This is a genomic window from Bradyrhizobium sp. USDA 4501, from assembly GCF_054062115.1.
Map to the genome: position 1 here is coordinate 5,341,502 of NZ_JBSSEX010000001.1, position 55,609 is coordinate 5,397,110.

Sequence of the window (55,609 nt, forward strand, 5' to 3'; positions counted from 1 at the left end):
TCGGCCGCGATCGCGAGGATCAGGCCGTGCTGGTGCTCGGTCGCGTCGGTGTGGCGGGTGCCGAACAGCACCGCGAACACCGCCATCGCCAGCGTGACCATCAGCGCGATGTCGCCGATCACGGGGATTTTCGAGAACGCCTGGTCCTCGCTCAGGATGGTCTCCAGCGACGCCGCCACCGCCTTGAGCTGCAGCGCGATGTAGGGCACCGAGCCGATGATCGCGATCAGTGCCACTGTCGCCGCCACCGCCTGGCTCTTGCCGTAGCGCGCGGCGATGAAGTCGGCGATCGAGGTGATGTTCTGCGACTTGGCGAGCGCGATCACCCGGCGCAGCAGCGGCGTGCACAATCCGACCATCACGATCGGGCCGACATAGATCGCCAGGAAGTCGATGCTGGTGCGGGTGGCGAAGCCGACCGAGCCGAAGAAGGTCCAGGAGGTGCAGTAGATCGCCAGCGACAGCGGATAGATCCACTGGCTGGCGCGGCCGCGCTCGCCCGGCGAGCTGCGGTCGCCGCGGCTGGCAATGAAGAACAACAATCCGATGTAGGCGAACGCCGTGGCGATTACGCCCCAGTCGTGCAGCATCGCTGCTCATCTCCTGTCCCGGCCGCTGGGGAAGGGCCGGTTGTCAGGATTATAACGCAAAGGACCGGCCGCGCGATGCACGGCCGGCCCAAATTCGGGGTCGGAAGCGGATAGGGTTACTCGGCGGCCAGCGACTTCTGGTGCAGGGGCAGGCCGAGCCGGTCCCAGACCTGGAGCAGCGCCTCGGCCAGCGCGTCGATCAGGCCGTCGTCATGGTAGGGCGAGGGCGTGATGCGCAGCCGCTCGGTGCCCTTGGCGACCGTCGGATAGTTGATCGGCTGGATGTAGATGCCGTGGTCCTCGAGCAGCAGGTCGGAGGCCCGCTTGCACTTCTCGGGATCGCCGACGAACAGCGGCACGATATGGGTGTCGCTCGACATGACCGGCAGGCCGGCGGCGGTCAGGATCGCCTTGGTGCGGGCGGCACGGTCCTGGTGGCGCTCGCGCTCCCAGTTCGAGGTCTTCAGGTGCCGGATCGCAGCCGTCGCGGCCGAGCAGATCGCCGGCGGCAGCGCGGTGGTGAAGATGAAGCCCGGCGCATAGGAGCGCACCGCGTCGATGACCTCGGCGCGGCCCGCGATGTAGCCGCCGAGGCAGCCAAAGGCTTTTGCCAGCGTGCCCTCGACGATATCGATCCGGTGCATCACGCCGTCGCGCTCGGCGATGCCGCCGCCACGCGGGCCGTACATGCCGACCGCATGCACTTCGTCGAGATAGGTCATGGCGCCGTATTGCTCGGCGAGATCGCAGATCTTGCCGAGCGGTGCGACGTCGCCGTCCATCGAATAAAGGCTCTCGCAGACGATCAGCTTCGGCCGGTCGGGACCGGCGGCGATCAAGAGCTCCTCGAGATGCGCGACGTCGTTGTGGCGGAATATCTGGCGTTCGCAGCCGGCCTGGCGGACGCCTTCGATCATCGAATTGTGGTTCAGCGCGTCCGACAGGATCAGGCAGTTCGGGATCAGCTTGGCGAGCGTCGAGATGCCGGTCTGGTTCGAGACATAGCCCGAGGTAAACAGCAGCGAGGCTTCCTTGCCGTGGAGGTCGGCGAGTTCCGCCTCGAGCTGCACCAGCGGATGATGGGTGCCCGCGATGTTGCGGGTGCCGCCGGCGCCGGTGCCGACCCGGGTCGCGGTCTCGACCATGGCACCGACCACCTTGGGATGCTGGCCCATGCCGAGATAGTCGTTGGAGCACCAGATCACGACGTTGCGGCTGCCCTTCGGCGAATGCCAGGTGGCGTGCGGGAAGCGGCCCGCGATCCGTTCGAGGTCGGCAAACACCCGGTAGCGCCGCTCGTCGTGCAGGCGGTTGAGGGCGGTATTGAAGAACTGGCTGTAATCCATCGGCAAACCCAGAAAGCGGAACCTGACCGGAATGACTGCTTCTTCTTAGAGCTTTTCCAGCTCTAATGTCCATGCATTGACCCACATCTGGGCATGCGTCGCAGTTGGGCAAATTGCCCTAGCCGGGGCCGTTCGGCTCGATTTCGGTTCAAATCGCCGGGCGATGCCTTGCCGCCCGGCCGGGTTCAGGTGGTCTTGAAGCGCAGCATGCCGTCGGCGTGCATTTCGGCCGTCAGGCGGCCCTCGACCAGCATGTAATTGACATGGGCGACCAGCTCACCGGCGGCGAAGCCCATCTGGTGCTCGTCCAGCACGTGCTTGTGGAACACCACGGGCACCAGCTCCTTGGAGGTCTGCGGCACCTCGCGGCAGGCCTCGGCGATCAGCCGGCAGCGCTCCTCATGGTGATCGGCGAGCTGCTTGATCCGGGTCTTCAGCCCGTAGAACGGCACGCCGTGGCCCGGCAGCACCATCACGTCGTAGGGCAGGGTGGTGGTCAGGCTTGCCAGCGAGGCCAGATATTCGCCGAGCGAGTTCTGCTCGGGCTCGACCGCCCAGACGCTGACATTGGGCGAGATCTTGCTGAGCACCTGGTCGGCGGACAGGAACAGCTTGTCGGCCGCGCAATACAGCATCACCTGGTCGAGCGCGTGGCCGCCGCCGGTGATCACCTTGAAGCGCCGCGTGCCGATCACGACCTCGTCGCCATGGGTGAGGCGGTGATAGGACGGCGGCAGCACCGACACGCGCTTCAGGTAATCCTGGCCACGGCCGAGCAGCTTCTCGGTGAGGTCCTCGTCCATGCCGTGGCGGCGGAAGAACAGCCGCTGCGCGTTGCGCCGCTCCTCGGTGCCGCGGTTCTGGTGATAGACCGACTGCAGATATTCCACCTGCGACATGAACAGCGGGCAGCCGAAGCGCTCGGTGATCCAGCCGGCGAGACCGACATGGTCGGGATGCGAATGCGTCACGATCAGGCGGGTGACCTTGACGTGTTTCAGCGGCCCCTCGAACAGCGTGGTCCAGGCCGCGATCGATTCCTCGTTGCCGAAGCCGGCATCCACCATGGTCCAGCCGTCGCCGTCGGCGAGCAGATAGATGTTCACATGGTTGAGGCGGAACGGCAGCTTCAGCCGCGCCCACAGCACGCCGGGAGCCACCTCCACGACCTGGTCGTGGCCGGGATGGTTCTCCCAAGGGTATCGCAGTGCCTCCGCCGAGGAGTGCACGGGGTCGGTCTTCGTATGCATGCTACCGGCTTAGCGGCACACGGGCCGCCGCGCCAGCCGAAAAATCAGATAGTCGTCCGGAGAATGGGACGAGAAATCGCCGGAATTCCGTAGATGGGGTAACGGGCCGGCCGCCCGCTCGCTACGGCGCAATTTGGAAGCGCGCTCGCGAGCGGCCTGTTGGTTGGAAGGCGGTCGTCCCTCAAACTGATGGTGTTCAACGGAGTCGGGCAAGCCCGCTCCAAGCATCATTAAGGGACGACCATGTACCACTATGCAGGAATTGACGTGTCTTTGGAATGCTCGAGCGTTTGCCTTGTCGATGGGACAGGCAAGATTTTGCGCGAGACGAAGGTTGCGAGCGAGCCGGCGGCGCTGATCGCCTGGTTCCGGTCGCTGGGTCTGGTACTGGAACGGATCGGGCTGGAGGCAGGCCCCTTGTCGCAATGGCTGTATGCGGGTCTGCGAGACGCAGGGCTTGCGGTCGAGCTGCTGGAAACGCGGCACGTTCGCGAAGCCTTCAAGTCGATGCCGGTGAAGACGGACCGCAACGATGCCCGCCGGATCGCGCAGTTGATGCGGCTCGGCTGGTTCCGGCCGGTGCACTGCAAGTCGGTCGCGGCGCAGGAGACCCGCGCCATCCTGACGGCGCGCAAGCTGCTGCAATCCAAGCTTCGCGATGTCGAGAACAGCCTGCGCGGCATACTTCGCGGTTTTGGCCTGAAGGTCGGTGCGACCACCGAGCGCACGTTCGCCGGACGCATCCGCGAGCTCGTGACCGGCCATCCCGGACTGGAGTTGGTCGCGGCGGCGCTGCTCCAAGCCCATGCGGTGCTGCTGCGGGAGTTCAAGAGCCTGGACAAGCACACCCAGAAGCTCGCCAGGACGCATCCATCCGCCAAGCTCCTGATGACAACGCCGTCCGTTGGTCCGATCGTGGCGCTCACCTATGCCGCGGCGATCGACGACCCGAAGCGCTTCCGCTCCTCGAAGGCCACGGGAGCCCACTTTGGGCTCACCCCGAAGAAGTACCAGTCCGGTGAGACCGACTACACCGGCCGCATCAGCAAGATCGGGGATGCCTCCGTGCGCGAGGCACTCTACCAGGCAGCTCACGTCATGCTGACCAAGCCGGTCAAGAATTGCTCGGCATTGAAGAGCTGGGCGATGCGGATCGCCCGGCGCGCAGGCATGCGCAAGGCCAAGGTAGCGCTGGCTCGCAAGCTCGCCGTGATCCTGCATCGCATGCTCGCCGACACCAAACCGTTCAACCCGATGACCAAGGCCATCTAGCCAGGAGCAGCAATCGGTTCCGGGCGGGCCACGACACCAGGCTCTCCCCGAGCGAAGTCCCTCCGCTGGGACGATGGATCCGGTCAGGCCGCCATCCGGGAAGTGGCTCACGACCACGCAATCCGTAGATTGGCCGGCCGGCTCCTCAATGCACCCCATCAGGCGACGGCCTTCGCGCCGATCCCGTACAGAAGCAAGTGCCCGGCGAGTGGATGACGCGAAAAGGGATTGACTAACCAAGGCCCGTTACAGAAGCCCGGATGAAGCGAACGGTCTTGCGAATACGTGCCCGTCATTCCGGGGCGCCTCGAAGAGGCGAACCCGGAATCTCGAGGTTCCGGGTTCTATGCTTCGCATAGCCCCGGAACGACGCTGTACCTACGCCGCGCGGATGTTCGACAGGAAGCCGTCGATCTCCGAGCGCAGCACGTCGGCCTCGCGGCGCAGTGCGTCGGAGGCGCTCAGCACCTCGCCGGCGGCGGTGCCCGCCTCGGCCGACGCGGTGGACACGCCGACGATGTTGCTCGACACCTCGCTGGTGCCGCCCGCCGCATGCTGGATGTTGCGGGCGATCTCGCGGGTCGCCGCGCCCTGCTGCTCGACCGCGGCGGCGATCGCGGTGGTGACGTCGTTGATCTCGCCGATCGTGCTCGAGATGTTGCGGATGGCGGAGACTGCCGTCGTCGTCACCTCCTGCATGCTGACGATCTGCTGGCGGATTTCCTCGGTTGCCTTCGCGGTCTGGCTCGCGAGGTTCTTCACCTCGGAGGCGACCACGGCAAAGCCGCGGCCGGCCTCGCCGGCGCGCGCCGCCTCGATGGTGGCGTTGAGCGCGAGCAGATTGGTTTGCGAGGCGATGGTCTGGATCAGGTCGACCACGACGCTGATGCGTGCGGCATTGTCGGCGAGCCCCTGCATCGTGCTGTCGGTGGCGCTGGCTTCCTCCACCGCCTTGCGGGCGATCTCCGCCGAGGTCACGACCTGGCGGCCGATCTCCTGGATCGAGGACGACAGCTCCTCGGTGCCGGCCGACACCGTCTGCACGTTGACCGAGGTTTCCTCGGCGGCCGACGCGACGGCATTGACCAGCGCGCTCGACTGGTCCGCGGTCGCCGACATGCTCTGCGCAGTCGACTGCATCGAGTTCGCCGCGGTCTGCAGGCTGCCGAGCGCGCTGCGGACGTTGGATTCGAACGTGACGATCTGCGCTTCCATGCGCGAGGCGCGCTCCGCCTTGGCGCTGCGATCCTTGTTCTGGTTTTCCGTGAGCTCGCGGCTCTCGACCATGCTCTCGCGGAACACCTGCAGCGCGTCGGCCATGACGGCGATCTCGTCGCGCTGGCGGCTCTGCGGGATCTCGGTGTCGAGGTCGCCGTCGGACAGCAGCTGCATCGAGCGCTGCAGGCCGCGGATGCGGCGCAGGATGTTGCGTCCGACATAGAGCCAGACGAACAGGAACGAGCCGACCAACGTCAGGGCGCCGAGGCCGATCATCACCATGGTCGCGAGCGAGATCTGCTGCCGCGCCTGGAAGGTCGAACTGTCGGTCTCCTTCTGCACCGCGTCGACCAGCTGCTGGACGCTGATGCCGAGCCCGACATTGAGCTTGCGCGTCTCTTCCAGGATGGTCTGGCCGTAGTCGATCGCGTCGAGCTCCTTCTGGCGGATCTTGAACACGCCGGTCTTGCCTTCGCCGAGCACGAGCAGCCTCGAGGCGGTGTCGCGCACCGCGACGATCGCGGGATTGTTCGGCAGGTCCTCGAGGTTGGACTTGACGCGTTCGCGCCCGGCCTTGAACTCGGCCTCGATCGCATCGAGGGTTTCGCTGGAATTGGCCGACAGCGCCGCGGTCATGTCGGCGGCCATCAGATTGCCGGCGGCGAGCACGTTGCTGATCTGGCCGACGGTGCGGGCAGCTTCAGTGGCGTCGTCCGCGGAGACTTCGGCCGCGGCGAGGATGGCGTTGAGCCGGGTCTGCGCGTCGAGCATCGCGGGACTTGCGGCGGAGACGAACGCCGCCTGCGCCTTGCGCAGTGCGTTGTACTGCTTGTCGCGCAGCGCGCCGACCTCGAGCCGCTCGCGCGCCGCCGAGATCAGGCTCTTGGTGGCCTCGTCGGTGTTCTTGACGTTCTCCTGCAATGCGCTGACCACGGATTTGTCGGCGCCGAGCTCGATGATCTCGCCGAGCTTGGCGCTGGTGAGCCGCGCGACGTCCTGCACCTTCTTGGTGCGATCGTTCAGCGCGTCCTCGCTCTGCACGGCGAGCAGGCCGGGGCCTTGCGCCGCGAGCGAAGCGCTTTGCGCGGCAAGTTGCAGGCTCGCGGCAAGCCGCGGAATGTCGCGGCCGGAGAGATCGGTCATGGTGCCGGCGAGCTGATGCAGCACGATGCCGGCGCCTGCGCTGATCACCAGCGCCATGCCTGCGATCACAGCGAACGCCGCGAACAGGCTGCCCCTGACGCCCATTTGCGGCAGATGGATACGCTTGAGATTTGGTTTGCCGAGCTTGAACCGAAACGCCATTGCCCCTGTGCCCCCTGGCCCACTACGCTTGGCCACTATCCTTGGCCACTACTCTTGGATGTTTCCCCGGCGCGGGAGTATCGGTGCGGCCGGTTAACAAAATCGGGAAAATTGCGACGATCTGCGGGATTTTTCAGGGCTGCCGCGCAGTGGCGACGTCTCGGTTCGCCGTGCGGAATCGATGCACGCGATCGGATGCAAAAAGGCCGGCTTGCGCCGGCCTTTTCCACTGTTGGTTGTGGGCGTGCTCTCAGTAGCGGCCGTAAGCAGGGCCGCCGAGGTTGCCGAGATTGAAGCGGTAGTTGAGGCCCGCCTTCACCGTGTGCTCGTCATTGTGGAAGCTGCCGACCGGCACCAGCGCGCCCGGCGCGGTGAAGCGGCTGTCGCCGAAGTCATAGTACTGGTACTCGACCTTGGCCGACCAGTTCGGCGCGAACATGTATTCGGCGCCGCCGCCGATGGTCCAGCCGTTGCTGTGGTTGTCGCTGAGCCTGAAGCCGACCGGCGCGCCGCCGAGCGTCACCGTTTCGTTGTTGTCGGAATAGGCATAACCGCCCTTCACATAGATCAGGCCCGGACCCCAGGTGTAGCCGACGCGGCCGGTGATCGAGCCGATGCCGCGCTGGTTGTTGTTGTAGACGTAGCCGCCCGGGAAGATCGCGTTGAGCTGATGGCCGCCGACCCAGGAATACTGGCCTTCGAGGCCGATCACCCACATCGGCGACAGCTGCCAGTCGTAACCGGCCTGCACGCCGCCCATGAAGCGGGCGTCGGAGTCGGACAGCGCGAGGCCGTTGAAATTGTTGTTCTGGGAGAAAACGCCGCCGAGATGGCCGCCGAGATAGAAGCCGGTCCAGTTGTAGAGCGGAGCGGCGTAAACAGGCGCGGGCGCCTTCTGATAATAGCCACGGTTGAAATCGGCGGCGTTGGCGGTCGCGCCAAAGGCAGCGACGGCCGCCGCGACGGCGGCGGTTGCGAGCAGGAACTTCTTCATGGGGGCAGTCTCCGGACAAGTCATGAGGCGCAGCGTGAATGGCGCCATCCACGGCGACGGGTTAGACCGCATTTGAATAAAATGCAGTCACCGGAACGCTGCGCGGAGCGTTAAGTCGCAGCCTTTGCGGCGAAACGTTTTGTTGTGCCTAACGAACGCTTAAGGTGGAATGAAGCAAGGCTTAACGCGGTGTGCGCGGCGCGCATTTCCTGTTAACCAAGCCGTCGGTTAGAGAGCATGATCCGGAAAAGTGCGAAGCGGTTTTCCCTCGCGACAAATGCGGAACGCGTTTGCGCGGAGATCATGCTCAAACAAGGAGCTAAAGCGCGATGATGATTCAACCTAATGTCATCGCGCTTTAGGCCAGGCGCTTGCGCACATCGTCGCGCATCTGCTCGCGGAACGCCTGGCGGCGGGCGGCGCGATCCTTGACCGGGACGTCGTGGCGATCGAACACGTCGAACTTCTCCAGGATCGGATAGTGCTCGCTCGCCATCGCCAGCACGCGCAGCAGGGCGGCGACCTTCGGGGTCGGGCCGGTGACTTCCCACCTGCGCAGCTTTTCGGCGCCGCCGGCGGCCGATAGCCCGCACAGCTTTGCCATGTCAGCCGCCGTCAGCTCGCGGCCCAGCGCCTCGCCGAGATGTTCGCGCAGTTTCTTCAGTTCTGGGCCGGTCACGCTTGGTCCGCTCCGCGATGGAAAATGTGAAGTGAGTCACATGACGTGCTCGAGGCGCGGGTTATACGCCACGCAGGCGAGTTCTAAAGGAAACCATCATGCACGGCATCATCGAAAGCCTCAGCCCCGAACACGATCAGATCGATTGGAAATGGGTCGGCAGTGTGTTCGCCTTCTACGTCGTGCTGACGATCGGCGGGATGGGTGTGCTGCTGGCGCGTTGATTCCAGCGCACGCGGGCGCACCGCGTGCCTGCGACTGCCATCGTTTGCGAAGATCCTGGTGCTGCCAGACAGGATTGAACTGTCGACCTCTCCATTACCAATGGAGTGCTCTACCACTGAGCTACGGCAGCATGCCCGGGAAAAATTGAATCGGCCCCAAGGGCCCGTCCAAGCGGGCGGTTCTTGCCACAGGCCTCCCTTTGGCGCAAGCGAAAGAGCGCCCCTGCCGCCCTTGAAATCGGCAGAAATCGACCGCCTCGCCGATGATTCCGGCCAATCTGGCCGATTTCGGCCGGATTGGGTTCCCGATTGCGCCGAAACTATCCCGATCCGCGCTTGCCGCCGAATCATATCGCCGCAACTGGCCGACCGGGCAGGGTGCGCGGGCATCCGCCATTGGCTATGCTCGGCCTATCCTCCCCTTGCGCAGGGCGGCGGCGGTTCGAGAGTTATGCAATGACAGGCGACCAGGACAGAGGCGGCGGGCAGGCCGGAGCCCGCGTGAAGGATTCACGACAGGATCGTCTCAAGCTCGCGCTGCGCGAAAACCTGAAGCGGCGGAAATCGCAGGCGCGCGGTCGTGACGGTGCGGCCTCTTCCGAAGCCGCCCATGGTTCGCTAGATGGCGGCTCACCAGATGACGCCGGCGGAAACGAGCCGCGCCGTTAACCCGGTTCGTGCGCATTGTTATAAGGAAGCGGGTTGCCGAGATGGCTGTAGATGAGACGACGATCGATCGGCTGAGCGCAACCGCCTACGCCTTCCCGCGCCATGAGCAGACCTTTCCGACCCTGACCGCGCACGAGATCGAGCGGATGCGCCGCTTCGGCGAGCCGCGCTCATACCAGGACGGCGAGGCGCTGTTCGAGACCGGCAAGCCCGGGCCCGGCATGTTCGTGGTGCTGTCGGGCAATGTCTCGATCACCCAGCGCGACGGCCTCGGCCATGTCGCGCCGATCATCGACCAGGGACCGGGCCAGTTCCTCGCCGAGATCGGCCAGCTCTCCGGCCGCCCGGCGCTGGTCGACGGCCATGCCGATGGGGTGGTCGAGACGCTGCTGCTGCCGCCCGACCGGCTGCGCGCGCTCTTGGTTGCGGAGGCCGATCTCGGCGAGCGCATCATGCGCGCGCTGATCCTGCGCCGCGTCAGCCTGATCCAGGGCGGCGCCGGCGGGCCGGTGCTGATCGGCGCCGCCTCGGTCGGCAACATGGCGTCGCTGCAGAATTTTTTGGCGCGCAACGGCCAGCCGCACCACCTCCTCGACCCCGCGACCGACAAGGATGCCGCCGACCTCGTCGCGCGCTATTCGCCGACGCGCGCCGAGCTGCCGCTGGTGGTCTGTCCCAACGCCACGGTGCTGCGCAATCCGTCCGAGACCGCGCTTGCGATGGCGCTCGGCATGATCGGCAACAGCGCGCATGAAAAACTCTACGATGTCGCCGTGGTCGGCAGCGGCCCGGCCGGGCTTGCCACCGCGGTCTATGCGGCGTCGGAAGGCCTGTCGGTTGCGGTGTTCGATTCCCGCGCCTTCGGCGGCCAGGCCGGCGCCAGCATGCGCATCGAAAACTATCTGGGCTTTCCGACCGGCATCTCCGGCCAGGCGCTGGCCGGGCGCGCCTTCAACCAGGCGCAGAAATTCGGCGCCGAGATGCTGATCCCGGTCTCGATCAAATCGCTCGACTGCACGAAAGCGTCCGGCGCATTCGTGCTCGACACCGCCTGCGGGCATACGCTGCGCGCGAAATCCGTGGTGGTCGCCAGCGGGGCGCGCTATCGCCGGCCCGAGATCGACAATCTCGATGCGTTTGAAGGCCGCGGCGTCTGGTACTGGGCCTCGCCGATCGAGGCGCGGCTCTGCGCCAACCAGGACGTCGTGCTGGTCGGCGGCGGCAACTCCGCGGGGCAGGCGGCGGTGTTCCTGTCGGCGCATGCCCGCAAGGTCAACATGATGATCCGCGGCGGCGGGCTCGGAGCCAGCATGTCGCGCTATTTGATCGAGCGCATCGAGGCGACGCCGAATATCGAATTGATGTTCAACACCGAGGTGATCGGGCTCGACGGCGCGGAGACGCTGCAGCGGGTGCGCTGGCGCAGCCGGCTCGCGCCCGACGAGTTCACCATGGATATCCGCAATCTCTTTTTGTTTGTCGGCGCCGATCCGGCGACCGGCTGGCTCGAGGGCTGCGGGGTGCAGGTCGACCGCGGCGGCTTCGTGATGACCGGCGTGCAGACCGGCGAAGGCGCGCGCGCCGTGCCGCTGCTCGAGACCACGGTGCCCGGCGTGTTCGCGGTCGGCGACGTCCGCTCCGGATCGGTCAAGCGCGTCGGCGGCGCGATCGGCGAGGGCGCTCAGGTGGTGGCCGCGCTGCACGGCTATCTCGCTGACGCGGGCAGTCCGACGCTGTAGCTTTTCCCCCGTCATCCTGAGGAGCCGCGAAGCGGCGTCTCGAAGGATGAATCGGCCACAGTGCGGGCCGTGCATCCTTCGAGGCTCGCTCCGCTCGCACCTCCAGCGACAAAGGCGAAGCTTTGCGCGGGGATGACGGGTTAAAAGAGACGCACAAGTAAGGAAGCCAGAATGACAAAAGGCTGCACCCATATCGCCGGCATCCAGGATGTCACGCCGAGTGCGCTTGGCTGCGAGGAATGCTTGAAGAGCGGCAGCCGCTGGCTGCATTTGCGCATCTGCCGCACTTGCGGCCATGTCGGCTGCTGCGACGACTCGCCGAACCGGCATGCGACGGCGCATTTCCACGCCACCGGCCATCCCGTGATCGAGGGCTACGATCCGCCGGAAGGCTGGGGCTGGTGCTATGTCGACGAGGTGCTGTTCGACCTGTCGAAGCGCAAGACGCCGCATAACGGACCGATCCCGCGCTATTATTGATGAGGCTTCTCGCACGGCGCACGTGCCGCATCGTGTGACATATGTGCGAAAATTTTCAGCAATCGCCCGCGCCGGCAATTTTTGATGGGATGTCGGCCGTCCTGCCATCGAAGCATGTAGCAATTTTCCGTCACGCATCGTAACCTCGCACGCGGGTCTCAACGGGGAGTGCGCCACATGACGACATTGGTGCTCGTGCACGTCATTATCAGCCTGATTGCAATCGTCGCCGGCGTGCTCGTGATGTTCGGGCTGCTCGGCTCGCGCGCGATGCCGGGGCTGACCGCGATCTTCCTCGCGCTCACGATCCTGACCAGCGCCACCGGCTTCGTGATCCCGCCTTTGGTGACCGAGAAGCTGCTGCCGTCGCACATCATCGGCGGGCTTTCGCTGGTGCTGCTCGCGATCGCCTGCATTGCGCTCTATGCGATGCAGCTCAAGGGCGCCTGGCGTCCGATCTATATCGTGACCGCGATGGTCTCGCTCTATCTCAACGTCTTCGTGCTGGTCATCCAGAGCTTCCTCAAGGTGCCGGCGTTGCAGGCGCTGGCGCCAGCGGTGCCGCCGAACCCGCCATCCGGGCCGGTCTTTGCCGTGGTGCAGGGCATCGTGCTGGTGTTCTTCGTCCTGGTGACCATCGGTGCCTGGCGCCGGTTCAGGCCGGTCACGTTCGCCTGATCTGACAACACCTCGTCATTCCGGGGCGACGCGCAGCGTCGAACCCGGAATCTCGCAATCTAATCTCTAGATTCCGGGTTCACGCTTCGCGTGCCCCGGAATGACGCATTGGCAACAAGAGGAGCAATCAAATGCCCACCATCACCACCAAAGACGGCGTCGAGATTTTCTACAAGGATTGGGGCTCGGGCCAGCCGATCGTGTTCAGCCATGGCTGGCCGCTGTCGTCGGACGACTGGGACGCGCAGATGCTGTTCTTCGTGGGGCACGGCTTTCGCGTCGTCGCCCATGACCGCCGCGGCCACGGCCGCTCCGCCCAGGTCGCCGACGGTCATGACATGGATCACTATGCCGACGACCTCGCTTCCGTCACCGCGCATCTCGATCTGAAGAACGCCGTCCATGTCGGCCATTCCACCGGCGGCGGCGAGGTGGTGCACTACATCGCCCGCCACGGCGAGAGCCGGGTGGCGAAGGCGGCGATCCTGAGCGCGGTGCCGCCGTTGATGGTGCAGACGGCGAATAATCCCGGCGGCTTGCCGAAGTCGGTATTCGACGGCTTGCAGGCTCAACTCGCCGCCAATCGCTCGCAATTCTACCGCGACCTGCCGGCCGGGCCGTTCTACGGCTACAACCGGCCCGGCGCAAAACCGTCGGAGGCCGTGATCCAGAACTGGTGGCGGCAGGGCATGATGGGCGGCGCCAAGGCGCATTACGACGGCATCGTCGCGTTCTCGCAGACCGACTTCACTGAGGATCTGAAGAAGATCAACGTGCCGGTGCTGGTGATGCATGGCGACGACGACCAGATCGTACCCTACGCCGACTCCGCCCCGCTCTCGGCCAGGCTTCTGAAGAACGGCACCCTGAAGACCTATAAGGGTTTTCCGCACGGCATGCCGACCACCGAAGCCGAGACGATCAACGCCGACCTGCTGGCGTTCATCAAGGGCTGAAGGTGAGAGAGGCTGTGCTCTGCGCCGCGCGTCTCAACATTGCGCAGCCTCAATCCACCTCGCCCGGTGGCTTACTCCTCTCCCCACAAGGGCAGGGCTATCGCATATGGAATTAACCGATTCTTCCGCGCCGTTCTGTCCGGGCTAAACACTTGTCCCGGCCATCCACGTCTTCTCTTCGCGTGGAAACGAAGACGTGGATGCCCGGGACAAGCCCGGGCATGACGAGTTTGTGGGAACTCCGATCGCCTCAAACGGCCATATGCGATTGCCCTACCAAAAGGGGGAGGAGTCCGAAGCATGTGCTCGCCTTACGGAGACTATGTTTCGGAAGCGCCGTGATCGGCTGGCTCACTCGAAAATCGCGCGGATCGCGGCGAACAGGCGCTTGGCGACCAGGTCCGGCTTCTCGCGGGCGCCATCGTCGGCCCAGAGCTCGCTGCCGACGCGCATCGCGCCGGTCGTGATCATCGCGACCAGCCGGGCTTTCATCCGGTCATTCTTGTGGTTGGCGCGCTTGAGCAACGCGTTGGCGAGTTCGCGCTCAAGCCCTTCATATTTGGCCTGATCGCGCGCCTGCAGCGCTGGATTGTCGCGCTTCAGCCGCGCCAGCGCGACCGCCTCGCGCGGATCGATCTGCTTGACCATGTCGGCGATGGCGTTCTCGGCGGCCTGCAGCATGGATTCAGTGGCCGGGCGCGCCGCAACGGCTGCGATCAGTGCCGCGGTGCCGTCCTCCTGCCAGGCCAGCACCACGTCTTCCTTCGAGGCGAAATAGTGAAAGAAGGTGCGGCGCGAGACGTCGGCGGCGGCGACGATGTCGTCGAGCGTGGTCGCCTCGAAGCCGCGCTCGAGAAACAGCATCATCGCGGCCTTGGTCAGCCGCTCCCGGGTCTCCTGCCGCTTGCGCGCGCGCAGGCCCGCCGCCGGCGACGCCGGATTCGCTTTGGATTGCACCGACTTGACCGGTCTTTTGATCGATTTCCTGGCCGGTTTTCGCGCGGGCGCCGGACGTTGCAATTTTTCACCCCTTGCAAAAATGCACTTAGTGCACATTTCGTCGGATGCGGCTGGACCCGCAGGAACCCGACGAGAAACCCGAATCGTGTCGCAAGGAGATATAAGCATGACCGGCTGGAGCACTGCAGACATTCCGCGGCAGGGCGGCAGGACCGCCGTGATCACGGGCGCTACCGGCGGACTCGGCTACGAGACCGCGCTGGAACTGGCGCGCGCCGGCGCCAATGTCGTGCTCACCGGTCGCAACGGCGCCAAGGGGCAGGACGCGCTGGCGCGGATCCGCGCGCAGCTTCCCGATGCCGCGGTGACCTATGAAACGCTCGACCTCACGAACCTCGCATCGGTCGCCGATTTCGCCGGGCGCTTCGCCGCCACGCATACCACGCTCGATCTCCTGATCAACAATGCCGCGGTGATGTCGCTGCCGACGCGGCAGGTCACCGCTGACGAGTTCGAGATGCAGTTCGGCACCAACTATCTCGGCCACTATGCGTTGACCGCGCTGCTGTTGCCGCAGCTCCGCCGCGGCCACAACACCCGCGTCGTCAATCTTTCCAGCCTTGCGCATCGCTCCGGCGTCATCAATTTCGACGATCTGCAGGCCCGCCGTTCCTACGCGCCGTGGCGCGCCTACTGCCAGTCAAAGCTTGCGATGCTGATGTTCGCGCTCGAATTGCAGCGTCGCAGTGCGATCAACGGCTGGGGATTGATGAGCAATGCCGCGCATCCCGGCTACGCGCGCACCGAGCTGATCCCGAACGGTCCCGGCACCGACAGCCTGTCGTGGCGGCTCGGTCGATATTTGCAGCCGATCATGAGCCACTCCGCGGCGGCGGGCGCGTTGCCGACGCTGTTCGCGGCGACCTCAGCCGCGGCCCAGCCGGGCGGCTATTACGGCCCCAACGGGTTCTACGAGTTGAAGGGCCCACCTGCGCCGGCGCGCATCATGCCGCACGCCAGGGACACCGCGGTAGCGCAGCGGCTATGGGATATCTCGGCGGCGCTGACCGGTGTATCGTTTGATCAGGTCGCAACCGCCGCCTGAACGGATCGGGCGGCAGCAGGGCAATCGAGATGAAGGTCATCCTGTTCGGCGCGACCGGCATGGTCGGGCAGGGCGTGCTGCGCGAATGCCTGCTCGATCCCGGTGTCGAGCGCGTGCTCGCGGTTGGGCGCAGCCCGACCGGGCAGCGCGATGCCAAGCTTGTCGAGTTGATCCACGACAATTTCGTCGATTACAGCGCGATCGAGCCTCAGCTTGCCGGCTACGACGCCTGCTTCTTCTGCCTCGGCGTCTCCTCGATCGGCATGGACGAGGCACGCTACCGCCATCTCACCTACGACATCACGCTGGCCGCGGCGACGGTGCTGGCGCGGCTCAATCCCGGCATGGTGTTCAGCTATGTCACGGGACGCAGCACCGATTCCACCGAGCGCGGCCCGTTGATGTGGGCGCGGGTGAAGGGCAAGACCGAGAACGATTTGCTCAAGCTGCCGTTCAAGGCCGCCTACATGTTCCGGCCCGCCGGGATCCAGCCGCTGCATGGCGTCCGCTCCAAGACCGGCTGGGTGCAGGCGATCTATCTCGCGACCTCGCCGCTGCTTTCCTTTCTGGTGCGGGTCGCCCCGAACTACATGACGACGTCGGAACAGCTCGGCCGCGCCATGCTGAAGGTCGCCCGCGACGGCTACCCCAGGCCGGTGCTGGAGAGCGAGGACATCAATCGCCTCTGAAGCGCGGTGGGCCGGTTCCCTCGAGCGGCGATTTCGCCAGGTCTCTTGGTACCTCCCGGGCCGCGAGGCGTTATAACCACCGTCATGTCCCCACCCGCGCCGCTGAAACTGATTGCTCTCGATGCCGATGACCTCGCGGTCATCTCGGCTCATGTGCAGGACGCCCACGTCCAGCCCTCCGACATCGTCTGGCGCCAGGACGAGAAGCGGCTCGTGGTCGGCCTGAACCGGCTGGACTGGGAGCAGACCCTGTCGGGCGGCGCCTGCTCGCGCCGGCTGATCGCCGCGCTCAGGTTCGACCGGGTGCTGGCATGCAAGTCGCGCAATATCGACCTGGAAGTCCCGGAAGCCACCCTGGAACTGCTCGGGATCGAGTTCTATGCCTCCGACCCGCCGGGCGGCAGCGCGCTCCTGATGTTCGGCCATGGTGGGGCGCTGCGGCTGGATGTCGAGTGCCTGGAGTGCGAATTGACTGATCTGGGCATCGACGATCTCGGCGTGGCGCCGGGGTGATTGGGCACGTCATTCCGGGGCGGTCCCAACGGGTCCGCGCAAGGCGCGGCCCGATGACAGGCTCCGGACCGAACCCGGAATCTCGAGATTCCGGGTCTGGTCCTTGGGACCATCCCGGAATGACATCCCCCAAGGGTTGACGGCCATTATCCGTCGCGCCATTGAGCAGGGACCCGAATTCCTCCTAAGAAAGCCGTCATGCCCGTTCGCCTGGACCGACAGAGCGCCGATTTCGAGCAGCGATTCCGCGGTTTCCTGGCGGCCAAGCGCGAGGTGTCGGCCGACGTCGAGCGCGCCACCCGCACGATCGTCGGCGACGTGGCGGCCCGCGGCGACGCGGCGCTGCTCGAGGCGACCAAAAAGTTCGACCGCCTCGATATCGAGGCGGCCGGCCTGCGCATTACCGCAGCCGAGATCGACGCCGCGGTTGCGGCCTGCGATCCCAAGACCGTCGACGCCCTGAGGTTCGCGCGCGACCGGATCGAGACCTTCCACCGCCGCCAGTTGCCGAAGGATGAGCGCTTCACCGATGCCGCCGGCGTCGAGCTCGGCTGGCGCTGGAGCGCGGTCGATGCGGTCGGCCTCTACGTGCCCGGCGGCACCGCGGCCTATCCGTCCTCGGTGCTGATGAACGCGGTGCCGGCCAAGGTCGCCGGCGTGCCGCGGGTGGTGATGGTGGTTCCGGCGCCGGACGGCAAGCTCAACCCGCTGGTGCTCGCCGCCGCCCATCTCGGCGGCGTCTCGGAAATCTACCGCGTCGGCGGCGCCCAGGCGGTGGCGGCACTGGCCTACGGCACCGCGACAATCGCGCCGGTCGCCAAGATCGTCGGCCCCGGCAACGCCTATGTCGCCGCGGCAAAACGGCTGGTGTTCGGCAAGGTCGGCATCGACATGATCGCCGGCCCCTCCGAGGTGCTGGTCATCGCCGACGACACCGGTAATGCCGACTGGATCGCGGCCGACCTCTTGGCCCAGGCCGAGCATGACGTCAGCGCGCAGTCGATCCTGATCACCGACAGTGCACGGCTCGCCGCCGACGTCGAGCGCGCGGTCGAGACGCAGCTAGCGACCTTGCCGCGCGGCGAGATCGCCCGCACCTCGTGGAACGACTTCGGTGCCGTGATCAAGGTGGCAAAACTCGACGACGCGGTCGAGCTCGCCAATGCGATCGCGGCCGAGCATCTCGAGATCATGACCGCGGATGCCGAGGGCCTGTCGAACAAGGTCCGCAACGCCGGGGCGATCTTCCTCGGGGCCCATACCCCGGAGGCGATCGGCGACTATGTCGGCGGCTCCAACCATGTGCTGCCGACCGCGCGCTCGGCGCGGTTCTCCTCGGGCCTCGGGGTGCTTGACTTCATGAAGCGAACCTCGATCCTGCGGTGCGGGCCGGATCAACTCCGTGCGCTCGGGCCCGCCGCGATGACGCTCGGCCAGGCCGAGGGTCTCGATGCCCATTCACGTTCCGTCGGATTGCGCCTCAACCTCTCATGAACAAGCCACCAGACGACGAGGATTCCAACAATCGCATCGTCGCGGTGACGCTCGACGAGGAATCGATCGGCCGTTCCGGGCCCGATATCGAGCATGAACGGGCGATCGCGATCTACGATTTGATCGAGCAGAACCTGTTCGCGCCCGAGGGCGCCGCCGGGCCGGGGCCTTACACCCTGCATATCGCGATCACCGGCAACCGGCTGATGTTCGATATCCGCAAGGAGGACGGCGCGCCGGTGGTCGCGCATCTGTTGTCGCTGACCCCGTTCCGCCGCGTCGTGAAGGACTACTTCATGATCTGCGACAGCTATTATCAGGCGATCCGGACCGCGACGCCGGACAAGATCGAGGCGATCGACATGGGCCGCCGCGGCATCCATGACGAGGGCTCGCGCACGCTGCAGGAGCGGCTCAAGGGCAAGGTGCGCGTCGATTTCGAGACCGCGCGGCGGCTGTTCACGCTGATCACTGTGCTGCACTGGAAGGGTGAAGGCGCATGATCGGTGAAGCGGTGATTGACGGGGGCGTACCCCGATCGAAAAAAGCCTGATCGCATGGAAGCGCCGCGCGCGCGCAACCCCCAGGCCGTGCTGTTCGCATGCGGCCTGAACAGCGTGCGGTCGCCGATGGCCGAAAGCCTGCTGCAGCAGATGTTTCCGCAAGGCCTCTATGTTCGCTCGGCCGGCGTCAAGAAGGGCGAACTCGACCCGTTCGCCGTCTCGGTGATGGCCGAACTCGGCCAGGACATTTCCAGCCACAAGCCGCAAACCTTCGAGGAGCTCGAGGACTGGGAGGGGCTGAACTTCGATCTCATCATCACGCTGTCGCCGGAGGCGCACCACAGGGCGCTGGATCTCACCCGCACGCTCGCCGCCGATGTCGAATACTGGCCGACGCAGGATCCGACCGGCACCAGCGGCAACCGCGAGCAGAAGCTCGCCGCCTACCGCGAGGTCTGCGACGGCCTGTTGCTGCGCATCCGCCGCCGCTTTGCCAGGGCCGGCGCGGCAAACCTGTGAGGCGCGGCCAGGCGAGGGGACCAGCGTGTTCCGATTCGCAGAACCGCCGCTTGTCGCCAGACTGACAAACAGCTGTGCTTATGGGGTCTGGTCTCAGGCGGGGGCGCGATTCGCGGCCGGTTCCAAGGTTGTGCATCCATGCCCCATCCGATAGGTTCCGCCCGCGTCTGTCCCCCCCGATTCAGCCCAAAAGCCCGCATGCTAGGCCGTCCCAAATTCGTTCTTGCTTCCGGTTCGCCGCGGCGGCTGGCCCTGCTCAACCAGGCCGGCATCGAGCCCGATGCGCTGCGCCCGGCCGATGTCGACGAGACTCCGCGGCGGGGCGAGTTGCCGCGCGCCTGCGCCAACCGCCTGGCGCGTGCCAAGGCCGACGCGGCGCTGAAATCGGTGCATCTCGACGACGACCTGCGCGGCTCCTTCATCATTGCCGCCGACACCGTGGTCGCGGTCGGCCGCCGCATCCTGCCCAAGGCCAATCTGGTCGACGAGGCCGCGCAGTGTCTGCGGCTGCTGTCGGGCCGCAATCACCGCGTCTACACCGCGATCTGCGTGGTGACGCCGCGCGAGGCATTCCGTCAGCGCCTGGTCGAAACGCGCGTGCGCTTCAAGCGGCTCAGCGAGGACGACATCCAGGCCTATATCGGCTCCGGCGAATGGCGCGGCAAAGCCGGCGGCTACGCGGTGCAGGGCATTGCCGGGTCGTTCGTGGTCAAGATGGTCGGCTCCTACACCAATGTGGTCGGCCTGCCGCTCTACGAGACCGTGACCTTGCTCGGCGGCGAGGGCTTTCCGATCCGCCACGGCTGGCTCAACTCCGTCGCGGTGTGAGGTATCCACTGAGGTCGTATCGCATCGCAGATGCGATACGGATGGGACTCTTTCCTCGTGAACGACTCGCGATGAGACCCCACCCCAACTGCTCCACATCGTCATGGCCGGGCTATGCAACGAGGCCGATAGCCGGACGCGATAGCCTGCCGCAGGGGCGCGCTGCCAAAATATCGAAAACAACCCCATGCAAAGTAGCCGGCGGCTGCGGGCGTTCGACACGACAACTTGACTCGTCGGGCAAATCAGCGGCATTCTTCCATTATCCAGAAATCGCGGAGACGCCCTTCGCTCCGAGGCTATCGCCCTGCGCTTGCGGGCGAGGCCGCCGTCTCGAGCCACGAGGCCAAGCACCTGCGCGGCCGGCGAAGACGCATATGCGATTGCCCTACCCGTAAGCAGGGAGGGAACGCAGCGGAACATGCGGCAGATGATGTAAACTCCGGCTCAGCCATGACCGACCAAGCCCGAACGCCCAAGGCCATACCCTCTGCCACCCCGCGCGCCTGCCCGATCTGCGGCAAGCCCGTCGAGCAGGCCTTCCGCCCGTTCTGCTCGGCGCGCTGCCGCGACGTCGATCTCAACCGCTGGCTGACCGGCCGCTATGTCGTGCCCGGCCGCGAGGACGACGCGGAGGACCCGGAATAGCCAAGATTTCCCAACAAGTTGGGGAAAGAGTGCCGGGCGGGCCGCGGCCGGCGAAGCCTTTGGCGAAGGCGGGTGGACACGACGCTCCGACCTCTCTATAAACCGCCCGCTCGCTCCGGCCTTTTCGGCCCCGCGGGTATGCCCAGGTAGCTCAGTTGGTAGAGCATGCGACTGAAAATCGCAGTGTCGGTGGTTCGATCCCGCCCCTGGGCACCACTCCTGAACAGATTTATGAAACCAAGGTTTGGGTTGACCCTTTCGGCCGAAAACGGACCGGATGCTGTCATTTGAGCCGACGGTCCTCCGACGCGATGATCGCGTCGACCACGCTTGCGAGATAGGCCTTCCGAGCAGCGACGTCGCCCGACACGAGTTGCTGACGCATCAGGCGGGTGAACCGATCGATAGCGATCGGGTCAATCTGGATGGGGGGTGCACTCGACTTCTTCGCATAATGGAGAGCCACAACGGCCCTACCCCGGCTTGCCATCAACGCGGCGATCCGGTTCTTGAGGGATCCGGATCCATCGGTACCGTCGATAGCGCCGGTCTCAATGGCCGCATAAAGGCGCTCCAGCCGTTCCTCGGTCTCGGAAGTTTGGCGTGCTAGCTAGAGCCTATCGCGCGAAAGGATCTTCATAAAGAGTCCGTCCAGCTGTCTCCGGCATGAAGCGCAGCGCGATCAGCCCAACAACGCATGTAGCCATCATGTAATAGGCCGGCATCAGCTCGTTCCCGGTAACAGAGATAAGGCCGCTGTTGATTGCCGGCGCCGTGCCGCCAAAAATGGATGTCGAAATGTTGTAAGCGCCGGCGAAGCCGGCGAAACGCACGTGGGTGGGAAACATGGCCGGGAAAGTCGCCGAAATGGTCGCGAGTTGCGGTACGTAGAGCAGCCCGAGCAGAATGAAGCCGACACAGGCGCCGACGAGGCCCGTGCCCATGAGCATGTAGAGAGGGGCCACCAGCAGAAACAACCCGATCAGGGAGAAGCTCCACATCGGACGGCGCCCGATTCGGTCCGAGAGCCGGCCAGCAAATGGCAGGAACAGCATCATGAACAGCATGCCGAGGAGCGGCACCGCAAGCGCCTCATCCGGCGACAGGCCGATGCGGCTCTGAAGATAGGTTGGCATGTAGCTGAGCAGCGTATAATTGACGACATTGAGCGCAACCACCAGGCCGCCGACGACGAGCATAGGACGCCGGTGACGTGCCAGAAGGGCGATCAGGCCTGGTGAGGATCGTGCCTGGCTTGCGGTTTCGTGGGCACGGAAGACCGGCGTATCTTCCATTCTCGCGCGCAGATACGCGCCGACGAGGCCCATTGGCGCGGCGACCAGAAACGGAACGCGCCATCCCCAGTCGTGCATCGCCTGATCACCCAGAAAGAGCGAGAAGGATAACATCAGGAATGCGCCCAGCGAGAAGCCGGCCAGCGTTCCGAACTCCAGGAAACTCCCATAAAAGCCGCGTCGGTCATCGGGAGCGTACTCGGCCATGAACGTCGCGGCGCCGCCGTATTCGCCACCGGTCGAAAAGCCCTGTACGATGCGGAGAAGAACGAGCGACAGTGGCGCCCAGAAGCCGACGCTGTTGTAGGAGGGAATAAGCCCGACGCACAGCGTCGCGCCCGACATCAGCAGTATCGTTAGCGCCAACACGGATTTTCGGCCCACCCGGTCTCCCAGCGATCCCCAGAATATCCCGCCTAGCGGCCGTATGAGGAAGGAGATCGCGAACGTAGCCAACGCAAAAAGCACCGCTTCCCCGACGTCTCCGGGAAACAGTGCCGCGGAAATGTACGTCACGCCATACGCATAAATGCCGTAGTCGAACCATTCCGTCGCATTGCCGACGGCAGAGGCGGCAATCGCACGGCGCAACGTGGCGCGATCAGCAGTTGGATCAGGTGCGGAAACAGAGGCATTCACGATTGCTGTTCTCCGATCACCGCTGCGTCGGGCGTATTGGGGTCAAGCAGCGATGCAATCGGCGTCGTGCGTGGAAGAATCTGAAAGTCCTGCTGCTCGGGTGCAGGAACAGGTGGGGTTGCCGTCTGCCGCCACATGCCGAACGCGGCCGCGCCGCCGGCGCAAAGGGCGATGAAAAGGAAAAGCCCGCCTCTGCTCCAGCCTGTCATGAATATCGCTCCACCGATCGGCCCGAGCGCGGCGCCGACGGAATACAACAGCACCAGCCGTCCGCTTGCGGCGATACGTTGTGCGGCGTGCAGACGGTCGTTGCAATGGGCCACGCAGAGTGGATAGAGCGCAAAGCTGAGACCACCAAACATTGTTCCGAGAATCAGCAGCCACGGGCCGACCGACGAGAGAAAGGAGATGACCAAGCTGATACACAGGGTTGCCGCGAAACTGAGCACGATGACCTGGCGACGATCATAGCGGTCGGAAATGCGTCCGAGCGGCCATTGCAGGATCACGCCGCCAAGAATCACGATCATCATGAAGTGGGCTGTCTGCGATAAATCGAACCCTAGGCGTCGAACCTGCACTGCGGCCAATCCGTAAAATGCCCCTAACATCAAGCCGGTCGTCATTACTCCGACAGCACCGAGGGGAGATGCGGCAAAGAGTGTTCGGGTTCCGAACGCCGCGGCTTCGGCAGGCGGCGGCGCCGAGTTGCGTGTGAGACAAAGTGGAATGATCGCGAGCGAGATTAGCATTGACGCTAGTTGAAACGGAACAGCAGGCAAATCACCGCTGGCTCCAAGCAGCAACTGTCCCACCGCCTGTCCGCAATATAGTGCAACCATGTAGGCCGCTAGAATGCTGCCGCGCGAGGCCGCGTCAGCGCGTTCGTTTAGCCAGCTCTCGAGACAGACGAACACGCCGGCGACGCAGAAGCCGTCGATCAGCCGCAGTCCCGACCAGAGCAGAGGATGGATGATTTGCGCGTAGCCGAGCGTGCTCGCGGAGAGAAGCGCAACGAACGCCGCAAAGGCGCGGATATGTCCCACGCGCCGGACGATACGTCCCGAGCGCAGGGCTCCGACGACCAGCCCGGCAAAATAGGCGGTCGCCACCGCGCCGATCACGATCGTGCCCTGTCCCGCCCGCTCGAGCCGCAAACTCAGGAGCGTCGCCATAAACCCGCTTCCCGCCATGAGCATAAAGATGGCGAGCAGCAGGCTACGAACCGGGGAGATTGCCGCAAGCATGACGATTGCGACGCGCGCCGTCAGGCCGCGCGCCGGCCTTCCGCTTCCCCGTCGGCCTCCACCGGGACACGATGCAGAACCCTAGCGCTAGCATCGAAGTGGCAAACGGTCACGACGAACTGAACGTCAGCGTTGCGAATCTGATGCCGCGTCGCAATCACGTCGATTCGTGCGTTATCGAGGGCTCGCAGCGCATCGAACACCAAGCCTGGCCAAGTGATGTCGCTGTCGGCCATCGCTTGACGCCATCCGTCCGCGCCGTCATCGGCAACAAAGCGTGCATAGATACCAGGCTCGTAGGTCTTCTTGTGCTCCAGCAGCAGGTCAGTCGTCCCGGCACAGGCGGAGACGACAAAGGCGCGATTGTAAAGGTCCTCGCCCTTGCGCTCCGCGATCGGAACGTCGTCGAATAGCGTGCCAGTCGCGGCCATCGATGTGCCGCCGATCTTCTCGACACTATGAAAACCGCTCATGCGAGAGCATCCTCCATCAACGGGCCGTGCTGAGGCACGAGAGCTTTCGGGTCGCTGCGCGCGGCAACGAAGCTCGGCCGCGGTTTTTTGACGCCGAATGGCGCCTGCAGCCGGTTGCTCACGGCGTTATAGACGAAGAACGCGTTAGCGCGTGGAAATGGCGTGATGTTGCCGTTCGATCCGTGCATCGTGTTGCAATCGAAGATCACCACCGTGCCCGCCTTACCGGTCGGCGCCACGATGCCGTGGCGGTGCGCCAACTCGGTCAGACTTTGCCGGTCGGGCACGCCATACTCCTGCTTCTTCAGTGACGTGCGATAGTGGTCTTCCGGCGTCGCCCCAATACAGGTCAGGAAGACGCGGTGCGATCCGGGCATCAGCATCAGGGGGCCATTGTCCGGCGTATTTTCCGCCAGCAGGACTGACATGGAGAGTGCTCGCATGCGCGGCATGCCGTCTTCCACGTGCCAAGTCTCGAAGTCGGAGTGCCAGTAGAACTCCTTGCCTTCGAAGCCGGGCTTGTAGTTCAGGCGTGACTGATGGATGTAGACCTTGTCGTTCAGCAGGAACTGAGCGATGCCTGACAAGCGTGCGTCGGCGGCGAGGCGCCCGATCACTCTACTCTGAGAGTGGATCTCGAAGACCGAACGGATTTCTTGGCTGTCCGGCTCGGCGATGATCGTTTCCGGATTGAGGCCGTTAGGGCTCGATAGCAGTTTCTTTGCCTGCGTCTGCAGGTGGTCGACTTCCTCGGGAGAGAGGACATCCTTGAGCACGAGGAAGCCATCGCGATCGAACTGCTCGGCCTGCTGCCGCGTTAGCGGTGCGCTCTCGCTCCAGTCGCTATGAATAACGGGATCGAGACGCGGAAGCATCTGGGCCTCCGAGGTGAGACGGGATGGGTAAATGTCTGTCAATGCCTTTCCCTCTTTCAGTTGTTTCAGGAGTTAACGGCCGCCTCGCGCGGCGCTTCGACATCAGTCGGATAGGCACCAGTCTCATCGTGCACTTCCTGGCCGGTGACCGGCGGGTTGAACACGCAGGCCGTCAGGAGGTCAGTGTCCGGGCGAACGATATGCTGGTCGTTCTTGTTGAGTGCGTACATGATGCCCGGTGCGAGCTTGTGCGTTTCGCCGGTCCCGAGGTCTTCGATGGTCCCGGTTCCCTTCAGTATGAAAACCGCCTCGAGATGGTTCTGGTAGTGCATCTTGAGTTCTTCGCCCGCGTACATCGTCGTAATGTGGAAAGAGAAGCCCATGCCGTCGCTCTTGAGCAGAAGGCGGGCACTGTCCCAGCCCTTCGATTTGACGAGACGATCGGTCTTTTGAATGTCGCGGAGTTGACGAACGATCATTGTTCTTTCCTTTCGTTATTCGGCTGCAATGCCGTAGCTGCCGGTCCGCACCGCGCGGACCGACTCCTCGATGATGTCGAGGCCGGCCGAGAGAGCGGCGTCGTCGATAATGAGAGGTGCAAGCACCTTGACGATTTCGTCGTGTGCGCCGCTCGTTTCGATGATGAGTCCGGCGGCAAAACAGGCGCTGGTGATGGCATCGGCAGTTTCACCGGACCCGACGTCGATGCCGCGCATCATGCCGCGGCCGCGTGTCGAAAGGCCGAATCCAGAAGCGATGGCATCCAGGCGTCGTGCGAGCAATCGTCCCTTGCGCTGGACGTCCTGCTCGAACTCGTCATCCTTCCAGAAGTTCCGCAGAGACGCGGTGGCCGTGATGAAGGCGTGATTGTTGCCCCGGAACGTGCCGTTGTGTTCGCCGGGCAACCATTGATCCAACTCGGGTCGGAACAGTGTCAGCGCGAAGGGAAGCCCCATGCCGGACAGCGATTTTGCCATGGTGACGATGTCGGGCGTAAAACCCATGCCTTCAAAGCTGAAAAACGGACCGGTGCGTCCGCATCCGGCTTGAATATCGTCGACGATAAGGAGTGCGCCGTGGCGTTTTGCGATATCGGCGATTGCACGCAGCCAATCCGGCGATGCGGTGTTGAGACCGCCTTCGCCCTGAACCGTCTCGACTAGAATCGCGGCCGGCGCATCGAGCCCGCTGGAAGGGTCGGACAGCCGCCGTTCCAGCAGCGCGGCGGTGTCGAGATCCGGGCCGTGATAGCCATCGTAAGGCTCGTGGCTGACATGGCTGAGTGGTACGCCCGCGCCGGTGCGCTTGGCGGCATTGCCGGTGCAGGCCAGCGCACCGAGGGTCATGCCGTGGAAACCGTTCGTGAAAGCGATCACCAGTCCACGGCCGGTCACCTTGCGGGCCAGTTTGATGGCGGCCTCGACCGCGTTAGTGCCGGTCGGTCCGGTGAACATCACGCGGTAGTCCAGCCCGCGTGACTTCAGAATCAGCGACTCGAATGTTTCGAGGAACTCCGCCTTGGCGTCGGTATGCAGGTCAAGCCCGTGCGTGATGCCGTCAGTCGAGATGTAGTCGATCAGCGCTTGCTTCAGCGCGGGATGATTGTGTCCGTAATTAAGCGTCGAGCATCCCGACAGGAAGTCTAGATAGCGTCCGCCCTGATTATCATACATCCAGACATTGTCAGCTCGGCTGAACTGGCGCGGCATGGTGCGCGCATAGCTCCGCACGACCGACTCCCGGCGTTCGTAAATGGATCGGTCCGGGATATGGCTGGTCGGCTTGGGTCGTGTATGGCGAGCAAGTGTGGTTGTTGTGGTCATGTCGTCAGTTCTCCTGATCTCTGGCTCCGGGCTGTCGGTTTGGCAGGGGGCCAATGCGGGCCAACCACTCTGTGGCGTGCTTACCGGCGAAATGCGCGTCGCACTCGAACATCACACTGCGGATCAGCGGAGCGCCCCACGCGCGGGCCAGTCCGTTGAACAATGCCCAGGATGGAGCGTTGTCGTCGGTCACTGTGGTGAGGAGATACTTGGCACTTTCGGCGGAAGGGCGATCCAGCAGCGCGTTGATCATGCGCTGAGCAAGGCCTTTGCCGCGCGCCGCCTTCGCGACCGCGACCTGCCAGACGAAGAAGCTGTTCGGTTCCGAAGGCGGGCGATAACCTGAAACCCATCCTAGAATTTGCGCGTGACGTTCCGCAACGAGGCAGGAGTCCGTGAAGTGCGTGCACTGGAGCAGGTTGCAATAGGCGGAATTGGAGTCCAGTGGCGCGCAGGCTGCGACCAGGCGGGTAACCGCGGGGCCGTCAGCGGGCGACGGCTTTCTCAACTGGAACGCTTCGTTGACATCCGGAGCAGCGTCGAAAACCACTGGCGAGGATCCACCGAAAGCGTCGACCGGAGGGCCGGCTATTGCTTCAGATTTCGAATTAATCGCTTCATTCTCCGAAATATATAGCGCTTTACCTTATAGGAAAATAAGTGGCGAAATCTTGAAAATTGGCTTGAGATCTCACATCAAAATCTTCGTAGATATTTCGTTATCCGAATAAAATTTGAAGGGCTCACTTGGAACCGGTTACGATTCGCCTCGGCGCGGCCGTAGCTATAAGAAAAGCCACATGAAATCAGAGATCGCCTCACTGACGCTGCGCGCCCTGCGAAGAGTGCTGCGGGCAACTGAGATCGGCAGTCGCCAGCTGGCCATTGCGACCGGCCTTACGACATCGCAATGGCTCGTGTTGCGAGAGATCGACGCGCGCGAGAAAACCACACCGGGTGTCATTGCGCAGGCGCTTCAGTTCGGTCAGGCAACGATCACGACGATCGTCGATCGGCTTGTGGCGCTCGATCTAGTGCAGCGCCAGCGTAACGCAAACGACAAGCGCCAGTTCCTTCTGACGGCGACGCCGGCAGGCAGGGACATCGTGGCCAACGCACCCGACTTGCTTCACCTGACGTTTACAGATCGCTTCGTCCAGTTGCCGCAATGGGAGCAGGCCATGATCCTTGCTGCAGTAGAGCGGCTGGCCATGCTGATGGACGCGCACAACATCGATGCCGCGCCATTGCTGGACAGCGGGGCCATCGATCGATCCCAACCCAGATAGGTCGATTGCCTCGACTGCGTGGACGGCTCGACAGAGCCGGATCTTCCCGCGCAGGTTAGTGGCCGACATATCATCAGAAGCCGACGTCGGATCGGATGATTGCGGAGTCGGACGAGCCGCTCGGGCCGCATCGAAACCTGCACTGAATGTCGGTATCGGTGGGCTGCGCATCCAGCAATCGCTCCGCGCAGGCGCTCGTTCCGGCGCAGCGCGGAGGACGAAGCCGGATATTGTCGTCGATCCGACTAGGCAGCTCGGGCGCATACGATCCTTCAGCCGCGCAGGCGCTGTCGACGCGACCGGCAGGACTGGAGCAGGCGGCCATGCAGGCCGCCTGTAGATTAGTCTGAGAGCAGAAGAGCCCTATTGGCAGGGGTGCTGGAGTCCGTCGGATCCCTTGAAAAAGGTGCCGGGCCTGCAGACGATGCCGTTGTGCGACGCGTAACTGTTCCAGTCGCCGTTCCACGCATAGTAGTCGCCATACGCGGCGGGCCGATCGTAGGTGCCATATGCGGCGTAGGAATTGCGCCAGCCGCCGAAGGGAGCGGTCGCGATCGCCGCGGCGGTTCCGACGGCAGCGCCGGCCACGCCGGCAGCGGCCCCCACCGGCCCCACGGGTTCGCGATAGGCGGCTCGCCGCTGATAATAGCCCCTCCTGCTGTCGTACGGGCTCCCGGCTCCTCGGTTGAGGCAGTTGGCGCTGGCGAATTGAGATGAACAGGCGGCCGGGTTGGAGAAGACCGCTTGCGCCGATGCGGGGCTCGAAACTGCCGACGCCACTATCACAGCCGCGCCAAGAACTCTTAGACTCATCATGGCTTGCTCCCTGGATTTGGTTTGCTTGCGACACTTACGAAGCTTGGCATGACTGAATGCCAGGTCCGCAAGTTCCCGTTTTCTCGCACCTAACCAAATGCAACCTCCGGAAGTGGTTCCTGTGCGTCTCGTGCGCGGCATCAAATCGACGTGACTTGCCGATCGATCTGGAATGCGACTTCAGCAGAAGCGGCATGGATGCGGCAGGGAGTCGCGGCGTAGCAAGGATGCTGCGATCAATGCCCAAACGATGGGACGGCAATTCCATTCGTCCGACGAATCCGGACAGAGGCGAGAATGCAAATTGATGAAAGGTTGCGTGATCGCGGAACGGCCCGATCACCGCGTCAAGTTGCGTCGGACGTGCGCGAGAGAGCACGACGGTTGGCACGAACTGCACAAGTTGTGTGATGCGAAAGCATCAACTGCCAACAAACGGCAGCACGCGTTTCGGATCGCCACATTCGAGTTGATCTTCGTCCTGATAGTCGGATGATGATTTGCGATCTTGAATTGTAGCCGCTCCTGCATTTTGCACCGCGACCAAGCAACCCGTTCTTTTCAATTTGACGTTGTTGAGAACGACAGGTTTGGAAGGCGGCGCAAATGAAGTGCTTTACCGGCTCGACTCTCCTTGGATCTTGCGCGCGCAATCGCATGGAACAGGCGTCGACGCGCGCTGCCCTGCAATCATTGGTCCAATTCTTCGGGAATAAGCCGGGACCATGTGTCGCGACCTGTCTGAGCCGGTTCCGGCTCGCCGCGCTTGCCTTGATGGCGTCGGGCGCGCTGATTGATGCGGCCTCGGCTCAGTCCTGCACGGTCGCACCGGATTCGACTGTCTCCGCAACGAGTGGAAGCTGCTCGATCGACGCGAATACGACGTTGACCGGAACGCCTGCCGTTCACGCAAGTACGAGCGCTCAGATCACGACCAACAACGTCAACATCAACCCATTCAATGGCGGCAGTATCGGCGGTTTGGCGGACGCTGCAGGTACGATCATCTTCAGTTCCGGGGCGAGCATCAACGGCAACTGGAGCACTGCCGCGTCGGCACAAAGCGGCGGCCAGATCATCTTTCAGTCGGGTTCGATCATCAATCCGGCCTTCGGCGGCGGAGGAACTGCGCTGAGCGCTGATGGAACGGGCAGTCAGATCAGCGCGACAGGACTCACCATCGGTCTCAACGGCGCCGGCAACAACGTCGCTGCGAAGGCGACCAACGCGGCGACGGTCAGTCTGCTCAACAGCTCAATCGCCTATGCGGTCGGCGGTGGCGGCAACACCGGCCTGTGGGCAACGGGCGCCGGCAGCCAGATTAGCTCGACGGGTACAACCATTTCGATGCCCGGCGGCGGCGGCAACGACGTTGGCGCGCGCGCGGACTCCGGTGGGTCGGTCACGCTGACCGGCGGCACTGTCAGCGTTGAGGGGAACGGCGGCGGCGAAACCGGCCTGTTGGCGCAATCGTCCGGAAGCAATGTCACTGCAAACGGCGTTGCGGTCACGGTTTCCGGCGGCGGTGGCGATGTCGGTGCCAAGGCACTCGACGGCGGCGCGATCATCTTGAGGGGAGGCAGCGTCGCCGCGACGGGCAGCGGCGGGGGCGAGATCGGCCTGCAGGCCAGCGGCACCGGCAGCACGCTCACGGCGAGCGGCGTGACGGTAACGGTTCCGAACAGCAGCGGAGGCCGCGGAGTGCAGGCCGACAATTCGGGCAGCGTCACGCTCGACGGCAGCTCGACGGTCACCACATCAGGCGCAGGCACCCATGCGGCCGGCGTGACAAGCAGCGGTACGCTGAGCATGACCGGTGGCTCACTCACGGCCAATGGAGCCGATGCCAACGCGCTCAACATAAGTGGCGGTGCAGCGACGCTCTCCGGAGTCACCATGACCAGTCCGAACGGCGCGTCGATCGCCGCCCCAGGCGGCACCAGCAGCGTAAACCTGACCGGCGTGACTGCAGTCGCGAACAACAATCAGTGGCTGAACGTCAGCGGCGGCTCCACGCTCAACCTCGTCGCGGACAGTTCGACCCTGCAGGGCGTTGCGCTCACCGACTCCGGCAGCACCTCCAGCGTCGCGCTGAGAAACAATTCGCTCTGGACCATGACCGGCAACTCGAACGTCACCAATTTGATCAACGCTTCGAGCATGATCCAGTTCACGTCTCCTGTCGGCGATCCGACGCAGCTGTCGAGCTACAAGACGCTGACGGCAGTGAACTATGTCGGCCAGGGCGGCACCATCGGGCTCAATACATATCTTGGCACGGACGGTTCGCCGTCGGACAAGCTTGTCATCAATGGCGGCACGGCAGGCGGCAACACGTTCCTGAAGATCAGCAACACCACGGGCGGCGGCGCGCTCACCACCGGCAACGGCATCCTCGTCGTCGACGCGATCAATGGCGCGACGACGACGGCTGGTGCCTTCAGCCTGTCTCACCCGGTCTTGGCCGGCCCTTACCAATATTCGCTGTTCCGTTCGAGCGTCGACTCCAGCAACCCGCAAGCCGGGTATTTGCGCGACACCCTCGACTGTGTCGCTCATCCCAATCTGCGCGCCTGCGGCGGTGGCGGTCTCATCAACTGCTCCAATCTGCCCAACGTGCCTAGGTGCGGCGGCGGAGGTGGAGGCGGCGGAGGTGGAGGAGGCGGCGGCGGAGGAGGCGGCGGTGGCGGTGGCGGCGGTGGCGGTGGAGGTGGAGGCGGAGCCGACGGTGGCGGCGGCGATATTCCCGACTACCGCGAGGAGACTTCGCTCTACGCGGCAATTCCATCGATGACGCTGTTGTACGGACGCAGCCTGCTCGACACGCTGCATGAACGCGTGGGCGAGGAGGAGGACGAACGCTTCCGCGCCAATCCCGAGAACGCCAGGGTCGGATGGGGTCGCGTGCTTGGGGTCAACGGCGTGCATCAGGGCGACAGCTTTGGCGTGTTGGGTGGCGAAGCCGGACCGCACTTCAGCTATGATTTCCTGGCGCTGCAGGCGGGCATGGATGTCTATCGACACGACGGTCCCGACGGTTCGCGCGACCAGCGGGGGCGTATTTCGCGATCGGCGGCGCGCGCGGGCGGGTCACCCATTTCGATGGCAGCCAGGGTGACAACACCTTCTCCGCCTACACGCTCGGTGGCTACTGGACGCATTTCGGGCCGACCGGCTGGTACATCGACTCGATCCTGCAAGGCACGTTCTACGACATCACGAGCAGCGCAAATCGCGGCATTCCGGCGCTCAAGACCGGTGCTCAGGGTGGGGCTGCGTCGGTGGAGGGCGGATATCCCTTCAAGTTCGCCGGCGGCTTCTTCATCGAGCCGCAGGCGCAACTGGTGTATCAGAACATCCACATCAACGACGCCAGCGACATCGCGGCGCAAATCCGCTTTGCGGATGTGGATTCGCTCGCAACCCGGATCGGTGCCCGATTTGGCCGAACATGGGCGGTCGATGACAGTCCGCGTACGCTGACGGCCTGGATCCGTCCGAGCCTGTGGAACGAATTCCTCGGCAACCCGAAAACGCTGTTCTCGTCGGACACCGGCTTCGTTCCATTCCAGGCGAGCCTCGGCGGCCTGTGGGGCGAGATCAATGCCGGCATCAGCGGACAGGTCACGTCGACCACGTCGCTTTATGCCAACGCTTCCTATCAGAGCCGGTTCGACGGTGGCGGCTTCTCCTACGGCGGGAAAGCCGGACTGCGCGTTGACTGGTAGCGCGCGAGGGCGTGATGCCGGCCCAGACAGGGTCGGCGAAACGCACTCGCGCAGGCATAGCGGACGAGGAAGTGCCTAACAGACCCTCACGCTTTGCTGAACATACGCGTAACCGTTCCACACGTTTCGCGTCTGATAGCAGGAGTTGTAGGCCGTCGCGGCTCCGATGGCTGCGCCAGTCGCCAAACCGGCTGCGGCAGCTCCGGCGCCCCAACCGCCTCGATAGTAACCGCCACCGCGGTAATAGCCGCCGCCGGCCCAACGTGCGCGGCCGCCGTGCCAGCCGCCGGCATGCCATCGCGTGCCGCCGCCGTGCCAACCAGGCCGCATTCCTCCGCCGTGGAAGTGAGCCGATCGAGCGCCGGCTCCTCTGGGCCGGGCCTGGGCGTCATAAGGGAGTATCATTGCTGCAGATGCGATGAAGCTAAGAACCAGCAAAGCCTTGGTTGGTCGCATATCCGGACTCCTTGCAAGGGTGTCCCAACCAATCCCGCTGAACGTGCTTCGTTCCGTTGGTTCAACTGCGTGCCACGCTGGCACAAGATGCATGCTCAATACAGCGCGTCGTGGCTTCGGGGCGCAAGCGACCCCCGCGGGCATGGTGAAGCTCGATCCTTCGGACCCCGGCGGCGCGAGGCAGGTACGAACGTGTTCGTACCTTGAAGACCTCCCTGTGTGAAACAATGCTGACGCTTACTGCCGACGCAGCAAATTGGCGAACTGGTACGGCAGCTGGTCCACTACAGGGAACAGGGAAACGACTATGTGGAAGATATGTGTGCTTAGTACGTTGGTCTTGCTGGTTGCGGTTCCGGCAAATGCGGCTCCGAAGAATAGTGGCAAGAATGTCGATGCAATTCGTGCTGAATGCTTCAGGCAGGCGAATGAAGCCGCTGCCGCCGGCGGTGCGAACATGACAAGCGGGGCGACTGCCGCCCGAAACTCGGCGGGCTATTCCGCCTATCGGGATTGCGCGCGAAAGAACGGCATTCGCCCGTAAGCCGCTTTGGTTTCCGCTAACCCATGGAAGGCCGCCTTCGGGCGGTCTATTCCATGCGCAGTGAAAAACGGCGACGGCGACATGGCCGTCGAAAGCCGAAGATGCCGGCTGAGCGGCGCCAAAACTGCAGGGAAGGTCAGCTCGCGACGAGAGCCTGGGCCTTGCGCAATCCGGCCACGAGTGTGTCGACAACCTGATCCGCCGCTCCGTTGCGGCGCAAGAAGCCGGCCGGATCATCGGCCAACGCTTTGTACCGCGACATTCCTTTCAAGGCCGTTTGGGTCGCATCGCGGCGTCCGAGCTCTGTATTCGCCATCGCGATCAATAGTTGGCTGAATCCGGAATCGCGCAACGATGCCGTCTCGGCCACGTCGAGCATCTGCTTGTATTCACCCTTCAAGTAAAGGTCGACCGCGATGAAATGAAGATACCAGGCTGGCGGATGCAACGTGCGCTCGATCGCGCGTTTGAGCATCGGCACGCCTTCCGAGAAGTTCCCGCGGATGGCAAGACGCCAACCGAATTGGGCAAGAATGTCGGGATCGTTGGGGTTGAGGTCGATCGCCAGATGGCTGATGCGATCACTATCGGCGTAACGTCCCGTGAAATGGTAGGCCGCAGCCAAGGCCTTCAGCGCCAGGGGACTGTTCGGCTGCAGGGCGATGGCGCGCGACGTTGCGTCAAGGGCCTTGTCATACTCCGTTTGCGGATTGCCGTCGGCTGAATAGCCCAACCGTCCGGCGTCGAGATGCAGCCATCCAAGCATGGCCCATGAATCGCTATACTGCGGATCCCGCTGAACGGTTTGCTGAAGACACTGCATGGCCGGATCGAAGTCGACGCGCCGGAAAGTGCTGCGATAGGCCTGAGCGCGCAGGACGCAGAGATAGCTTTCCATATTCCTCGGTGGATCCGCGCGAATGTCGTTTCTAACCACGCCGTAGGATTGGCCGACGACGGTTGCGATCTCGCTTGCGAGCTCGCGCTGGACATTCATGAGCGACTGAGGATCGAACGGTCGAGCATATGTCCGCATCCATACGATCTCGTCGTTCTCGGCGTTGAAGACAGTCGTTGTGACTTGCACCTCTTCGGCGCTCGTTTGAACGCTTCCACGGACGACATAGGAAGCACCGAGAGGACGACCAGGTTGGGGCGCCTCGTCGCCTTTTGCGGAGAGCGCATTCGACGGCGACGTGTAGAGCCGGAATCCTCCGAAGCGAAACAGGTTGCTGGTCAGTTCCTGTCCCATGCCGATGGCGAAGAGCCGCGTGTTCTCCCCGGGAGTCAGTGGCGTGAATGACATCACGAGGACCGCGGGTTCGCGTGGCGTCATTGGGGACGGAGGCGGTCTTGCTGCAAGCCATATCCAAGCCACCACGCCGGCTGCCAGCGCGGCAGCGACGGGCCCATAGCGCCTGATGCCAGGCTTGGTCGTCCAATTCGCACGTGTAGCAGCAGCAGTTGTCGAATCATCGTGCAGTTCAAGAGCAGGCTCGCGAGATGGAGCGTCGGCAGTATGCATTTTGTGCCACTCAAAATGGGGCACATAGGAGCCTTTTGGAATTGTGATGCGTACCGGATCATCGCGGCCCGAATCCACGTAGTAGCTATCGAGGTCGCGGCGCAATCGTCGAGCTTCAAGACGGACGACAGGGTCAGCCTGGGGATCGAAAGAGTCGTCGCGCCGAAACACGGCCAAGGCAATTGTGTAGCCCTTCAGGCTATCAGCGCGGCCTGCAAGCGTCTCGTCGACAATGAAACGAAGGAAAGCTTGCCGCCGTTCGCTCGCCTGGAAATGCGGACTCGAGAGGATGCGGTCCAGCTCTTTCGCTACATGCGCCGGCGGCACCGCGGAATCATCACAACGCGGGATATCGGATGAGCCGCCGACGGCATCGTGAGCGAAGGGTACATCAGGCATCAACCGGCAACCCCAATCGTCGGTCGACGGTAGGCTTTCTCAGTACATGTTGCAACTCGTAAGCGAAGCAAGCAGCCGGCGCTGACGCGACAGCTTTCAATCATCGGAACAACGAGTTCCCGACTGCAGCGACAGCTGGTCGCATCGGCCTTGAAGCCGTCGCGCCTGAGACGGCGCGCTCAACGAGCGTCGCGCCGTGTACGAACATGTTCGTACCTTGAAGCCTCGATGAACCAGCAGCAAAGGTCACGTTGGCCACAAGCGAGTTCATCATGGAGGAGTTCCGCGCGATTGTGACCCGCTTTCCGCTGCGCGAACTTGACATTCGGCGCTGCTTCAATCGCGACGCGCAGTTTAGAGCGATTTGCGCAGATTATGACGAAGCTGTGAAAGCGCTTCGTCGTTGGCAACAAGCGGCAAAGCAAGGAGACCGCGAAGGAAGTCGGAAGGCCGCGGATTACGAACGGCTCGTTGCCGAACTGGAAGCCGAGGCTCTGGTTCATCTGAACCGGCCGTGATCGAGGGGGCGTTCGCATAACTGGAGCAGTGCGTGAAAAATACGATTCTCGTCAACCTTTCGATATCAAGCGTGCTTGCCGCGGGCATGCTGCGTGCTGCGATCGGTCAGTCACACAGAACCTGCGCAGCGAGGCCGCCGAACCGACCAAGCACGCAATCGGCCGCAACGAGTAACTGGAGGCAACCTTCTTGAATATTGCCGAGAGACCGATCGCGAACGTGGACGAAACCGGCGCGTCAGACAGCGTCTTCATTCCCGGCGGCACGTTTCGCATGGGATCGGATCGGCATTATCCGGAAGAAGCGCCGTCCCACATGGTGAGCGTCGACGGGTTCTGGATGGACCGCACTCCAGTGACGAACCGGCAATTCAAGCAGTTCGTGCGTGCCACCGGCCACGTCACCTTCGCCGAGGTCGCTCCGGACCCCAAGGACTATCCGGATGCGCTGCCGCATTTGATCTTCGCCGGCTCGCTCGTCTTCACGCCCCCGGATTATCCGGTCGATCTGCGCGACTACAGCCAATGGTGGACGCTGCTCAAGGGCGCGAATTGGCGCCATCCCTATGGCCCGAAAAGCAACATCAAGTCGCTGGACGACCATCCCGTGGTGCATGTCACCCATGCTGACGCACTCGCCTATGCGCGATGGGCCGGCAAGGATTTGCCGACGGAAGCGGAATGGGAGTTTGCTGCGCGCGGCGGCCTCGATGGCGCCGAGTATGCCTGGGGCGATGAATTCGTGCCGGGCGGCGTGCATCAAGCCAATACGTGGCAAGGTCACTTTCCGTTCGAGAACCGGTGCGAGGACGGCCATGCGCGCACCTCGCCGGTGATGACCTATCCGCCGAACGGCTATGGCGTGTTCGACATGATCGGCAATGTCTGGGAGTGGACCAGCGACTGGTGGGCTCCGAAACACCGCGCCGATGCAAAGAAGGCCTGCTGCATTCCCCAGAACCCGCGGGGCGGCTGCGAGCATGACAGCCACGATCCGTCGCTGCCGCTTAGCAGGATACCGCGCAAGGTGATCAAGGGCGGCTCGCATCTCTGCGCGCCGAACTATTGCCGGCGCTATCGACCGGCGGCGCGCCATGCCGAGCCGATCGATACGTCGACCAGCCATCTCGGATTTCGCTGCATTACACGTTCAGGGAGAAAGTGATGACTGAGAAGACAACGACAGACACCTTCAGCCGCCGCAACCTGCTCGCGGCCTCGAGTTCGCTCGCCACCATCGCCGCCTTCTCGGCGATGGCGCCCATCGAGACCGCCCAGGCGCAAGGGACCACGCAACCCTCGAGCGCGGCCGGCGGCGCAAAGCCGAACATCATCCTGATCCTGTCGGATGATTTCGGTTATGGTGACTCCGGGCCCTATGGCGGCGGCGAAAATCGCGGCATGCCAACCCCGAACATCGATCGTCTCGCGAATGAAGGACTGCAATTCATGTCCTTCTATGCGCAGCCGAGCTGCACGCCTGGACGTGCCGCGGTGCAAACCGGCCGAATTCCAAATCGCAGCGGCATGACGACCGTCGCGTTCCAGGGCCAGGGCGGCGGCATGCCGGCGGCGGAATGGACGCTTGCCTCGGTTTTGAAGACCGGCGGTTACAAAACGTTCTTCACGGGCAAATGGCACCTTGGCGAGGCCGACTATGCGTTGCCGAGCGCGCAAGGCTACGACGAGATGAAGTATGCCGGCCTTTATCATCTCAATGCGTACACCTACGCCGATCCGACCTGGTTTCCCGACATGGACCCCGAATTGAGGGCGATGTTCGAGAAGGTCACCAAAGGCGCACTTTCCGGAAATGCCGGGCAGCCGGCGAAGGAAGATTTCAAGATCAACGGCCAGTACGTCAACACGCCGGACAAGGGCGTGGTCGGCATTCCCTTCTTCGACGACTACGTCGAGAAGGCCTCGCTCGAGTATCTGGACCGCAACAAGTCATCGGGCCCGTTCTTCATGAGCATCAACTTCATGAAGGTGCACCAGCCCAACATGCCGGCGCCCGAATTCCAGGGCAAGTCGATGTCCAAGAGCAAGTATGCCGACTCCGTGGTCGAGAACGACACGCGTATCGGCCGTATCATGGACAAGGTGCGGTCCCTCGGCCTCGACAAGAACACCTATGTGTTCTGGACGACGGACAACGGCGCCTGGCAGGACGTCTATCCGGACGCCGGCTACACACCGTTCCGCGGCACCAAGGGCACGGTTCGCGAGGGCGGCAACCGCGTCCCGTCCCTTGCATGGGGCCCAGGCATCAAGGCCGGCACGAAGAATTCCGACATCGTCGGCGGCCTCGATTACATGGCAACCTTCGCAAAGCTCGCCGGCGTGAAGCTGCCGGAGAACGATCGCGAGGGTAAGCCTATCATCTTCGACAGCATCGATATGTCGCCGATCCTGTTCGGAACCGGCAAGTCCGAGCGCAAGAACTGGTTCTATTTCACGGAATCCGAACTCTCGCCTGGCGCCGCCCGTGTCGGCAACTACAAGGCGGTGTTCAATCTGCGCGGCGACAACGGCGCAAAGACCGGCGGCCTGGCGGTCGACAGCAACCTCGGCTGGAAGGGGCCGGAGTCCTATGTGGCGACCGTTCCGCAGGTCTTCGATCTCTGGCAGGACCCCCAGGAGCGGTACGACATCTTCATGAACAACTACACCGAGCACACCTGGTCCTTGGTTTCGATCAATGCCGCGATCAAGGATCTGATGCAGACCTATGTGAAGTATCCGCCACGGAAGATTCAGAGCGAGACCTACGCGGGACCGATCACGATCCAACAGTATGAGCGGTTCGCGTTCTTCAGGGATCAACTTGCCAAGGACGGCTTCCAGATCGGCTTGCCTACCGGCAACTGATCGATGCAAATGGAGCGGCCCCCACTCTCGGGGGTCGTTCCTCTCTGAATGGCTGAACCGGAGGATGGAGATTCGTGAACGGAAGCTTGGTTGATCGCCGTACGATCCTGGCCGGTCTGCTGGTGTCGGCGGCCACGCTGTCGGTCTCCGGTCGTATCGCACGCGCGCAGAGTGATCCTCTTCCCTCCTGGAATGACGGCCGGCCGAAGCAGTCGATCCTGGACTTCGTCGCCGCGGTGACGCGGGAGGGCACGCCGGATTTCGTGCCGGCGCCGGAACGCATCGCGACATTCGACAATGACGGCACGCTGTGGTGCGAGCAGCCGATGTATGTGCAGCTTGCGTTTGCGCTCGACCGGGTGAAGGCCCTCGCCCCCAAACATCCGGAGTGGAAGCAGAAGCAGCCGTTCAGGGCGGTTCTCGACAACGACATCGCAGCGCTGGCCAAGGCCGGCGAGAAGGGCCTGGTCGAACTGGTCATGGCGACCCATGCCGGCATGACAACGGCCGAGTTCGCGCAGATCGCCGGCGACTGGATCAAGTCGGCGCGTCACCCGAAGTTCAACCGGCCTTATACCGATCTCGTCTACCAGCCGATGCTGGAACTGCTCGCCTGTCTGCGGGCCAATGGCTTCAAGACCTTCATTGTCTCGGGCGGCGGCATCGAGTTCATGCGGCCATGGAGCGGGCGGGTCTATGGCATCCCGCCGGAGCAGGTCGTCGGATCGAGCATCAAGACGAAGTTCGAGATCGACAAGGGGAAACCGACACTGATCCGGCTGCCGGCGATCGATCTCGTCGACGACGGACCCGGCAAGCCGGTCGGCATCAACTCGCATATCGGCCGCCGGCCGATCGCGGCCTTCGGCAATTCGGACGGCGACTTCCAGATGCTGCAATGGGCGACGCAATCATCGGGGAAACGCTTTGGCCTGATCGTGCATCACACCGATGCCGAACGAGAATATGCATACGATCGGAAGTCCTCATTCGGCAAACTCGACAAGGCGCTCGACGCGGCGAACTCCAATGGCTGGATCGTTGTCAGCATGAAGGACGACTGGAAACGCATGTTCCGCTTTGAATAGAGGCCGAACGATTGCGTAGGGATCGCTGACGCCCGGCGCCGCCGGTGATGCAAGCGAGACGAAGAACGAGGAGGCATCATGACACGACTTCTTCCAGGATTGCGCCGGCTCACCATTGCGAACGCGGCGCTGGCGGTTGGCCTGATGCTCGGAGGCTCGGCATACGCGCAGACACCCGCGGACCAGAAGCCGGCCCAGGACCAGGCTGCCGCGCCGGCGCCGGCCCCGACAGCCAGCAAGCTTCCGAACGGACAGATCGAGCAACTGGTCGCGCCGATCGCGCTCTACCCGGACGCGCTGCTGTCGCAGATCCTGATGGCATCGACCTATCCGTTGGAAGTCGTCGAGGCGGCGCGCTGGTCGCAAGACAACAAGACCGTCACCGGCAAGGCGCTCGAAGACGCCATGCAGAAGCAGTCGTGGGATCCGAGCGTCAAGGCCCTCGCGGCGGTGCCGCAGGTTCTTCAGATGATGAACGACAAGCTCGACTGGACCCAGCAGCTTGGCGATGCCTTCCTCGCGCAGGAGCAGGACGTGATGAGCGCCGTGCAGACCTTGCGCCAGCGCGCGGAGGCCGCGGGCAATCTCAAGTCGACGCCGCAGCAAAAGGTGATAAAGAGCGCGCCTCCTGCCGGTGTGACCGCGCCCTCCGGCATGCAGCAGGCGATCTCGATCGAGCCGGTCGATCCCGACCAGTATTACGTCCCGGTCTACGATCCCGGTGTCGTCTACGGGGCCTGGGATTATCCCGACTACCAGCCGTTCTATTGGTCTCCGCCAGGCTATGTCGCCGCGGGCGTGATCGGCTTCACCGCCAGCGTGGCCGTCGGCGCTGCGATCTGGGGCGGCTGCAACTGGTGGGGCCGCAACGTCTACGTCAACGTCAACCGATATAACCAGTTCAACCGCACCAACATCAGAAACAACAATTGGGCCCACAATCCGGCGCATCGCGGCGGTGTCGCCTATCGCGATGCCGGCGTGGCGAGGCGGTTCGGCAGTGGCAATACCCCCGCCGCGCGCGAGGCGCTGCGCAATCGCACCGGTGGTCCCGGCGGCAGGATCTCGAATGCGGGTGCCGGCCGGGCCAGGACCGCGGTCTCGCAACGCGCCGGCAATCGCGGTGCCTCGGTATCGCGCCGCACCAGCAGCAGGAGTGTCACGCATGCGCGTACGGGTGCGGGCAATCGCGCGGCGGTCTCGCACAGGAGCGTCACGCGCTCGCGCGTCAGCGGACGTGTTCACGCAGGCGGCCGGCCGGCCGCGATTCGCGGCGGCATGCGGGCCGGCGGCTTCCACGGAGGCGGCCGCGTGGGCGGTTTCCGCGGAGGTGGCGGCTTCCGGGGAGGGGGCGGTTTCCATGGCGGTGGCCGGCGGCGCTGATCAGAGTGCCTGGGCTCGCGCGTCGACATCTACAAGCCAAGGTTGCCGAAAAACTACAATACAGCTTCCACGAAGAAAGGTAACGTCCAGGCAGATTTCAGCGGCACGTTTCAAATGATTGGGTTGGATCATGAATTTTTCATCGACCTGCGCAAGTTCCAGGATGTTCGCCATGGCCTTCGCAACCGCCGCCGCCGTCGTCGTGGCAGAAAAATCAGCCAGGGCCGATCCACAGGTCCTGGCGCTGCCGTCCCTGAAGGTCTGGGAGGGCGACTTCGATGGCATGCTGAAGCGCAAACTCGTGCGCATTCTCGTGCCGACCGACAGGACATCGTTCTTCATCGACAAGGGCGAGACACTCGGCTTCGAAGCCGAACTCGGCGCCGAGTTCGAGGGCTGGCTGAACAAGCGGTACGGCAGGAAGAAGCAGAGGATCTATGTCGGCTTCGTCCCCACCAGGCGCGACAGACTGCTGGGTGACTTGATAGCCGGAAAGGGCGATATCGCCGCCGGCCTGCTCACGGTCACGCCGGATCGGAGCAAGTTGGTTGACTTCGCTGATCCTTGGGCATCCGGCGTTCGCGAAGTGCTCGTGACGGGATCTGCGGCGCCGAGCATCGGCTCGCTGAACGAGCTCGGTGGAAAGACGATTTTCGTCCGGGAAGCCAGCAGCTATTTCGAGCACTTGAACGCGCTCAATGCGGACCGGGCAGCCAAGGGGCTGGAACGCATCGTCGTCAGGCCGGCCGACAAGAACCTCGAGGACGAGGACTTGCTGGAGATGGTGAGCACCGGCCTGTTGCCCTGGGCCGTCGTCGACCGCTTCAAGGCGCAGGCGTGGGCGGGCCTCCTGAATGGGCTGACGGTGCGCGACGATATTGCGATCAACGAAGGCGGCGACATCGCCTGGGCGATCCGCAAGGACAGTCCGGCGCTCAGGAAGGAGCTCGCTGAATTCGTCAGTACTCACAAAATCGGAACTGAATTCGGCAACGACCTGCGTGCACGCTATTTCAAGACGGCGAAACCGCTGAAGAACGCCCTCGCGCACACCGAGGCGGAGAAGTTCAAGGCGCTGCGCGGATCTTTCGAGAAGTACGGGGTGCAATACTCCATCGACCCCGTCCTGCTCGCTGCACAGGGCTATCAGGAGTCAGAGCTCGACCAGGCCTGCCACAATGCCTCCGGCGCCACCGGCATCATGCAGATCAAGCCCAGTACCGCGAAGGAGAAGCCGATCGAGATCACCGGCGTCGCGGCCAGTGCCGACACCAATATCCACGCCGGCTCCAAATACCTGCGCTACCTGGCGGATACCTATGTCGACGCTTCGGTCACCGATCCGCGCGAGCGCGTGTTCATGGCCCTGGCGGCGTATAATGCAGGCCCGGGAAACCTGAAGCGTTTCCGGGACTATGCGAGCAAGCACGGCTTCGACTCGACCGTCTGGTTCGACAATGTCGAGAACGGCGCGGCTGCGATCGTCGGGCAGGAGACGGTTCAGTACGTCGGCAAGATCTACAAGTACTACATCTCCTACGAGTCGCTTCGCTCGCCCGCTCCGGCGAGCGCAACGGCCGACCCATCGCAGAAATGATCGGTTTGTTCAAAGTGTTCGCCGGCTTGGGTGGTGGACCAAATTCAAGAGGAGCTAATCATGAAACGCAAATCCTTCATGAACCAGATTGGGCTCAGCCTTGGGGCTCTCGTCATCTCGATTGCTTCTGTTCATGCCCAGGTCCCGCTCTCGACCTACATGGACTCGAAAGGGTTCATTGATGTGCAGGCTTTGACCTGCGCGCAACTCGCCAACACTTATCAGGAGGACGCCGACTTTCTCGCGATTTGGTACAGCGGCTGGTACAACGGCCTCGCGAAGAAGCATTTTGCCCATATTACGCGGACCAAATCTGGCGAGCACGAAGTCATTGTGTATTGCAAGGCCCACCCGGAACTCAAGGTGATCCAGGCCATCGACGTTCTCTTCAAGAACGAGAAATGATCGGCGGCTCCCCGAGGCAACCGGTGCGGCGAGACCGGGATGTCTCGCTGCACGGCCCGTTCACTCGCCAAGCATCGCAATGATCCGCATCGGGACGCGATGGTTGTGGCGACGTGGGCGGTCTGTTGACGCCCGGTGGCCACGGCCGTTCTTGTAGATCCGGGCGAGTTCTTTCGGCTGTTGGCGAAAGGCGCGGTTTCAAACGGCGTGTGCAAATGGAGAGGCCGTGGCAATGAAGGAGTTTTTGAAAACGACTTTAATCGGAGGCGCACTGTTTCTCCTGCCCGTCGCTCTTGTACTGGCGATTCTCAGCCATGCGATGCGTCTGGCGGTGAAGGCCGCGCTTCCGGTGTCTCATGCCCTTCATTTCGACCAGATCGGAAAGGTCGCAGGCATTGGAATTGTTACAGTCGTGGCAGCGGCTTTATTGATCCTGGTGTCGTTCCTCGCCGGCATCGTCGCGCGAACCAAAACCGGCTCTCGGATTAGCGCGTGGGTCGAAAAATCATTTCTTGGCAGCCTTCCGCAGTACCAGATGGTGAAGAGTATGGCTCAAGGCCTTGCTCAGGCCGAAGGCGCGAGCGATGAGTTCAAGCCAGTGCTGGTGAACGTCGAGGGTGGCTGGCAGCTCGGATATCTCCTCGAGACACTCGAGAACGACTGGGTGGCTGTCTTCGTCCCGCAGGCGCCGACGCCGTTGGTCGGCATTGTCAGATATTGCTCGGTCGATCGCATTCGTCCTCTGAGCATGTCGATGTTGCAGGCGAGGGCAATCGTGACCAATGTCGGCATTGGATCTGCGGCGGCCCTCAAAGGAGAAGATCTGAGCAGGGCAGCAACTTGATTCCGCGGATCCACGTAAGTGACGAGGGAATCTGACCGAGCTTTCTGTCAGGCTTGCGCGTTGAGCCATATAGCTTGTAACTTGCTGCGTCCGTTGCCGGTGTCGCTTCGTCGATCAATCCCGCTATCGAATTCCGGATGGCGGCGGCAAGCTTCCGGGATGCCGCAACCAGACCATCAATTTGCGCTTGAACCCCCAACGCGAGGCAGGAACTTGGCCGGCTGTGAGCTCGTTTGCTCCGGCGGGCTTTTTTAGTCCCGTGCCGTCGATTGGCGGCGTATCGTACGATCAATTTCGCGTCTGAAGGAGCCTGCAACGATGGCCAGGAAATTCAAGGTCGGCGATCACGTCAGCTGGAATTCCGAGGCCGGCCGCGTCTCGGGCACCATCATCGCGGTCCACATCAGCGATTTCGACTACAAGGGGCACACCCACCGCGCCTCGGAGGCCGATCCGCAGTACGAGATCAAGAGCGACAAGACCGATCACGTTGCGGCCCACAAGGGCAGCGCGCTGCATCATGCCTAGCAAAGACGTGGCGCTTCCGTTCTTCACGATCGGTCATTCCACCCGCAGCCTCGAGGATTTCATCGCTCTCCTCGGCGCGGCCACGATCGAGCGTATCGTTGACATCCGAACGGTGCCGCGGTCGCGAACCAATCCGCAGTTCAACAAGGATACGCTGCCCAAGCCGCTTAAGGCCGCGGGCATCTCGTATGAGCATCTGGCCGATCTCGGCGGGCTCCGCGGCAAGGCGCGAAGCGTGGCGCCGTCCGTCAACGGGTTCTGGAGCAACGAGAGTTTTCACAACTACGCCGACTATGCGCTGTCGCCGCAGTTTCATGCGGCGCTCCAGCATCTGCGCGACGAGGGGCGCCGGCAACGCTGTGCGATGATGTGCTCGGAAGCCGTGTGGTGGCGCTGCCACCGCCGCATCGTCGCCGACTACCTCATCGCGTCCGGCGAGACGGTCGTCCACATCATGGGGGAGGGGCGCCTCGAGCCCGCCCATCTTACCGAAGGCGCCGTCGTCCAGGGCGACGGCACGGTGGTCTATCCGGCTACGGGTGAACTGGATTTATGAAAGGAGTGAGGCTTGCGGCTGCACCGTCGCGCCGCGCCCGCTCACTCCACACTGCGCTTCCAATAGCCGGTGCCGAGCTTGCCGGTGATCACGGCAATGGTGTCGCGGACCTCGTAGGAGCCGCCGTCGCTGTAGTTCCTCAGTCCTCTCAGCGCATGCAGCGTCCAGCGGCCGTTGGCAAAGCTGACGGTGCCTTCGTGCGGGCGCGCGGCGCGGGAGGGCTCGGCGTGGAATTGGTAGGTGCCGTCGGCCATGATCCGCCAGATCCAGCGCGACTGGCCGCGACCACCCGGCACCATGATCTCCCAGGTGCCGACCAGCGCGGGATCGATCGCGCCGGCTGCCGTCGCCGATGGCGCCGACAATGCGGCGGCTGCCGGCGCAGCGTTCGTCTGTTTCGCGGCGGCGGCGTCGGCTGGCGGCGCGGCCACGAGATAGATCGCCTTGCGCGACAGCGAGCCGTACACAAACGGCTGCTGCGCGTTGCGCGTCGCCTCCATCACATCGTCCCGGACGTTGCGGAACATGAAGGTGACCTCGACGCCCGGCGTCTCGATGTTGTGGAGCAGCGCCGCGGCGAACGGGCTGTTGCGGCCGTCGCCGTCGAGCGCAATGGTGCCGTCGCGTGCGGCATAGGCGACCAGCACATTGCCGACCGGCTCGATGCGGCCGAGTCCGCTGCCGGCGGCGGCGCGGGTGGCGAGCGAGCGGCTCATCTTCGCCGCGAACGGATTGTTGCGGCAGGCATCGAGGATGACGAGGCCGAGGCTTGCGGTGTTGGCGACCTGCAGCATCACGCTTTGCAGGCTGATCGCTTCATTGGCGGCGTCGGTATCGCGCTTCAGCTCGGCATCGACCGGGATCAGCCAGTTGTCGCCGTTGATCTCCATGCCATGGCCGGCGAAGTACACCGCAGCCATGTCGGCGCCGGCGGCATTGCGACCGAATGCGATCAGGCCGCGCCGCATCTCGTCGAAGCCGGCATTGGTGATCAGCGTTACGGCAAAGCCGAGGCGTTGCAGCGCGGCTGCGATATCGCCGGCATCATTCGGCGGATTGGACAGCGCCGGCACGCTCTTGTAGGCGCCGTTGCCGATCACCAGCGCCACCCGCTTGCCGTCGGCCGCAGCCGGCGCGGCGAAGCCCGCCAGCGCCGCGGCAACGGCCAGTCCCGAGACAAACGCGCGGCGGTTCATGCTGGCCCCGATCGGAGTGACGGGTGCATGGTAGCGTAGCGGGCGCGACGCGGCCACGGAAATGGCGCGCGATCAGGCCGCCTGCTTCGGCGTCCAGACGCCGGCCGGCACCGGCTCGGCCGGCAACAAGCTGGCGCCGGCGGCGCCCGCGATCGACATCGTGATTTCGTGGATGTCCTGCACCGACCGCTGCATCGAGAAGCGCGGATAAAGCTCGCGCAAGGTGGTCGCGGCCGCCGCCTGCGCTGCTGAGGGATCGGCCAGCACGGCCTCGACGGCGGCGGCGATGCTGGTCGTGTCCTGGCCGAAGCTGAAGCGGGCGAGATGCGGCATCTCGGCGGCCGAGAAGCCGTTGGCGTCGAACACCGGTACGGTGCCCGCGCCGAGCGCGAAGAACACCCGGTCATGCACCGACAGATCGATATTGGGATTGAGCGAGACCGCGGCGAGGTAACTCCCGAGGCCTTCGCGCATCGCATCGAAGGTCATCGCGCCGAGCACGCGGGCCGGACGCCCGCTGACGTCGAGATCGCTCCAGCCGCCGCCGATGAAGTCGACCGGATAGTCGGCGAGCACCGCACCCACCTCGCGGGTGCGCACGCCTCGTGTGTAGTTGTCGAGCCGGGTCAGGATCACGTTGAACAGGTCGCCGCCGGGCTTCAGATAAACCAGGTGCTGCTCGGCGACGTCGACGATGATCTTCGGAAATGCGCCGCAGGTCTTGCCGCGCGCCTCGGCGATCGCGTCGAACAGCAGCGCGAACAGCTTTGGCGGCATCATCTTGCGCCAGCCGCGCTCGAGCGCCAGCGGATTCCAGCCGGACTTGGCGAAGATCAGCCGGCCGTTGCGCTGCTCGGGCGGCAGGCCGCCGAAGAAGCCGGGATCGGGAATGCCCATATGGGTTGCGAACACGGCGTCGTTGGCCCCCAGATGATCGCGGTTGAATGCGGCATGGTCCGGAAACACGTAGCCATGCGCGGTGTAGCGGCTCTCGAGCCCGTGACGCCTGGCGAAATAGCAGGGGTGATCGCAGAACCAGGTGAAGACGGGAATCTCGGCGACGTCCCAGAACAGCCTGCCGTCCTTGGTGTGGATATCGAGTCCGATGCCGGAGAAGCCGAGCGCCATGGTCTCGGCGCGCCGCGGCAGCAGGGCGTTGAGCCGGGCCGAGAAATCCGGCGCCAGCAGATCGAGCATCCTGACCTCGTGCCCGAGCCGGTCGAGCTCGGCGGCAGCCATCGCCAGGATGCCGTGCAGCGAATCATAGGTGGTGTTGCTGGAATACAGGACGCAGATCACGGACATGGGACCTCCGCGCTTGACGGTGTGGCTGCTCGCGCGGGCATTTCCGTCGCCTTGCATGCTGTCAGTTGAACGGCCGAGCCGGCCGTTCCGGGCTCGGAATTATCCTGATGGGCGGATTTATTTCGCCGGAAACGGCCGTGTCGTCACGTTGAAGCTGCGTCGGGCGCCGTCGCGATCCGACATGAGGGCGAGAGCGCATGCAGCTTGATGGCTTCGACGTCGTCGTGGTGGGGGCGGGCTTCTTCGGCGCTGTGATCGCCGAGCAGGTGGCGAGCAGGCTCGGCCGCTCCGTCTGCGTGCTCGACCGCCGTCCGCATATCGGTGGCAACGCCTATTCGGAGCTCGACCCCGACAGCGGCGTCGAGGTGCATCGCTACGGCACGCATATCTTCCACACCAATTCCGAGACCGTCTGGCGTTATCTGCACCGCTTCACCGAGTTCACCGGCTACCGTCACCGCGTCTTCACGGTGGCGAAGGGCCGCGTCTATTCGATGCCGATCAACCTTGCGACCGTGTGCGCGGCGTTCGGGCGCGCCATGACGCCGGACGAGGCCCGTGCCGTGATCGCGGCGGAGGCGGCCGCGCACGGCGCCGCGGGGATCGGCAATCTCGAGGACAAGGCAATCGCCTCGGTCGGCCGAACGCTCTACGATCTCTTGATCCGCGGCTATACGCAGAAACAGTGGCAGACCGATCCGCGTGAGCTTTTGGCCGACATCATCGGCCGCCTGCCGGTCCGCTTCACGTTCGACGATCGCTACTTCGCCGATCGCTATGAGGGCATGCCGGCAGGCGGCTACACCGCGATCTTTCGCCGGATGCTCGATCATCCCAGGATCGCGGTCCACCTCGGCGTCGACTATTTCGACGTCGCCGACCGCATCAATCCGCGGCAGCTCGTGGTCTATACCGGTCCGATCGACCGCTTCTTCGGCTATGCCTGCGGCCATCTCGGCTGGCGCACCGTCGACTTCGCGCGCGAGGTGCACGACGTCGCCGACTACCAGGGCGCCGCGGTCATCAACTATGCCGACGCCGAGGTGCCGTACACCCGGGTCCACGAGTTCAGGCATCTGCATCCGGAGCGCGCGCATGCGCAAGGCCGGACGACGATCTACCGCGAATATTCCCGCTTCGCGGGCCGCAGCGACGAGCCGTATTATCCGATCAACACCGCCGCCGACCGCGCCATGCTCGCCTCCTATCACGCCATGACGGCGTCGCATCCCAACGTCATTTTCGGCGGCCGGCTCGGCTCCTACAAATATCTCGACATGCACCAGGCGATCGGCGCTGCGCTGAAGACGTTCGAGCACGAGGTCGAGCCGTTCTTCGTTCGCGAAGGCATGCACCGGCGTGACGCGGCCGCGCGCCGCGAAGTCTTGTCGCCCTTGCCGGCGTGATCTAATCCTGCGAGCTGCGGGCAACGAACGCCATAACAAATCGCCCGCGGTCCCCGGTGAGGAAACAATGAGAAAAACCGTTATTGCCGCGGCTGCCGCCGCCACTAGCCTTGCTGTCAGCATCGCCCACGCCGCGCCGCTTCCGGAAACGTCGGCGCACCAGGCCGGTTTCTCGGAGCGGGGGCTGGTGCGGCTCGACGACTTCTTCGCGCGCGAGATCGCGGCCAAGCGCGTGCCCGGCGCCGTGGTGGCGATCGCGCGCGACGGCAAGCTCGTGCATTACAAGGCGTATGGCCAGCTCGATCCGGTGAAGGGCACGCCGATGCCGATCGACGCGGTGTTCGCGCTGGCGTCGATGACCAAGCCGATGGCGGCGGTTGCAGGACTGACGCTGATGGAGCAAGGCAAGCTGCCGCTGCAGGCCAGGGTCGCCGAGTTCTATCCGGCGTTCGCCGACATGAAGGTCGGCGTGCAGCAGGCCGACGGCTCGCTGAAGATGGAGCCGCAGGCGCAGCCGATCTTCATCCACGATCTCTATCGCCACACCTCCGGCCTGATGTATGGCGGCCGGCCCGACAGCTCGAGCGCACTGGCGCGACTCTATCCCGACGGCACCGCGCCGGCGGTCGAGGGCGATACCCAGGCCTTCATCGACCGCATCACCCAGCTGCCTCTGGTGCATCAGCCCGGCACTGAGTTCGAATACGGCTTCTCGATCGACGTGCTCGGCGCCGTCGTCGAGAAGGTCTCCGGCCAGCGGCTTGGCGATTATCTCGCGGCCAATGTCTGGAAGCCGCTCGGCATGAAGGATGCGACGTTCCACCCGGCCGAGGCGCAGCGCGCGCGGCTGGCGCGTCCGTTCCCCAACGATCCGCTCACGGGCAAGCCGCAAGCCATCAAGCTGCTCGATACACCGTCCAGGTTCGATTGCGGCGGCGCCTGCTCGTTCGCCACCGTCGGCGACTATCTGCGCTTCGGGCAGATGCTGCTCAACGGCGGCGAGCTCGACGGCAAGCGCATCCTCAGCCCCAAGACGGTGCATCACATGACGTCGAACCATCTCGGGCCCGAGATCAGGAACAACGTCGCGGCGGTCGAACCGCATCGCGGCGGATTCGGCTTCGGGCTGTCGGTCGCGGTGCGGACCAGCGAGGGGCTGTCGTCAGTGCCGGGCAATCCCGGCGAGTTTACCTGGAACGGCGCTTATGGCACCCAGTTCTTCTGCGATCCGAAGGAGCGTCTTGTCGTTGTGGTGGGAACCGCGGCGCCGGGCGAGCTGCGTAAATATTATCGCGAGAATGTGCAGGACATCGTCTATGGCGCGTTGGTGAAGTAACGCCTCAGCAGAAAAGTCGAACCTCACGTTCCCACGTTTTGCATACGTGGAACGTTGAACAGCAAAAAGGTCCGTCGCTCAAGCTGAGCGACGGACCTTAAATCTTGCGTGGCTACCAGCGCCTGTAGACGCCGGTCAGCGTACCGTTGTTGTTCCCTTCAGGACCCACGTCACCCTGGGTCGAGCTCGGCGTCGGGTGGTTGGTGCCGTTGAACGAACCGTACCAGCCCGGCTCCGCTGGAGAGTACATCACGTCAGGCTGCACGGCCTGATAGCGGGGGCCGCCGTAATATCTCGGACCAGGGTTCCCATAAGGATAGTAGCCTTGTGCGAACGCGCCTGCCGTTGTTGCGATCAGGGACGCCGCGGCGAGGGACAATATCTTGGTCTTTCGTTGCATTCACACTCTCCTTACTGGTGTCCCGACCAACGACCGCCATGGAGCGGCGTTCCTGATCTGCCATGCATCTCGCAAGGGCAAATCTGCGCGAGCGTGGGATCAGGTTCTTGTGAGGGGGCTTGTGTTCCGGGAGGGCACTGCCGGGCTCTGCCCGGCAGGATGCATCCGTCGCCGGCCCGTTATGCTTCCATGGCTATAACGGCGGATGCGCGAGCGGCGCCTCGAAAAACCGGGGCGGTTCGTAAAAGGAAGCCCGCCACTGCGGCGGGCAAGGTCTCAGGGAGGAAAGCGCCCTGACAAGGGAGCGTGCAGCCAGTCTCCCCGATTCGTGCGCGGCTGCGAAGATCGTATAACTACTGTCATCAGGGGCGGCATTATGCGAATGCTCTAGAGGCCGCGGCCGGCCGGCAAGGGAATGACAAGGCGCGCTAACACTGCGCAATTACAGGGGAAGTTTCATGAGCACGTCTGGAGTTTTTGCCCGCGTCGTCGCGGCGATCGGGGCCGGCGCCCTGGCGTGGCGGCGGATGCAGGGCGCGCAGCCCGCGCCCGCCTGGGGTAGCGCGCCAGAGATCCCGCAGGCCAAACCGCAGGGCGCGATCCCGACGCTCAAGATGCCGACGGCGCTGGGCTGGGACAACGACCAGAAGCCGGTCGCCGCGCCCGGGCTCAAGGTCAACGCCTTTGCCGCCGGGCTCGATCATCCGCGCTGGATCAACGTGCTGCCCAATGGCGATGTGCTGATCGCGGAGGCGACGCAGATCGCAGGAAAGCCGCGCAGCGTCTTCCACTACGCGATGCAGGCGACGATGCGGCGCGCCGCGGCGCTCGGCGTCAGCGCCAATCGCATCACGCTGCTGCGCGACCGTGACGGCGACGGCGTCGCCGAAAGTCGCGGCGCCTTCATGGAAGGATTGAGCCAGCCGTTCGGCATGGCGCTGGTCGGCGACACCTTCTATGTCGGCAACACCGACGGCGTCGTGGCTTTTCCCTACACTGCGGGCGCCGATCGCATCACCGCGCCGGGACGCAAGCTCGTCAGCTTCAAGCCCGACGGGCACTGGACGCGCAGCCTGCTGCCGAGCGCCGACGGCAAGAAACTCTATGCCGGCGTCGGCTCGCTCAGCAACATCGCCGAGAGCGGTTTTGCGGTCGAGGAAGGCCGTGCCGCGATCTACGAGCTCGATCTCGCAGGTGGCACCAGCCGCATCTTCGCCGGAGGCCTGCGCAATCCGGTGGGCATCGCGTGGGAGCCGAGCACCAATGTGCTTTGGACCGTCGTCAATGAGCGCGACGGCCTCGGCGACGAGACGCCGCCGGACTATCTGACCTCGGTACGCGACGGCGGCTTCTACGGCTGGCCCTATTGCTACTGGGGCAAGACGGTCGACGATCGCGTGCCGCAGGATACGGCGATGGTCGCCAAGGCGATCCAGCCGGACTACGCGCTCGGCGGCCACACCGCCTCGCTCGGCCTGTGCTGGATGCCGCAGGGCACGCTGCCGGGTTTTCCCGACGGCATGGTGATCGGCCAGCACGGCTCGTGGAATCGCTCGACGCTGTCAGGCTACAAGGTGGTGTTCGTGCCGTTCGCGGACGGCCATCCCGCGGGGCCGCCGCGCGACATCCTTTCGGGCTTCCTCGCGCCCGACGAGAAGGTGTCGTACGGCCGCCCGGTGGGCGTCGCGCTCGGCCCCGACGGCTCGCTGCTGGTGGCCGACGACGTCGGCAACGTGATCTGGCGCGTGACGGCGGCGTAAGCGCCTGCACTTGCGGCAAGACGATTTGAACGGCGCGGCTTCGATCGGAGCCGCGCCGTTTCATTTGGAACAGAGCGTTAGCCTTGACTTACCGTAAGTGTAGACTTACGTTAAATCCAACAACGGACGACACGATTATGATCAGCGCCGAACGCGCGCTCGACGCGCTGGGAGACCCGACCCGCCGCCTGGTGTTCAAGCGGCTGCGTGAGGGCAATCGATCGGTGCAGGAGATCGCCGACGGCCTCAAGGTGAGCCGTCCGGCAGTGTCGCAGCATCTTCGGGTGCTGAAGGACGCCGGCCTTGCCGTGGTGCGGATCGAAGGCACGCGGCGGCTCTATGCCATCGACACCCGCGGGTTGGAGAGCCTGCGCGGCTGGCTCGACGGATTCTGGGACAAGACACTGACCGCCTTCAAGCAAGCGGCCGAACGCGAAGCCGCCAAAGAGAGGAGATCCCGATGACGATGCAAGCGACCTCCGACAATTACGATCCCTACAGCGTCCGCAAGGTGATGAATGTCGAGGCGCCGCCGGCGGTGGCCTGGCGGGTCTTCACCGAGCAGATGGGCACGTGGTGGCCGCTCGCGCATTACAAAATCGGCAAGACCAATGCGGTCGATGCAATCATGGAGCCGCGCGTCGGCGGCCGCTGGTACGAACGCGGCGACGACGGCAGTACCTGCGACTGGGGCAGCGTGCTGCTCTGGGAGCCCCCGTCGCGCCTCGTGCTGTCGTGGGATATCACCGCGGACTGGCAATACGATCCGAACCTGAAGACCGAGATCGAGGTGCGCTTCATTGCCGACGGCAAGGACGCCACCCGCGTCGAGCTCGAGCACCGCAAGCTCGACCGTTACGGCGCCCGCGCCGCCGAGATGCGCCGCATCTTTGATACCGAAGGCGATTGGGGCCGGCTGCTCGCGATGTTCGCGGCACGCGCCGCGCAGGGGCCGAAAGCATGACCGCGCGCGGATCGGCAATAGCGCGGCGATGTCAGACAGTCCTGATCTCGCCGCCATCGATGCGCAGCACGGTGCCGGTCATCCAGCGCGCCGGCGGCGACACGGCATAGGCGACGAGGTCGGCGATCTCCTCCGGCGTGCCGAACCGCCTGATGCCGGCCTGCCTGAGGAAGCCGGCCTTGGCCGCGTCGACATCGAGCTGCCTTGCCGCTGCGATCTTCTCCAGCATCGCGAGGCGTCGGCCGGTCATCACGGCGCCCGGGGACACGCAGTTCACCTGCACGCCGTCGTCGATGCCGCGCTCGGCGAAGGCTTTTGCAAGTGCCTCGATCGCGGCGTTGATCGTGCCCACCGCGGCGGCGCCGGCGCGGGGTAGCACGGCGGCATTGCCTGACGTGAAGATGACAGCGCCTTGCGACGCTTTCAGCGCGTCCCAGGCGCGGATCGTCAGCCGCCTCGCGCCGTGAAACTTGAGCGCGAGGCCGGCGTCCCATTGCTGGTCGGTCAGCTCGAACAGATCGAGCCCGGGCACTGAGCCTGCGACATTGACCAGCGCGTCGATGCGGCCGAAGCGATCCAGCGTGGCCTTGACGATTTCATCAGCGGCATCAGGCGCGGCGAGATCGAGCTCGAGCGCCAGCGGCGTGCTGCCGCGTCTTTCGATCTCCTGAGCGGCCTCGCGCAGCCTCTCGCCGCTGCGCGCGACGAGGACGATGGCGGAAAAATCCCGCGCGAGCCGCAGCGCGGCGGCACGTCCGATGCCGGAGCTGGCGCCGGTCACGATGGCGACGGATGTAGTCATGTGTACTTCCTTGCAGTGGTCGGCGCGACTGAGTGGATGTGAGCCCGTCATTGCGAGGAGCGACAGCGACGAAGCAATCCATCCTTCCGTTGTGCGGAGCTATGGATTGCTTCGCTTCGCTCGCAAAGACGTGGATAGAGTTGTGGGTGCCGACATCCTTGAGTCAGCGGTTCAGGAACTCGCGGATAGCCTGCGCGATCTCGGCGGCGTGCGTTTCCAGCGCAAAGTGGCCGGTGTCGAAAAATTTGACGACCGCCTTCGGATTGTCGCGCTTGAACGCCTCGGCGCCCGGCGGCAGGAAGAACGGATCGTTCTTGCCCCACACCGCGAGGAACGGCGGCTGGTGGGTGCGGAAGTAAGTCTGGAAGGTGGGGTAGAGCGCGACGTTGCTCTTGTAGTCGCCGAACAGATCGAGCTGCACGTCGTGCGCGCCGGGCCGCGCCATGTAGTAGTTGTCGAGGTTCTGGCCGTCCGGCGACACCGTTTGCGGATCTGATGTGCCGTGGGTGTACTGCCAGCGCGTGGTCTCCGGCGTCAGCAACGCACGCAAGGCGTCGCGGTTCGCCGGCGAGGGATCCTGCCAATAGGCCTTGATCGGCATCCAGCCGTCGCTGAGGCCTTCCTGATAGGCGTTGCCGTTCTGGGAGATGATCGCCGTGATCCGCTCCGGATGCTTGACCGCCAGGCGGAAGCCGGTCGGCGCGCCATAATCGAACACATAGACCGCGAAGCGATCGAAGCCGATCACCTCGGTAAAGCGATCGATGACGCCGGCGATGCTGTCGAAAGTGTAGTTGAACTTGTCGCGCGGCGGCATGTCCGACTGGCCGAAGCCGGGCAAATCCGGCGCCACGATGTGGAATTTGTCCGCGAGCTGCGGGA

The 55,609-nt window shown here is 64.0% G+C and carries 52 protein-coding genes, 2 tRNA genes and 2 pseudogenes (2 of these 56 cut by a window edge); 33 read left to right on the forward strand and 23 right to left on the reverse strand.

From position 1 onward, the window contains the following. The 3 genes and pseudogenes from ACVWZM_RS24320 to ACVWZM_RS24330 form a co-directional block, all read right to left on the reverse strand. Nucleotides 1–590 (reverse strand): annotated as a pseudogene (locus tag ACVWZM_RS24320) (PAS domain-containing hybrid sensor histidine kinase/response regulator); it reaches 2,921 nt to the left of the window's first position. A gap of 116 nt (nucleotides 591–706) precedes the next feature. Continuing rightward, nucleotides 707–1,936: a 5-aminolevulinate synthase gene (gene hemA / locus ACVWZM_RS24325; RefSeq protein ID WP_057019433.1), complete on the reverse strand. Its 1,230-nt coding sequence runs from the start codon at nucleotides 1,934–1,936 to the stop codon at nucleotides 707–709. A 185-nt stretch (nucleotides 1,937–2,121) separates the two neighbouring features. Continuing rightward, complete coding sequence (locus ACVWZM_RS24330) at nucleotides 2,122–3,186, reverse strand: MBL fold metallo-hydrolase (protein WP_026191925.1); 1,065 nt, start codon at nucleotides 3,184–3,186, stop codon at nucleotides 2,122–2,124. Between the two features lie 243 nt (nucleotides 3,187–3,429). Between ACVWZM_RS24330 and ACVWZM_RS24335 the strand changes: the two genes are divergently transcribed. Beyond that, nucleotides 3,430–4,458: an IS110 family RNA-guided transposase gene (locus ACVWZM_RS24335; RefSeq protein ID WP_057016162.1), complete on the forward strand. Its 1,029-nt coding sequence runs from the start codon at nucleotides 3,430–3,432 to the stop codon at nucleotides 4,456–4,458. 378 nt (nucleotides 4,459–4,836) lie between these two features. On the opposite strand, the gene ACVWZM_RS24340 is transcribed toward ACVWZM_RS24335, so the two are convergent. The 3 genes from ACVWZM_RS24340 to ACVWZM_RS24350 all read right to left on the reverse strand — a co-directional run bounded on the left by ACVWZM_RS24340 (nucleotide 4,837) and on the right by ACVWZM_RS24350 (nucleotide 8,654). After that, nucleotides 4,837–6,981: a methyl-accepting chemotaxis protein gene (locus ACVWZM_RS24340; RefSeq protein WP_456855147.1), complete on the reverse strand. Its 2,145-nt coding sequence runs from the start codon at nucleotides 6,979–6,981 to the stop codon at nucleotides 4,837–4,839. Between the two features lie 250 nt (nucleotides 6,982–7,231). Continuing rightward, nucleotides 7,232–7,975, reverse strand: coding sequence for an outer membrane protein (locus ACVWZM_RS24345; RefSeq protein WP_028333722.1), 744 nt, complete (start codon nucleotides 7,973–7,975; stop codon nucleotides 7,232–7,234). A gap of 358 nt (nucleotides 7,976–8,333) precedes the next feature. Next, nucleotides 8,334–8,654, reverse strand: a complete 321-nt coding sequence (locus tag ACVWZM_RS24350; RefSeq protein ID WP_076830928.1) for a hypothetical protein — start codon at nucleotides 8,652–8,654, stop codon at nucleotides 8,334–8,336. A 98-nt stretch (nucleotides 8,655–8,752) separates the two neighbouring features. Between ACVWZM_RS24350 and ACVWZM_RS24355 the strand changes: the two genes are divergently transcribed. Next, entirely contained in the window at nucleotides 8,753–8,878 is a 126-nt protein-coding gene (locus ACVWZM_RS24355) for a hypothetical protein (protein ID WP_256527829.1), read from the forward strand. 56 nt (nucleotides 8,879–8,934) lie between these two features. On the opposite strand, the gene ACVWZM_RS24360 is transcribed toward ACVWZM_RS24355, so the two are convergent. Further along, nucleotides 8,935–9,009, reverse strand: a tRNA-Thr gene (locus ACVWZM_RS24360). A gap of 579 nt (nucleotides 9,010–9,588) precedes the next feature. Here ACVWZM_RS24360 and ACVWZM_RS24365 point away from each other — a divergent pair. The 4 genes from ACVWZM_RS24365 (at nucleotide 9,589) to ACVWZM_RS24380 (ending at nucleotide 13,400) form a co-directional block, all read left to right on the forward strand. Beyond that, a complete protein-coding gene (locus ACVWZM_RS24365; protein WP_456855148.1) occupies nucleotides 9,589–11,286 on the forward strand; it encodes an FAD-dependent oxidoreductase in 1,698 nt (565 codons plus the stop codon). Between the two features lie 171 nt (nucleotides 11,287–11,457). After that, the gene (locus tag ACVWZM_RS24370; RefSeq protein WP_057018148.1) at nucleotides 11,458–11,766 is read left to right on the forward strand and encodes a UBP-type zinc finger domain-containing protein; all 309 of its coding nucleotides are present in this window, start codon (nucleotides 11,458–11,460) and stop codon (nucleotides 11,764–11,766) included. Between the two features lie 177 nt (nucleotides 11,767–11,943). After that, nucleotides 11,944–12,444 (forward strand): hypothetical protein, encoded by a 501-nt coding sequence (locus ACVWZM_RS24375; RefSeq protein WP_253588734.1) that lies wholly within the window; start codon nucleotides 11,944–11,946, stop codon nucleotides 12,442–12,444. A 131-nt stretch (nucleotides 12,445–12,575) separates the two neighbouring features. Continuing rightward, on the forward strand, nucleotides 12,576–13,400 hold the full coding sequence (locus tag ACVWZM_RS24380; protein WP_253588735.1) for an alpha/beta fold hydrolase: 825 nt from the start codon (nucleotides 12,576–12,578) through the stop codon (nucleotides 13,398–13,400). Nucleotides 13,401–13,751: 351 nt separating this feature from the next. Here the strand turns inward: ACVWZM_RS24380 and ACVWZM_RS24385 are convergent, their stop codons facing one another. Then, entirely contained in the window at nucleotides 13,752–14,357 is a 606-nt protein-coding gene (locus tag ACVWZM_RS24385) for a TetR family transcriptional regulator (protein WP_229193278.1), read from the reverse strand. Between the two features lie 169 nt (nucleotides 14,358–14,526). On the opposite strand from ACVWZM_RS24385, the gene ACVWZM_RS24390 reads away from it, so the two are divergent. From ACVWZM_RS24390 to ACVWZM_RS24430, 9 genes are all read left to right on the forward strand, one after another. Next, entirely contained in the window at nucleotides 14,527–15,465 is a 939-nt protein-coding gene (locus ACVWZM_RS24390) for an SDR family oxidoreductase (protein WP_057018150.1), read from the forward strand. 29 nt (nucleotides 15,466–15,494) lie between these two features. Beyond that, a complete protein-coding gene (locus ACVWZM_RS24395; RefSeq protein WP_456855149.1) occupies nucleotides 15,495–16,154 on the forward strand; it encodes an epimerase in 660 nt (219 codons plus the stop codon). An 84-nt stretch (nucleotides 16,155–16,238) separates the two neighbouring features. Continuing rightward, complete coding sequence (locus tag ACVWZM_RS24400) at nucleotides 16,239–16,667, forward strand: DUF2948 family protein (RefSeq protein ID WP_057018152.1); 429 nt, start codon at nucleotides 16,239–16,241, stop codon at nucleotides 16,665–16,667. Nucleotides 16,668–16,865: 198 nt separating this feature from the next. After that, nucleotides 16,866–18,161, forward strand: coding sequence for a histidinol dehydrogenase (hisD, locus tag ACVWZM_RS24405; RefSeq protein ID WP_456855150.1), 1,296 nt, complete (start codon nucleotides 16,866–16,868; stop codon nucleotides 18,159–18,161). Beyond that, complete coding sequence (locus ACVWZM_RS24410; protein ID WP_016841326.1) at nucleotides 18,158–18,664, forward strand: UPF0262 family protein; 507 nt, start codon at nucleotides 18,158–18,160, stop codon at nucleotides 18,662–18,664. The genes hisD and ACVWZM_RS24410 overlap by 4 nt, the downstream gene beginning before the upstream one ends. A 54-nt stretch (nucleotides 18,665–18,718) precedes the next feature. Further along, nucleotides 18,719–19,183, forward strand: a complete 465-nt coding sequence (locus ACVWZM_RS24415; RefSeq protein ID WP_076828053.1) for an arsenate-mycothiol transferase ArsC — start codon at nucleotides 18,719–18,721, stop codon at nucleotides 19,181–19,183. A gap of 198 nt (nucleotides 19,184–19,381) precedes the next feature. Next, nucleotides 19,382–20,011 (forward strand): Maf-like protein, encoded by a 630-nt coding sequence (locus tag ACVWZM_RS24420; RefSeq protein WP_018269043.1) that lies wholly within the window; start codon nucleotides 19,382–19,384, stop codon nucleotides 20,009–20,011. A 453-nt stretch (nucleotides 20,012–20,464) separates the two neighbouring features. Further along, nucleotides 20,465–20,659, forward strand: a complete 195-nt coding sequence (yacG, locus tag ACVWZM_RS24425; RefSeq protein WP_057018155.1) for a DNA gyrase inhibitor YacG — start codon at nucleotides 20,465–20,467, stop codon at nucleotides 20,657–20,659. Between the two features lie 140 nt (nucleotides 20,660–20,799). After that, nucleotides 20,800–20,875 (forward strand) — tRNA-Phe (locus ACVWZM_RS24430). 401 nt (nucleotides 20,876–21,276) lie between these two features. Here ACVWZM_RS24430 and ACVWZM_RS24435 read toward each other — a convergent pair. The 7 genes from ACVWZM_RS24435 to ectA form a co-directional block, all read right to left on the reverse strand. Beyond that, nucleotides 21,277–22,593, reverse strand: a complete 1,317-nt coding sequence (locus tag ACVWZM_RS24435) for an MFS transporter (protein ID WP_316398582.1) — start codon at nucleotides 22,591–22,593, stop codon at nucleotides 21,277–21,279. Then, entirely contained in the window at nucleotides 22,590–23,840 is a 1,251-nt protein-coding gene (locus ACVWZM_RS24440) for an MFS transporter (protein WP_456855151.1), read from the reverse strand. Before ACVWZM_RS24440 ends, ACVWZM_RS24435 begins: the two co-directional genes overlap by 4 nt. A gap of 20 nt (nucleotides 23,841–23,860) precedes the next feature. Continuing rightward, nucleotides 23,861–24,313, reverse strand: a complete 453-nt coding sequence (locus ACVWZM_RS24445) for a hypothetical protein (RefSeq protein WP_456855152.1) — start codon at nucleotides 24,311–24,313, stop codon at nucleotides 23,861–23,863. Continuing rightward, entirely contained in the window at nucleotides 24,310–25,188 is an 879-nt protein-coding gene (gene thpD / locus ACVWZM_RS24450) for an ectoine hydroxylase (RefSeq protein ID WP_283812345.1), read from the reverse strand. Before thpD ends, ACVWZM_RS24445 begins: the two co-directional genes overlap by 4 nt. A gap of 65 nt (nucleotides 25,189–25,253) precedes the next feature. Next, complete coding sequence (locus ACVWZM_RS24455) at nucleotides 25,254–25,667, reverse strand: ectoine synthase (RefSeq protein WP_076827282.1); 414 nt, start codon at nucleotides 25,665–25,667, stop codon at nucleotides 25,254–25,256. Nucleotides 25,668–25,682: 15 nt separating this feature from the next. After that, on the reverse strand, nucleotides 25,683–27,011 hold the full coding sequence (gene ectB / locus ACVWZM_RS24460) for a diaminobutyrate--2-oxoglutarate transaminase (protein WP_057017677.1): 1,329 nt from the start codon (nucleotides 27,009–27,011) through the stop codon (nucleotides 25,683–25,685). Between the two features lie 4 nt (nucleotides 27,012–27,015). Then, a complete protein-coding gene (gene ectA, locus ACVWZM_RS24465; protein ID WP_245311500.1) occupies nucleotides 27,016–27,561 on the reverse strand; it encodes a diaminobutyrate acetyltransferase in 546 nt (181 codons plus the stop codon). Between the two features lie 250 nt (nucleotides 27,562–27,811). Between ectA and ACVWZM_RS24470 the strand changes: the two genes are divergently transcribed. Further along, entirely contained in the window at nucleotides 27,812–28,300 is a 489-nt protein-coding gene (locus ACVWZM_RS24470) for a MarR family winged helix-turn-helix transcriptional regulator (RefSeq protein ID WP_057017678.1), read from the forward strand. Nucleotides 28,301–28,663: 363 nt separating this feature from the next. On the opposite strand, the gene ACVWZM_RS24475 is transcribed toward ACVWZM_RS24470, so the two are convergent. Beyond that, nucleotides 28,664–29,116 (reverse strand): hypothetical protein, encoded by a 453-nt coding sequence (locus tag ACVWZM_RS24475; RefSeq protein WP_076827284.1) that lies wholly within the window; start codon nucleotides 29,114–29,116, stop codon nucleotides 28,664–28,666. A 2,115-nt stretch (nucleotides 29,117–31,231) separates the two neighbouring features. Between ACVWZM_RS24475 and ACVWZM_RS24480 the strand changes: the two are divergent. Together ACVWZM_RS24480 and ACVWZM_RS24485 are read left to right on the forward strand one after the other, a co-directional pair. Then, nucleotides 31,232–31,591: pseudogene (locus ACVWZM_RS24480) on the forward strand (autotransporter outer membrane beta-barrel domain-containing protein); the annotation flags it as partial. 593 nt (nucleotides 31,592–32,184) lie between these two features. Then, nucleotides 32,185–32,844 (forward strand): autotransporter domain-containing protein, encoded by a 660-nt coding sequence (locus ACVWZM_RS24485; RefSeq protein ID WP_456856767.1) that lies wholly within the window; start codon nucleotides 32,185–32,187, stop codon nucleotides 32,842–32,844. A gap of 1,136 nt (nucleotides 32,845–33,980) precedes the next feature. On the opposite strand, the gene ACVWZM_RS24490 is transcribed toward ACVWZM_RS24485, so the two are convergent. After that, complete coding sequence (locus ACVWZM_RS24490; protein ID WP_456855153.1) at nucleotides 33,981–35,768, reverse strand: tetratricopeptide repeat protein; 1,788 nt, start codon at nucleotides 35,766–35,768, stop codon at nucleotides 33,981–33,983. A gap of 272 nt (nucleotides 35,769–36,040) precedes the next feature. Here ACVWZM_RS24490 and ACVWZM_RS24495 point away from each other — a divergent pair, with 272 nt between their 5' ends. The 5 genes from ACVWZM_RS24495 to ACVWZM_RS24515 all read left to right on the forward strand — a co-directional run bounded on the left by ACVWZM_RS24495 (nucleotide 36,041) and on the right by ACVWZM_RS24515 (nucleotide 41,628). Further along, the gene (locus ACVWZM_RS24495) at nucleotides 36,041–36,286 is read left to right on the forward strand and encodes a hypothetical protein (RefSeq protein WP_229192917.1); all 246 of its coding nucleotides are present in this window, start codon (nucleotides 36,041–36,043) and stop codon (nucleotides 36,284–36,286) included. Between the two features lie 220 nt (nucleotides 36,287–36,506). Further along, nucleotides 36,507–37,451 (forward strand): formylglycine-generating enzyme family protein, encoded by a 945-nt coding sequence (locus ACVWZM_RS24500; protein WP_309143557.1) that lies wholly within the window; start codon nucleotides 36,507–36,509, stop codon nucleotides 37,449–37,451. After that, the gene (locus tag ACVWZM_RS24505) at nucleotides 37,451–39,157 is read left to right on the forward strand and encodes an arylsulfatase (RefSeq protein WP_200844473.1); all 1,707 of its coding nucleotides are present in this window, start codon (nucleotides 37,451–37,453) and stop codon (nucleotides 39,155–39,157) included. Before ACVWZM_RS24500 ends, ACVWZM_RS24505 begins: the two co-directional genes overlap by 1 nt. Nucleotides 39,158–39,231: 74 nt before the next feature. Next, entirely contained in the window at nucleotides 39,232–40,245 is a 1,014-nt protein-coding gene (locus ACVWZM_RS24510) for an HAD family hydrolase (RefSeq protein WP_456855154.1), read from the forward strand. Nucleotides 40,246–40,323: 78 nt separating this feature from the next. Then, entirely contained in the window at nucleotides 40,324–41,628 is a 1,305-nt protein-coding gene (locus ACVWZM_RS24515; protein ID WP_245311504.1) for a DUF3300 domain-containing protein, read from the forward strand. On the opposite strand, the gene ACVWZM_RS24520 is transcribed toward ACVWZM_RS24515, so the two are convergent. Then, on the reverse strand, nucleotides 41,629–41,802 hold the full coding sequence (locus tag ACVWZM_RS24520) for a hypothetical protein (RefSeq protein WP_199805259.1): 174 nt from the start codon (nucleotides 41,800–41,802) through the stop codon (nucleotides 41,629–41,631). Between ACVWZM_RS24520 and ACVWZM_RS24525 the strand changes: the two genes are divergently transcribed. The 5 genes from ACVWZM_RS24525 to ACVWZM_RS24545 all read left to right on the forward strand — a co-directional run bounded on the left by ACVWZM_RS24525 (nucleotide 41,801) and on the right by ACVWZM_RS24545 (nucleotide 45,558). Then, complete coding sequence (locus ACVWZM_RS24525; RefSeq protein ID WP_245311505.1) at nucleotides 41,801–43,225, forward strand: MltF family protein; 1,425 nt, start codon at nucleotides 41,801–41,803, stop codon at nucleotides 43,223–43,225. The two genes, ACVWZM_RS24520 and ACVWZM_RS24525, sit on opposite strands and share 2 nt — an antisense overlap. Nucleotides 43,226–43,285: 60 nt before the next feature. Continuing rightward, nucleotides 43,286–43,630, forward strand: a complete 345-nt coding sequence (locus ACVWZM_RS24530; RefSeq protein ID WP_233475664.1) for an HdeA/HdeB family chaperone — start codon at nucleotides 43,286–43,288, stop codon at nucleotides 43,628–43,630. Nucleotides 43,631–43,862: 232 nt separating this feature from the next. Beyond that, nucleotides 43,863–44,474, forward strand: coding sequence for a DUF502 domain-containing protein (locus ACVWZM_RS24535; RefSeq protein WP_253588751.1), 612 nt, complete (start codon nucleotides 43,863–43,865; stop codon nucleotides 44,472–44,474). Nucleotides 44,475–44,792: 318 nt separating this feature from the next. Then, entirely contained in the window at nucleotides 44,793–45,002 is a 210-nt protein-coding gene (locus ACVWZM_RS24540) for a hypervirulence associated TUDOR domain-containing protein (protein ID WP_057017689.1), read from the forward strand. Beyond that, nucleotides 44,995–45,558, forward strand: coding sequence for a DUF488 domain-containing protein (locus ACVWZM_RS24545; RefSeq protein ID WP_057017690.1), 564 nt, complete (start codon nucleotides 44,995–44,997; stop codon nucleotides 45,556–45,558). The genes ACVWZM_RS24540 and ACVWZM_RS24545 overlap by 8 nt, the downstream gene beginning before the upstream one ends. 41 nt (nucleotides 45,559–45,599) lie before the next feature. Here the strand turns inward: ACVWZM_RS24545 and ACVWZM_RS24550 are convergent, their stop codons facing one another. Further along, nucleotides 45,600–46,754, reverse strand: coding sequence for a caspase family protein (locus ACVWZM_RS24550; protein ID WP_057017691.1), 1,155 nt, complete (start codon nucleotides 46,752–46,754; stop codon nucleotides 45,600–45,602). A gap of 72 nt (nucleotides 46,755–46,826) precedes the next feature. Then, entirely contained in the window at nucleotides 46,827–48,059 is a 1,233-nt protein-coding gene (locus tag ACVWZM_RS24555) for a hypothetical protein (RefSeq protein ID WP_456855155.1), read from the reverse strand. Nucleotides 48,060–48,256: 197 nt separating this feature from the next. On the opposite strand from ACVWZM_RS24555, the gene glf reads away from it, so the two are divergent. Together glf and ACVWZM_RS24565 are read left to right on the forward strand one after the other, a co-directional pair. Beyond that, nucleotides 48,257–49,465 carry a UDP-galactopyranose mutase gene (gene glf / locus ACVWZM_RS24560; RefSeq protein ID WP_456855156.1) on the forward strand — a complete coding sequence of 403 codons (1,209 nt, stop codon included), beginning with the start codon at nucleotides 48,257–48,259 and terminating at the stop codon, nucleotides 49,463–49,465. A gap of 67 nt (nucleotides 49,466–49,532) precedes the next feature. Beyond that, nucleotides 49,533–50,801, forward strand: a complete 1,269-nt coding sequence (locus ACVWZM_RS24565; protein ID WP_456855157.1) for a serine hydrolase domain-containing protein — start codon at nucleotides 49,533–49,535, stop codon at nucleotides 50,799–50,801. Nucleotides 50,802–50,913: 112 nt separating this feature from the next. Here the strand turns inward: ACVWZM_RS24565 and ACVWZM_RS24570 are convergent, their stop codons facing one another. Continuing rightward, the gene (locus ACVWZM_RS24570; protein ID WP_075969423.1) at nucleotides 50,914–51,201 is read right to left on the reverse strand and encodes a hypothetical protein; all 288 of its coding nucleotides are present in this window, start codon (nucleotides 51,199–51,201) and stop codon (nucleotides 50,914–50,916) included. 458 nt (nucleotides 51,202–51,659) lie between these two features. Here ACVWZM_RS24570 and ACVWZM_RS24575 point away from each other — a divergent pair, with 458 nt between their 5' ends. The 3 genes from ACVWZM_RS24575 to ACVWZM_RS24585 all read left to right on the forward strand — a co-directional run bounded on the left by ACVWZM_RS24575 (nucleotide 51,660) and on the right by ACVWZM_RS24585 (nucleotide 53,925). Then, entirely contained in the window at nucleotides 51,660–52,961 is a 1,302-nt protein-coding gene (locus ACVWZM_RS24575) for a PQQ-dependent sugar dehydrogenase (protein ID WP_456782745.1), read from the forward strand. A 137-nt stretch (nucleotides 52,962–53,098) separates the two neighbouring features. Continuing rightward, the gene (locus ACVWZM_RS24580) at nucleotides 53,099–53,425 is read left to right on the forward strand and encodes an ArsR/SmtB family transcription factor (protein ID WP_141340053.1); all 327 of its coding nucleotides are present in this window, start codon (nucleotides 53,099–53,101) and stop codon (nucleotides 53,423–53,425) included. After that, nucleotides 53,422–53,925 carry an SRPBCC family protein gene (locus tag ACVWZM_RS24585; RefSeq protein ID WP_225646597.1) on the forward strand — a complete coding sequence of 168 codons (504 nt, stop codon included), beginning with the start codon at nucleotides 53,422–53,424 and terminating at the stop codon, nucleotides 53,923–53,925. Before ACVWZM_RS24580 ends, ACVWZM_RS24585 begins: the two co-directional genes overlap by 4 nt. 31 nt (nucleotides 53,926–53,956) lie before the next feature. Here the strand turns inward: ACVWZM_RS24585 and ACVWZM_RS24590 are convergent, their stop codons facing one another. Beyond that, a complete protein-coding gene (locus tag ACVWZM_RS24590; protein WP_076827323.1) occupies nucleotides 53,957–54,727 on the reverse strand; it encodes an SDR family oxidoreductase in 771 nt (256 codons plus the stop codon). A 163-nt stretch (nucleotides 54,728–54,890) separates the two neighbouring features. Further along, nucleotides 54,891–55,609, reverse strand: partial view of an alpha/beta fold hydrolase gene (locus tag ACVWZM_RS24595; protein WP_456855158.1) — the 3' portion only. It continues 136 nt past the right edge of the window; the window shows 719 of its 855 coding nt (coding positions 137–855); the start codon falls outside the window, past its right edge; it ends in the stop codon at nucleotides 54,891–54,893.

Excerpts from the sequence above, each read along its gene's own strand:
- ACVWZM_RS24470 (WP_057017678.1), top strand. The coding sequence starts at position 27,812 with ATGAAATCAGAGATCGCCTCACTGACGCTGCGCGCCCTGCGAAGAGTG.
- ACVWZM_RS24395 (WP_456855149.1), top strand. The coding sequence starts at position 15,495 with ATGAAGGTCATCCTGTTCGGCGCGACCGGCATGGTCGGGCAGGGCGTG.
- ACVWZM_RS24490 (WP_456855153.1), bottom strand. The coding sequence starts at position 35,768 with ATGCCTGATGTACCCTTCGCTCACGATGCCGTCGGCGGCTCATCCGAT.
- ACVWZM_RS24520 (WP_199805259.1), bottom strand. The coding sequence starts at position 41,802 with ATGGCGAACATCCTGGAACTTGCGCAGGTCGATGAAAAATTCATGATC.
- ACVWZM_RS24565 (WP_456855157.1), top strand. The coding sequence starts at position 49,533 with ATGAGAAAAACCGTTATTGCCGCGGCTGCCGCCGCCACTAGCCTTGCT.
- yacG (WP_057018155.1), top strand. The coding sequence starts at position 20,465 with ATGACCGACCAAGCCCGAACGCCCAAGGCCATACCCTCTGCCACCCCG.
- ACVWZM_RS24555 (WP_456855155.1), bottom strand. The coding sequence starts at position 48,059 with ATGTCCGTGATCTGCGTCCTGTATTCCAGCAACACCACCTATGATTCG.
- ACVWZM_RS24345 (WP_028333722.1), bottom strand. The coding sequence starts at position 7,975 with ATGAAGAAGTTCCTGCTCGCAACCGCCGCCGTCGCGGCGGCCGTCGCT.
- ACVWZM_RS24525 (WP_245311505.1), top strand. The coding sequence starts at position 41,801 with ATGGCCTTCGCAACCGCCGCCGCCGTCGTCGTGGCAGAAAAATCAGCC.
- ACVWZM_RS24535 (WP_253588751.1), top strand. The coding sequence starts at position 43,863 with ATGAAGGAGTTTTTGAAAACGACTTTAATCGGAGGCGCACTGTTTCTC.
- ACVWZM_RS24445 (WP_456855152.1), bottom strand. The coding sequence starts at position 24,313 with ATGAGCGGTTTTCATAGTGTCGAGAAGATCGGCGGCACATCGATGGCC.
- ACVWZM_RS24370 (WP_057018148.1), top strand. The coding sequence starts at position 11,458 with ATGACAAAAGGCTGCACCCATATCGCCGGCATCCAGGATGTCACGCCG.
- ACVWZM_RS24585 (WP_225646597.1), top strand. The coding sequence starts at position 53,422 with ATGACGATGCAAGCGACCTCCGACAATTACGATCCCTACAGCGTCCGC.
- ACVWZM_RS24330 (WP_026191925.1), bottom strand. The coding sequence starts at position 3,186 with ATGCATACGAAGACCGACCCCGTGCACTCCTCGGCGGAGGCACTGCGA.
- ACVWZM_RS24335 (WP_057016162.1), top strand. The coding sequence starts at position 3,430 with ATGTACCACTATGCAGGAATTGACGTGTCTTTGGAATGCTCGAGCGTT.
- ACVWZM_RS24530 (WP_233475664.1), top strand. The coding sequence starts at position 43,286 with ATGAAACGCAAATCCTTCATGAACCAGATTGGGCTCAGCCTTGGGGCT.
- ACVWZM_RS24410 (WP_016841326.1), top strand. The coding sequence starts at position 18,158 with ATGAACAAGCCACCAGACGACGAGGATTCCAACAATCGCATCGTCGCG.
- ACVWZM_RS24375 (WP_253588734.1), top strand. The coding sequence starts at position 11,944 with ATGACGACATTGGTGCTCGTGCACGTCATTATCAGCCTGATTGCAATC.
- ACVWZM_RS24505 (WP_200844473.1), top strand. The coding sequence starts at position 37,451 with ATGACTGAGAAGACAACGACAGACACCTTCAGCCGCCGCAACCTGCTC.
- ACVWZM_RS24515 (WP_245311504.1), top strand. The coding sequence starts at position 40,324 with ATGACACGACTTCTTCCAGGATTGCGCCGGCTCACCATTGCGAACGCG.
- ACVWZM_RS24440 (WP_456855151.1), bottom strand. The coding sequence starts at position 23,840 with ATGCTTGCGGCAATCTCCCCGGTTCGTAGCCTGCTGCTCGCCATCTTT.
- ACVWZM_RS24590 (WP_076827323.1), bottom strand. The coding sequence starts at position 54,727 with ATGACTACATCCGTCGCCATCGTGACCGGCGCCAGCTCCGGCATCGGA.
- ACVWZM_RS24365 (WP_456855148.1), top strand. The coding sequence starts at position 9,589 with ATGGCTGTAGATGAGACGACGATCGATCGGCTGAGCGCAACCGCCTAC.
- ACVWZM_RS24355 (WP_256527829.1), top strand. The coding sequence starts at position 8,753 with ATGCACGGCATCATCGAAAGCCTCAGCCCCGAACACGATCAGATCGAT.
- ACVWZM_RS24580 (WP_141340053.1), top strand. The coding sequence starts at position 53,099 with ATGATCAGCGCCGAACGCGCGCTCGACGCGCTGGGAGACCCGACCCGC.
- ACVWZM_RS24540 (WP_057017689.1), top strand. The coding sequence starts at position 44,793 with ATGGCCAGGAAATTCAAGGTCGGCGATCACGTCAGCTGGAATTCCGAG.
- hemA (WP_057019433.1), bottom strand. The coding sequence starts at position 1,936 with ATGGATTACAGCCAGTTCTTCAATACCGCCCTCAACCGCCTGCACGAC.
- ACVWZM_RS24420 (WP_018269043.1), top strand. The coding sequence starts at position 19,382 with ATGCTAGGCCGTCCCAAATTCGTTCTTGCTTCCGGTTCGCCGCGGCGG.
- ACVWZM_RS24400 (WP_057018152.1), top strand. The coding sequence starts at position 16,239 with ATGTCCCCACCCGCGCCGCTGAAACTGATTGCTCTCGATGCCGATGAC.
- ACVWZM_RS24340 (WP_456855147.1), bottom strand. The coding sequence starts at position 6,981 with ATGGCGTTTCGGTTCAAGCTCGGCAAACCAAATCTCAAGCGTATCCAT.
- ACVWZM_RS24380 (WP_253588735.1), top strand. The coding sequence starts at position 12,576 with ATGCCCACCATCACCACCAAAGACGGCGTCGAGATTTTCTACAAGGAT.
- ACVWZM_RS24495 (WP_229192917.1), top strand. The coding sequence starts at position 36,041 with ATGGAGGAGTTCCGCGCGATTGTGACCCGCTTTCCGCTGCGCGAACTT.
- ACVWZM_RS24575 (WP_456782745.1), top strand. The coding sequence starts at position 51,660 with ATGAGCACGTCTGGAGTTTTTGCCCGCGTCGTCGCGGCGATCGGGGCC.
- ectB (WP_057017677.1), bottom strand. The coding sequence starts at position 27,011 with ATGACCACAACAACCACACTTGCTCGCCATACACGACCCAAGCCGACC.
- hisD (WP_456855150.1), top strand. The coding sequence starts at position 16,866 with ATGCCCGTTCGCCTGGACCGACAGAGCGCCGATTTCGAGCAGCGATTC.
- ACVWZM_RS24390 (WP_057018150.1), top strand. The coding sequence starts at position 14,527 with ATGACCGGCTGGAGCACTGCAGACATTCCGCGGCAGGGCGGCAGGACC.
- ACVWZM_RS24415 (WP_076828053.1), top strand. The coding sequence starts at position 18,719 with ATGGAAGCGCCGCGCGCGCGCAACCCCCAGGCCGTGCTGTTCGCATGC.
- ACVWZM_RS24475 (WP_076827284.1), bottom strand. The coding sequence starts at position 29,116 with ATGATGAGTCTAAGAGTTCTTGGCGCGGCTGTGATAGTGGCGTCGGCA.
- glf (WP_456855156.1), top strand. The coding sequence starts at position 48,257 with ATGCAGCTTGATGGCTTCGACGTCGTCGTGGTGGGGGCGGGCTTCTTC.
- ACVWZM_RS24550 (WP_057017691.1), bottom strand. The coding sequence starts at position 46,754 with ATGAACCGCCGCGCGTTTGTCTCGGGACTGGCCGTTGCCGCGGCGCTG.
- ACVWZM_RS24455 (WP_076827282.1), bottom strand. The coding sequence starts at position 25,667 with ATGATCGTTCGTCAACTCCGCGACATTCAAAAGACCGATCGTCTCGTC.
- ACVWZM_RS24570 (WP_075969423.1), bottom strand. The coding sequence starts at position 51,201 with ATGCAACGAAAGACCAAGATATTGTCCCTCGCCGCGGCGTCCCTGATC.
- ACVWZM_RS24545 (WP_057017690.1), top strand. The coding sequence starts at position 44,995 with ATGCCTAGCAAAGACGTGGCGCTTCCGTTCTTCACGATCGGTCATTCC.
- thpD (WP_283812345.1), bottom strand. The coding sequence starts at position 25,188 with ATGCTTCCGCGTCTCGATCCCGTTATTCATAGCGACTGGAGCGAGAGC.